The 57,671-nt window shown below is 62.6% G+C and carries 52 protein-coding genes and 1 tRNA gene (2 of these 53 cut by a window edge); 16 read left to right on the top strand and 37 right to left on the bottom strand.

The window, feature by feature from the left end; all coding sequences use genetic code 11:
* From ASE79_RS05220 to ASE79_RS05245, 4 genes are all read left to right on the top strand, one after another.
* Positions 1-1,064: the 3' portion of an RtcB family protein gene (locus ASE79_RS05220; protein ID WP_056412573.1), read on the top strand. 163 nt of this gene lie to the left of the window's left edge; only the last 1,064 of its 1,227 coding nucleotides appear in the window; its start codon lies off the left edge, out of view; its stop codon occupies positions 1,062-1,064.
* Positions 1,065-1,097: 33 nt separating this feature from the next.
* Positions 1,098-2,111 (top strand): RNA 3'-terminal phosphate cyclase, encoded by a 1,014-nt coding sequence (gene rtcA / locus ASE79_RS05225; RefSeq protein WP_056412578.1) that lies wholly within the window; start codon positions 1,098-1,100, stop codon positions 2,109-2,111.
* 964 nt (positions 2,112-3,075) lie between these two features.
* Positions 3,076-4,196, top strand: a protein-coding gene (locus ASE79_RS05235; RefSeq protein WP_156359519.1) for an IS3 family transposase whose coding sequence is annotated in 2 segments (ribosomal slippage) — positions 3,076-3,325 and positions 3,325-4,196 — 1,122 coding nt in all. Because the reading frame shifts where the segments join, the coding sequence is not laid out codon by codon here.
* Between the two features lie 564 nt (positions 4,197-4,760).
* Positions 4,761-4,940, top strand: coding sequence for a hypothetical protein (locus ASE79_RS05245; protein WP_056412590.1), 180 nt, complete (start codon positions 4,761-4,763; stop codon positions 4,938-4,940).
* 158 nt (positions 4,941-5,098) lie between these two features.
* Here ASE79_RS05245 and ASE79_RS20735 read toward each other — a convergent pair whose 3' ends face one another.
* The 8 genes from ASE79_RS20735 to ASE79_RS05275 all read right to left on the bottom strand — a co-directional run bounded on the left by ASE79_RS20735 (position 5,099) and on the right by ASE79_RS05275 (position 12,222).
* Positions 5,099-5,368 (bottom strand): hypothetical protein, encoded by a 270-nt coding sequence (locus ASE79_RS20735; RefSeq protein WP_146168758.1) that lies wholly within the window; start codon positions 5,366-5,368, stop codon positions 5,099-5,101.
* Positions 5,369-5,418: 50 nt separating this feature from the next.
* Entirely contained in the window at positions 5,419-5,679 is a 261-nt protein-coding gene (locus tag ASE79_RS20175; RefSeq protein ID WP_235516750.1) for a hypothetical protein, read from the bottom strand.
* Positions 5,680-6,165: 486 nt separating this feature from the next.
* Entirely contained in the window at positions 6,166-7,005 is an 840-nt protein-coding gene (locus ASE79_RS20180; RefSeq protein ID WP_235516773.1) for a tyrosine-type recombinase/integrase, read from the bottom strand.
* A gap of 327 nt (positions 7,006-7,332) precedes the next feature.
* The gene (locus ASE79_RS20185; RefSeq protein ID WP_321163319.1) at positions 7,333-7,674 is read right to left on the bottom strand and encodes a helix-turn-helix transcriptional regulator; all 342 of its coding nucleotides are present in this window, start codon (positions 7,672-7,674) and stop codon (positions 7,333-7,335) included.
* Entirely contained in the window at positions 7,671-8,363 is a 693-nt protein-coding gene (locus tag ASE79_RS20740; RefSeq protein ID WP_156359520.1) for a MerR family transcriptional regulator, read from the bottom strand. The genes ASE79_RS20185 and ASE79_RS20740 overlap by 4 nt, the downstream gene beginning before the upstream one ends.
* A gap of 371 nt (positions 8,364-8,734) precedes the next feature.
* On the bottom strand, positions 8,735-9,211 hold the full coding sequence (locus tag ASE79_RS05260; protein ID WP_056412601.1) for a hypothetical protein: 477 nt from the start codon (positions 9,209-9,211) through the stop codon (positions 8,735-8,737).
* Positions 9,202-9,900: insulinase family protein (locus ASE79_RS05265; protein ID WP_235516751.1), on the bottom strand; the 699-nt coding region annotated here is incomplete at its 5' end. The genes ASE79_RS05260 and ASE79_RS05265, both read right to left, overlap by 10 nt.
* 609 nt (positions 9,901-10,509) lie before the next feature.
* Positions 10,510-12,222 carry a hypothetical protein gene (locus ASE79_RS05275; RefSeq protein ID WP_082445066.1) on the bottom strand — a complete coding sequence of 571 codons (1,713 nt, stop codon included), beginning with the start codon at positions 12,220-12,222 and terminating at the stop codon, positions 10,510-10,512.
* Between the two features lie 219 nt (positions 12,223-12,441).
* Here ASE79_RS05275 and ASE79_RS20745 point away from each other — a divergent pair, with 219 nt between their 5' ends.
* Both ASE79_RS20745 and ASE79_RS05285 read left to right on the top strand, forming a co-directional pair.
* A complete protein-coding gene (locus ASE79_RS20745; protein WP_156359522.1) occupies positions 12,442-13,386 on the top strand; it encodes a hypothetical protein in 945 nt (314 codons plus the stop codon).
* Positions 13,387-13,547: 161 nt separating this feature from the next.
* Positions 13,548-14,486, top strand: coding sequence for a polysaccharide deacetylase family protein (locus ASE79_RS05285; protein WP_162236995.1), 939 nt, complete (start codon positions 13,548-13,550; stop codon positions 14,484-14,486).
* A 42-nt stretch (positions 14,487-14,528) separates the two neighbouring features.
* Here ASE79_RS05285 and ASE79_RS05290 read toward each other — a convergent pair whose 3' ends face one another.
* The 3 genes from ASE79_RS05290 to ASE79_RS20750 all read right to left on the bottom strand — a co-directional run bounded on the left by ASE79_RS05290 (position 14,529) and on the right by ASE79_RS20750 (position 17,683).
* A complete protein-coding gene (locus ASE79_RS05290) occupies positions 14,529-15,383 on the bottom strand; it encodes an alpha/beta hydrolase (protein WP_235516752.1) in 855 nt (284 codons plus the stop codon).
* A 788-nt stretch (positions 15,384-16,171) separates the two neighbouring features.
* Positions 16,172-16,744 (bottom strand): hypothetical protein, encoded by a 573-nt coding sequence (locus ASE79_RS20190; protein ID WP_082445068.1) that lies wholly within the window; start codon positions 16,742-16,744, stop codon positions 16,172-16,174.
* Between the two features lie 63 nt (positions 16,745-16,807).
* On the bottom strand, positions 16,808-17,683 hold the full coding sequence (locus tag ASE79_RS20750) for a hypothetical protein (protein ID WP_156359523.1): 876 nt from the start codon (positions 17,681-17,683) through the stop codon (positions 16,808-16,810).
* Positions 17,684-17,979: 296 nt separating this feature from the next.
* Between ASE79_RS20750 and ASE79_RS05310 the strand changes: the two genes are divergently transcribed.
* Both ASE79_RS05310 and ASE79_RS05315 read left to right on the top strand, forming a co-directional pair.
* On the top strand, positions 17,980-18,546 hold the full coding sequence (locus ASE79_RS05310) for a GNAT family N-acetyltransferase (RefSeq protein WP_056412627.1): 567 nt from the start codon (positions 17,980-17,982) through the stop codon (positions 18,544-18,546).
* A 114-nt stretch (positions 18,547-18,660) separates the two neighbouring features.
* Positions 18,661-19,269: a hypothetical protein gene (locus ASE79_RS05315; RefSeq protein WP_056412630.1), complete on the top strand. Its 609-nt coding sequence runs from the start codon at positions 18,661-18,663 to the stop codon at positions 19,267-19,269.
* 271 nt (positions 19,270-19,540) lie between these two features.
* Here the strand turns inward: ASE79_RS05315 and ASE79_RS20195 are convergent, their stop codons facing one another.
* The 7 genes from ASE79_RS20195 to ASE79_RS05345 all read right to left on the bottom strand — a co-directional run bounded on the left by ASE79_RS20195 (position 19,541) and on the right by ASE79_RS05345 (position 28,195).
* A complete protein-coding gene (locus ASE79_RS20195; protein WP_082445069.1) occupies positions 19,541-19,972 on the bottom strand; it encodes a DUF4826 family protein in 432 nt (143 codons plus the stop codon).
* Between the two features lie 105 nt (positions 19,973-20,077).
* Positions 20,078-20,707 carry a hypothetical protein gene (locus ASE79_RS05320; RefSeq protein WP_056412633.1) on the bottom strand — a complete coding sequence of 210 codons (630 nt, stop codon included), beginning with the start codon at positions 20,705-20,707 and terminating at the stop codon, positions 20,078-20,080.
* A gap of 288 nt (positions 20,708-20,995) precedes the next feature.
* The gene (locus tag ASE79_RS20755) at positions 20,996-21,415 is read right to left on the bottom strand and encodes a hypothetical protein (RefSeq protein WP_156359524.1); all 420 of its coding nucleotides are present in this window, start codon (positions 21,413-21,415) and stop codon (positions 20,996-20,998) included.
* Between the two features lie 957 nt (positions 21,416-22,372).
* On the bottom strand, positions 22,373-23,815 hold the full coding sequence (locus tag ASE79_RS05330) for an alpha/beta hydrolase-fold protein (RefSeq protein ID WP_162236996.1): 1,443 nt from the start codon (positions 23,813-23,815) through the stop codon (positions 22,373-22,375).
* A 571-nt stretch (positions 23,816-24,386) separates the two neighbouring features.
* A complete protein-coding gene (locus ASE79_RS05335) occupies positions 24,387-24,968 on the bottom strand; it encodes a hypothetical protein (RefSeq protein WP_156359525.1) in 582 nt (193 codons plus the stop codon).
* Between the two features lie 211 nt (positions 24,969-25,179).
* Positions 25,180-27,201, bottom strand: coding sequence for a hypothetical protein (locus ASE79_RS05340; protein WP_056412642.1), 2,022 nt, complete (start codon positions 27,199-27,201; stop codon positions 25,180-25,182).
* A gap of 499 nt (positions 27,202-27,700) precedes the next feature.
* The gene (locus ASE79_RS05345) at positions 27,701-28,195 is read right to left on the bottom strand and encodes a hypothetical protein (RefSeq protein ID WP_156359526.1); all 495 of its coding nucleotides are present in this window, start codon (positions 28,193-28,195) and stop codon (positions 27,701-27,703) included.
* A gap of 392 nt (positions 28,196-28,587) precedes the next feature.
* Between ASE79_RS05345 and qatA the strand changes: the two genes are divergently transcribed.
* The 4 genes from qatA to qatD are packed head-to-tail and all read left to right on the top strand — an operon-like array spanning position 28,588 to position 33,594.
* Positions 28,588-30,573 carry a Qat anti-phage system ATPase QatA gene (gene qatA, locus ASE79_RS05350; protein ID WP_056412649.1) on the top strand — a complete coding sequence of 662 codons (1,986 nt, stop codon included), beginning with the start codon at positions 28,588-28,590 and terminating at the stop codon, positions 30,571-30,573.
* Positions 30,573-31,460 carry a Qat anti-phage system associated protein QatB gene (gene qatB, locus ASE79_RS21375; protein ID WP_056412652.1) on the top strand — a complete coding sequence of 296 codons (888 nt, stop codon included), beginning with the start codon at positions 30,573-30,575 and terminating at the stop codon, positions 31,458-31,460. Before qatA ends, qatB begins: the two co-directional genes overlap by 1 nt.
* The gene (gene qatC / locus ASE79_RS05360) at positions 31,457-32,827 is read left to right on the top strand and encodes a Qat anti-phage system QueC-like protein QatC (protein ID WP_056412656.1); all 1,371 of its coding nucleotides are present in this window, start codon (positions 31,457-31,459) and stop codon (positions 32,825-32,827) included. Before qatB ends, qatC begins: the two co-directional genes overlap by 4 nt.
* Positions 32,824-33,594 (top strand): Qat anti-phage system TatD family nuclease QatD, encoded by a 771-nt coding sequence (gene qatD / locus ASE79_RS05365; protein WP_056412658.1) that lies wholly within the window; start codon positions 32,824-32,826, stop codon positions 33,592-33,594. The genes qatC and qatD overlap by 4 nt, the downstream gene beginning before the upstream one ends.
* A 170-nt stretch (positions 33,595-33,764) precedes the next feature.
* Here qatD and ASE79_RS05370 read toward each other — a convergent pair whose 3' ends face one another.
* Together ASE79_RS05370 and ASE79_RS05375 are read right to left on the bottom strand one after the other, a co-directional pair.
* Entirely contained in the window at positions 33,765-34,895 is a 1,131-nt protein-coding gene (locus ASE79_RS05370) for a hypothetical protein (RefSeq protein WP_056412662.1), read from the bottom strand.
* Between the two features lie 96 nt (positions 34,896-34,991).
* Positions 34,992-35,705 (bottom strand): competence protein CoiA family protein, encoded by a 714-nt coding sequence (locus tag ASE79_RS05375; RefSeq protein ID WP_056412664.1) that lies wholly within the window; start codon positions 35,703-35,705, stop codon positions 34,992-34,994.
* A 648-nt stretch (positions 35,706-36,353) separates the two neighbouring features.
* Here ASE79_RS05375 and ASE79_RS20760 point away from each other — a divergent pair.
* A complete protein-coding gene (locus ASE79_RS20760; protein ID WP_156359528.1) occupies positions 36,354-36,503 on the top strand; it encodes a hypothetical protein in 150 nt (49 codons plus the stop codon).
* A 122-nt stretch (positions 36,504-36,625) separates the two neighbouring features.
* Positions 36,626-37,186, top strand: coding sequence for a hypothetical protein (locus ASE79_RS21565; RefSeq protein WP_235516753.1), 561 nt, complete (start codon positions 36,626-36,628; stop codon positions 37,184-37,186).
* A gap of 784 nt (positions 37,187-37,970) precedes the next feature.
* On the opposite strand, the gene ASE79_RS05385 is transcribed toward ASE79_RS21565, so the two are convergent.
* The 3 genes from ASE79_RS05385 to ASE79_RS05395 all read right to left on the bottom strand — a co-directional run bounded on the left by ASE79_RS05385 (position 37,971) and on the right by ASE79_RS05395 (position 40,182).
* Positions 37,971-38,651 (bottom strand): hypothetical protein, encoded by a 681-nt coding sequence (locus ASE79_RS05385; RefSeq protein ID WP_056412667.1) that lies wholly within the window; start codon positions 38,649-38,651, stop codon positions 37,971-37,973.
* A gap of 25 nt (positions 38,652-38,676) precedes the next feature.
* Positions 38,677-39,933, bottom strand: a complete 1,257-nt coding sequence (locus ASE79_RS05390) for a tyrosine-type recombinase/integrase (protein ID WP_056412671.1) — start codon at positions 39,931-39,933, stop codon at positions 38,677-38,679.
* 158 nt (positions 39,934-40,091) lie between these two features.
* Positions 40,092-40,182 (bottom strand) — tRNA-Ser (locus ASE79_RS05395).
* Between the two features lie 88 nt (positions 40,183-40,270).
* Here ASE79_RS05395 and ASE79_RS05400 point away from each other — a divergent pair.
* On the top strand, positions 40,271-41,137 hold the full coding sequence (locus ASE79_RS05400; protein WP_056412673.1) for a peptidylprolyl isomerase: 867 nt from the start codon (positions 40,271-40,273) through the stop codon (positions 41,135-41,137).
* Here the strand turns inward: ASE79_RS05400 and ASE79_RS05405 are convergent.
* The 11 genes from ASE79_RS05405 to ASE79_RS05455 all read right to left on the bottom strand — a co-directional run bounded on the left by ASE79_RS05405 (position 41,134) and on the right by ASE79_RS05455 (position 51,290).
* Positions 41,134-41,985 carry a pirin family protein gene (locus tag ASE79_RS05405; protein ID WP_056412676.1) on the bottom strand — a complete coding sequence of 284 codons (852 nt, stop codon included), beginning with the start codon at positions 41,983-41,985 and terminating at the stop codon, positions 41,134-41,136. The two genes, ASE79_RS05400 and ASE79_RS05405, sit on opposite strands and share 4 nt — an antisense overlap.
* A 1-nt stretch (position 41,986) precedes the next feature.
* The gene (locus ASE79_RS05410) at positions 41,987-42,559 is read right to left on the bottom strand and encodes an NADPH-dependent FMN reductase (protein WP_056412678.1); all 573 of its coding nucleotides are present in this window, start codon (positions 42,557-42,559) and stop codon (positions 41,987-41,989) included.
* Between the two features lie 9 nt (positions 42,560-42,568).
* Complete coding sequence (locus tag ASE79_RS05415; protein WP_056412681.1) at positions 42,569-43,363, bottom strand: DODA-type extradiol aromatic ring-opening family dioxygenase; 795 nt, start codon at positions 43,361-43,363, stop codon at positions 42,569-42,571.
* 76 nt (positions 43,364-43,439) lie between these two features.
* Complete coding sequence (locus tag ASE79_RS05420; protein WP_056412683.1) at positions 43,440-44,498, bottom strand: spore photoproduct lyase family protein; 1,059 nt, start codon at positions 44,496-44,498, stop codon at positions 43,440-43,442.
* A 36-nt stretch (positions 44,499-44,534) separates the two neighbouring features.
* Positions 44,535-45,068 (bottom strand): response regulator transcription factor, encoded by a 534-nt coding sequence (locus ASE79_RS05425; protein ID WP_056412686.1) that lies wholly within the window; start codon positions 45,066-45,068, stop codon positions 44,535-44,537.
* Complete coding sequence (locus ASE79_RS05430; protein WP_056412689.1) at positions 45,065-46,378, bottom strand: ATP-binding protein; 1,314 nt, start codon at positions 46,376-46,378, stop codon at positions 45,065-45,067. Before ASE79_RS05430 ends, ASE79_RS05425 begins: the two co-directional genes overlap by 4 nt.
* Positions 46,375-47,097: an SURF1 family protein gene (locus ASE79_RS05435; protein WP_056412692.1), complete on the bottom strand. Its 723-nt coding sequence runs from the start codon at positions 47,095-47,097 to the stop codon at positions 46,375-46,377. The genes ASE79_RS05430 and ASE79_RS05435 overlap by 4 nt, the downstream gene beginning before the upstream one ends.
* A complete protein-coding gene (gene cyoD, locus ASE79_RS05440) occupies positions 47,097-47,489 on the bottom strand; it encodes a cytochrome o ubiquinol oxidase subunit IV (protein WP_056412696.1) in 393 nt (130 codons plus the stop codon). The genes ASE79_RS05435 and cyoD overlap by 1 nt, the downstream gene beginning before the upstream one ends.
* Positions 47,486-48,124: a cytochrome o ubiquinol oxidase subunit III gene (gene cyoC / locus ASE79_RS05445; RefSeq protein WP_056412698.1), complete on the bottom strand. Its 639-nt coding sequence runs from the start codon at positions 48,122-48,124 to the stop codon at positions 47,486-47,488. Before cyoC ends, cyoD begins: the two co-directional genes overlap by 4 nt.
* A gap of 4 nt (positions 48,125-48,128) precedes the next feature.
* Entirely contained in the window at positions 48,129-50,129 is a 2,001-nt protein-coding gene (cyoB, locus tag ASE79_RS05450) for a cytochrome o ubiquinol oxidase subunit I (protein WP_056412701.1), read from the bottom strand.
* A 9-nt stretch (positions 50,130-50,138) separates the two neighbouring features.
* On the bottom strand, positions 50,139-51,290 hold the full coding sequence (locus ASE79_RS05455; RefSeq protein ID WP_200910323.1) for a ubiquinol oxidase subunit II: 1,152 nt from the start codon (positions 51,288-51,290) through the stop codon (positions 50,139-50,141).
* Positions 51,291-51,566: 276 nt separating this feature from the next.
* Here ASE79_RS05455 and ASE79_RS05460 point away from each other — a divergent pair, with 276 nt between their 5' ends.
* Positions 51,567-52,898 carry an MFS transporter gene (locus ASE79_RS05460; RefSeq protein ID WP_056412707.1) on the top strand — a complete coding sequence of 444 codons (1,332 nt, stop codon included), beginning with the start codon at positions 51,567-51,569 and terminating at the stop codon, positions 52,896-52,898.
* Positions 52,899-53,161: 263 nt separating this feature from the next.
* Here the strand turns inward: ASE79_RS05460 and ASE79_RS05465 are convergent, their stop codons facing one another.
* The 3 genes from ASE79_RS05465 to ASE79_RS05475 all read right to left on the bottom strand — a co-directional run.
* A complete protein-coding gene (locus ASE79_RS05465; protein ID WP_056412709.1) occupies positions 53,162-54,340 on the bottom strand; it encodes an MFS transporter in 1,179 nt (392 codons plus the stop codon).
* 104 nt (positions 54,341-54,444) lie between these two features.
* Complete coding sequence (locus tag ASE79_RS05470) at positions 54,445-55,560, bottom strand: alpha/beta hydrolase (protein WP_235516754.1); 1,116 nt, start codon at positions 55,558-55,560, stop codon at positions 54,445-54,447.
* Positions 55,561-55,676: 116 nt separating this feature from the next.
* Positions 55,677-57,671 carry the 3' portion of a histidine kinase dimerization/phosphoacceptor domain -containing protein gene (locus tag ASE79_RS05475; RefSeq protein ID WP_235516755.1) on the bottom strand. The gene runs 195 nt beyond the window's last position, so the window shows 1,995 of its 2,190 coding nt (coding positions 196-2,190); its start codon lies beyond the right edge, outside the window — the gene reads right to left on this strand; its stop codon occupies positions 55,677-55,679.

The following is a 57,671-nucleotide window of genomic DNA, read 5'->3' on the forward strand; positions in this document are numbered from 1 at the left end:
TCGGCATCGGCGCGACGATTGGCTCGGTCATTCCGACCAAGGGCGCGGTGATTCCGGCAGCGGTCGGCGTCGATATCGGTTGCGGCATGATGGCGGCGCGCACCTCGCTCACCGCGAGCGATCTTCCCGACAATCTGGAAGGCGTCCGCGCTGCGATCGAGCGCGCGGTGCCGGTCGGGCGTTCGGTAGGTCGCGGCAACCGCGACACCGGCTCCTGGGGTGATCCGCCGGCGGCGATCGTCGACGCATGGGCGACGCTGGCAACGCGCTTCGGACAGATCGTCGCGAAATATCCCAAGCTCGCCAAGTCGAACAACTTGGTTCACCTGGGCACGCTCGGCACGGGCAACCACTTCATAGAAGTGTGCCTCGATACGGAGCAGCGGGTGTGGGTAATGCTGCATTCGGGCTCGCGCGGCGTGGGCAACGCGATCGGTACGTTCTTCATCGAACTGGCTAAGCAGGACATGCGCAAGTGGTTCGTCAATCTGCCCGATGAGGACCTCGCCTATTTTCCGGAAGGGACCGAGCACTTCGACGATTATGTCGAAGCGGTCGGCTGGGCGCAGGATTATGCGGCGCTCAACCGGCGGATGATGATGACCAACGTCATCGCCGCGATGCGCCGCGTGATCACCAAACCGTTCGACGCGGAGCTGGAGGCGATCAACTGCCATCACAACTACGTCACGCGCGAGAACCATTTCGGCCAAAACGTGCTCGTCACCCGCAAGGGCGCCGTGCGCGCGGCGAAGGGTGTGATGGGGATCATCCCCGGCTCGATGGGGGCGAAGTCGTACCTCGTGCGAGGCCTCGGCAACGCGGAGTCGTTCGACAGCTGCAGCCATGGTGCCGGGCGTGTGATGTCGCGCACCGAGGCGAAGCGCGAGGTCACGGTGGCGGAACATGTCGCCGCTACCGAGGGCGTCGCCTGCCGCAAGGACGAAGGCGTGATCGACGAAAGTCCGCGCGCGTACAAGCCGATCGAAGCCGTGATGGCGGCACAGGCCGATCTCGTCGAGATCGTTTATACGTTGAAGCAGGTGGTGTGCGTGAAGGGGTAGCCCTTCACGCCGCCATTCCCAAGAAAGAAGACCATGATCATCATCGACGGATCGGAAGGCGAAGGCGGCGGACAGGTCGTGCGCAACGCGTGCGCACTGTCGCTCGTGACTGGCCGGCCGTTCCGCATCATCAATGCGCGCGGCAAGCGCGAGAAGCCGGGGCTGATGCGGCAGCACGTCACCGCTGTCGAAGCCGCGTGCGCGATTGGGGGCGCGACCTGCGAAGGCCTAAGCGTCGGATCGTCCGATCTGACCTTCCGCCCTGGCCAGGTGACTCCGGGCGAGTATCGCTTCGCGGTCGGCACCGCCGGATCGACCGGTCTGGTGTTGCAGACCGTGCTGATGCCGCTGATCCTAACCGGCGCGCCCTCGCGGCTCGTGCTCGAAGGCGGCACGCACAACATGCTCGCGCCGCCGTTCGACTTTATCGCGAAAAGCTTCCTGCCGGTGATCAACCGGATGGGGCCGAAGGTCACTGCGCGTCTGGTGCGGCACGGCTTCTATCCGCGCGGCGGCGGCCGGATCGAGATCGATATCGAGCCCGCTCCGCTGGCCGCGATCAGCTGTGTCGATCGCGGCGCATTGATCGGCCGCTCGGCCACCGCGCTTTTTGCCGGCCTGCCGCCCGACGTGGCCAAACGCGAGATGAAGACGGCGCGCGGATTGTTGGACTGGCCGGAAGATGCCTTCTCGATCCGTGAGCTCCCCGAAGAGCAGGGCCCCGGCAACATCGTGCTGCTCGAGGCAGTTTTCGAGAATGTCACCGAAGTGGTGAGCGGCTTTGGCAAGCTCGGCGTTTCCGCCGAACATGTCGCAAAGACCGCTGCGGCGCGCATGGCTGGATATCTCGCGTCGGATGCCTTTGCGGGACCGTATCTCGCCGACCAGTTGCTGTTGCCGTTCGCGCTCGCGGGCGGTGGCAGCTTCACCACGGTCAAGCCGAGCCAGCATAGCCTGACCGCCAGGGTGATCATCGAAGCGTTTCTCGGTCGGCGCTGCACCTTCCTGCAGCTGCCGACCGGCTCACATTCCGTAGAGATCCGCTAAACTCAGATAAGTCTATAATATCTCCATGTGGGACGGGCCTGGCGAGCGGCCGAAGGCTGAACTGGACGATCAACGCCGACGCGGCGCCAGACTATTGGGCGCCCGCCGGCACACTGATCGAAAATTATCGCGGCAACCCCGAGTGGCGGGCGTGGCTTGCGGAGCTTCGCGAACGCGTCACGGCGGCGATACCCGAGCTCATTCGGCTCGTGGAGGGTCGCGACCCTTGGGAGGTGTTCAAGGATCGCCGCTACCTCGACAATACCCGCCAAACGGAGCGTGAATGTCCACCCGACGGATACAGGTTTGATGGACAACGAAGGGCCAATGCATCTGCGCAGGAAGGAGCATGTGGGATAAAAGGCAGCCGATTCGTATCCTCGCCATCGGTACTCAGGGTCATTGCCGGATCATCGACATCTTTGATCTCGAAAACGCCCACGGCTGAAAACAGTGCACCAATATAGGCCGAAGACGCGCGACTGTGTGCTTCCAACGTTTCGCATGTTAAGTAAGTCCGCGGACATAGCTATAAGAGTGTGCGGATGACGCCGACGCCGACGCCAAGGCACACGAAGCGGCAAAGTCCATCGATAGTATCGAGGCCCCTCCGTGAGCGACCGGAAGCGCTGGCGCACCTAGATCAGATTAAGTTTGCTCGAGCCAGCCGCAGATGCCAGACGTCTCACACCACCAAACGGGCAAAAATGAGAGACCTCTTCAAGCTCATGGAAAGCTAGGCGTATACCGTCTTTCCATCATTGGCTGACTTGGGCGAATCTCGCAATCATGGTTGCGGCTGGACTGGGCGGCCTATCCACCATGGTCGGGCTTCCCGACAAATGGCCGAATTGGGGATGCTGGAGCGTCCTTGGGCTGATAGTCGTGTCGGCAGCGATTGCTATTGACGTGCTCCCCAGAAATCATGCCATTGGTAAGTTAGCTCGTCAGATGGAGACGAGTGATGCGGCGAGGCCGATTTACCGAGGATCAGATCATTGGGGTGTTGCGCGAGCATGAGGCTGGCGTGAAGACGGCCGACCTGTGCCGCAAGCACGGGATCAGCGATGCGACATTCTACAACTGGAAGTCGAAGTACGGCGGGATGACGGTGTCGGAGGCGGCACGGTTGCGCACGCTGGAGGACGAGAACCGACGGCTGAAGAAGCTGCTGGCGGAGTCGATGCTCGACGTGTCGGCGCTGAAGGATCTGTTGGGAAAAAACTGACCCGGTCTGCGGAGCGCTACGCTGCGGTGGAGAAGCTGATAGCCGACCACGGCTTTTCCGAGCGTCGTGCCTGCAGGCTGATCGGGGTCAATCGGTCGGCATGGCAATATGAGCCGCTGCGCGGGCACGACGACGCCGCGCGCGAGCGGATGCGAGAGATCGCCAACGAACGTCGCCGGTTCGGCTACCGGCGGCTAGCGATCATGCTGAAGCGAGAGGGCAAGGGCATGAACCTGAAGAAGGTCTACCGGCTGTACCGCGAGGAGCGGCTGACGGTTCGCAAACGTGATGGCCGCAAGCGCGCGCTTGGGACGCGGGCGCCGATGGCGATCCCACAGGAACTCAATCAGCGCTGGTCTCTCGACTTTGTGTCGGACTCACTGGCCTGCGGCCGGCGGTTCCGTATGCTCAACGTCATCGACGACTACAGCCGGGAATGCCTAGTGTGCATCGTCGATACCTCGCTTTCAGGCCGGCGTGTCGTCCGCGAGTTGGGCGCTGTTGCCGAGCGCCGCGGGCTACCGTGCATGGTGGTCAGCGACAATGGCACCGAGTTGACCAGTCACGCCGTCCTTGCCTGGTGCCAGGACACCGGGGTCGAGTGGCATTACATCGCGCCCGGTAAGCCGCAGCAGAACGGCTTCGTCGAAAGCTTTAATGGTCGCTTGCGGGACGAGTGCCTGAACGAGCACCTGTTCCCGACGCTGGCTGCGGCGAGACGGATCATCGAGGCATGGCGGACGGACTACAACACCGTGCGTCCGCACAGCAGCCTTGGCGGGTTGGCACCCGCCGAGTTTACGAACCGCCCCCGCCAAGGGCATATGGATACCGAAGCTAAGTTATCAACGGCCTGAAAACGGGGAGCAGGTCACTATGTATGCGGGCGCGCGAAGCGCTGCGGATTCCGAGAGAGATCGCCGGGAAGACCGAACCGACCTTAGCCGCATCGAACAAAAGATCGATAGACTGAGTGCTGCTGATCGCGTTGGCGAAGGCGAGCCCGAAGCGCACGCTTACGTGGTCACAGGAGCACGAGGAAATGATACGCGCCCTGACAGCTCGGTGATAGAAAAGCGTGTCGATCAAGCCTTGGACTCTGCGAAAGAGCGTGCACAAGTCGCCCTTGCAGCCCAAGCCAAATCAACGATGCCGACTGAGGTTGAAAGGTCGAAGCTCTTAAACAGATTACACGACTTTATATCCTGAACAACGACGGCATTTCATCACGAATGATGGCCGGCCTCGAGCTTCCGCCTGCCGACTTTATAAACACTGAGCTTAGGCGGCAGAATGCGAAGTGGCGCGTGCGGAACGTCAAGGATGATAGCGCTGAAATCTACGTCACCGAATAACAAATTATCATCAACGAGTAGAGCGGCAATCGGTCACAAGCGACGACGCCACAACAAGGGCATCTTATGAACACGACTTTTAGCCGCGCCAGCAACGGCGGCACGGTTGGCATCAACCCCGCTCACGTTAAGTCGGTAAGCCAAGATGGGAATACCGTTCTCATCCGCTTTTCGAAAGCGCATTCCATTGGGGTCGAGGGCGAGCTGCTGGCAGTGACCGATCAGTTGAACGCAGCGCAGCGCTGACGGTTTACGCCCCGAACTCCGGCGCTTCCTCATCAGGATAGAACGCTTGGGGATCGTAGACTAATCGCTGAGCCAGTCGCATTTGACGGGGAAACTGGGGCTCCGGAACATCGGTCACTGGGTCGAGCAGGGTTGGTAACTCACTGCCGATCAGGAGCCTACCGCTTGGTGTTCAGCGTTCCAGCGCTCGTCATCCGGTACGCATCGCGGGTCTGTTGAGCACCGTCTGCCGTGATCCCGTCGAACTTGCGCCAAGCTGCAGCGGTATTGCATACCCGCGTGGCCATGAAGGAGCCTGTCGCGTTCATCGACCGGCAAATCTTTTTCTCTTTCTCAGGCTCCTCAGAGCTTTTAGCGGGTTGGTTCGGGTTTTGAGCTCCCACCGCGACTGGGCTGGTAATTAATGCAACAGCGATCAAGAACTTCATCGTGCGTCTCCATGCTGGTCCAACTAGGGGCGACGCTCGTCCGGATATCTTCAGTGAGGCACGCCGGTTGTCGTCATCCGATACACATCTCGGGTTTGTTGTGCCCCTTCGGCGGTGATGCCATCGAATTTTTGCCAGGCCGCTGCGGTATTGCATACCCGCGTGGCCATGATGGAACCTGTCGGCGTCAGTGACCGGCAGATTTTCCTCTCTTTCACCGGCTTTTCTGCAGGCTTTGCACTGGGGTCAGGGGTTTGCGCGCCCACGGCAACGGGACTCAGCATCAGAGCAATTGCGACCAAGAACTTCAAAGTACGCCTCCCAATCTTTGCCGGAGGGTATGCGAAATTATCTAGTGCGCAAGAGTGTCATGATGGCTGACGCTATTTTCCGCCCAAATGCGACTAGCGGGGACCGCCAAACTCCTGGCCTCCATCGTCATGATAGAACGCTTCAGACCTGACGACGCCGCCCCTTAGACGAGGTATCAGCCCAGCGGATAGACTGGCCCGGATGGGCCTCGGCCGTGGTGAGGCTCGCCGCGATGATCTCCGCCCACTCGCATGCGAGCCCTCGCCGCCGGGCATGTACGCCGCACGGTTATAGGCACCCTCGACCTTATCCTTCGGGACGTGCGCGAGCATGAGATCGATAATCGCCCGATCAGGCGACGCCCCCTTGTGCCCGGCCTCGCGCTATTGGCGATCGGCGCGCTCATTCATGACGGTCGAGAACGCGGCGCGGAAGCCGTGCGGGACGTGGCGCGGGTGATAACCCCGCCCGCTTGAGAAAAGCGTTCAGGGCGCTCTCTGACATCGTCGATGCGCGTGACGTTCGCCAAGGAACACGATCGGCAGGTCGCCGGATAGCCGCCGAACCACGCGGAGCAGGTCGACTGCCTCGGGGGCGAGCGGGACAAGGTGATCACCAGCCTTGCCCGCCTTGCGATCCTCGTCGCCCTTCATGCGCGCCGCGCCGATCCGCCATAGCGCCGCCGGCGAGGGCGCGTCGGGTTTGCCCCTGTCGATCCCCTCGATCCCGTCAATGATCGACGGCTGCTTCGTAGCGCGGGGTTTCTTCTTCAAAGCTTTGCCAAGGCTCGCTGCCCGATCCGTGTCGCAGAGGCCCGCGGCGATCCCATAGACGAAGATCGATGATACGCGCTGGCGCAGCCGGTCAGCGGTCTCGATCGCGCCGCGTTCCTCGACCTTGTTGAGCACGTCGAGCAGCTTCGGCGCGACGACGAGCCGGATTGGCAGGTCACCGATCAGGGGAAAGATGTCGTTCTCAAGGCTTTCGATCACGTCCGCCGCGTGGACGGTTGACCAGTTCGGCTTCCGCAGCGTGTGCCAGCGCCGGGCGACAATCTCGAATGTGTTGCCGTCGGCGATCGCGCGAGCCTTCGCGGTCATCTTGCGCTCGACCGGCGGGTCGAAACCTTCGGCGAGCGTAATCTTGGCCTCGTCCCGCTTACGGCGCGCATCGCGCAGCGTCAGCGCCGGGTACGATCCGAGCGACAATGTCTTCTGAGGCATCCGGCCGCCGGGCTTCGTCGGCTCGCCATACGCATAATTCATCCGCCAATGGCGGCCGCCGGCAGGCGTGACATAAAGATAGAGCTGTCCAGAATCGCCCAGCTTGTAGGCTTTCTCCTTGGCCTTCGCGGCCTAGACCTTGGCATCGTTCAGTATGGTCTCGCCCCATACCATACGTTTTGAAGTTCATACCATGCGATGTGCCATGACAGTGCATGAACGCTAGCGCACAGGCGCGCACAGCCCGTGCCGCTCGAACGCGCTAAAACCGCACGAAATCAGGCCCGGCGGCCGGGAAAGACCGGGAAAGACAAGGGTGGTGGCGGAGCGGGAGTCCGCCGATTGTATAAATCCATCCCACTGATTTATAACAGGATTTTTCAGACGTATAAGTATCGATACCCCCTCCGATACCCCCAATGCACCGCTTCATGGCCGTACTCCGGCGGGAGCGCGATCAGTAAGCCAAGCCTCCACTTCGGCAGCAACCCACCCAACGCAATTTGCGCTCAGCCGCTTCGCAGCGGGAAACTCGAGTGATTGCATTTTGCGGTAAATGGTAGCGCGACTCAGCCCCGTGCGCTGTTTGACGGCGGGCAGCCGAAGGATGACCGTCGCAGGCAGCGGAGCGGCCAAGCCGGCGAATGATGTTGAAGGCTGCAGTTCGGTATAAAAACTGCTAGATGCACTTTTAGCCATTGGGTTTCCTCTCGGGTTTTCCGTGGTGAGGGCTGACAGGCGTGTTTCGACCACCCTGTCAGCCCGGTTCATTGATCAGTTAAGCTGAACCAAGCTCGGTTCACAATTTCCTTGATATCAAGGCATATATAGCTAGCTCGCCCTTCAACATCTTCGCCCGACGGATCGTCCTCTAATATGAACTCGATCGATCCGTTCGCGTTTGCACTTACAAACCACTTTGGTACATCGTGCAAAAAGATGTCTCGACTCATAAGATCTGCGTAAGCAGTTAGCAGCCGAGCGACATCAATACTGAACCATTCCATCATCTTTACGTGTCGTGGCCCTGGAGTACCTTCTTTTTCTTCATGATCATCATCACGCGTTAGCGCCGAACCGATGCTCATTATGTCCGGAACCTCTTCACCTCTTGCGGCAAGCTCCTTTCCCACGAGTAGATTCTTGCAACACATAAAATCAAGCGGGGTGAAATCGGGGTAAAGGCGACCTAACTCCACGGCATGCCACAGTCTTGATGAAAGATTACGTAGTCCCGTCGTATTCATGCCGTAACGACTTAGTTCGGCGAGAATTGCAGCGATGTGGACAGCCTCATATCCGAAGCGACGATGGTTGCCGCGTCCGTGCTTCTGGTCACCTAATGCGAAAATAAGCCCCTCTTTAAGCCAGTAGGCGATCGTATCGCCAGGTAGGCCAATCGCAACGCTGAGTTGCTGACGCGTCATCTGAAGAGCGTAGTGATTGTCTGGCAGCACCATACCATCCTATTGGAGGACAATTTCCAACAAAGAAAGGTTTTTTCTTTTTATTTTGCTGCCATTTCGGCTCGGCCGACAATGATCCCACACAAGTAGGGCGTTCGCTGCCTTGCCCTGGATAATGGCAGAGGCAGCGCCGTCGCGAATGGCCGAGACTGGGCGTTTTTCCCGATCCCGCTTTCTAGCGAGTGATCGAATTTCGGGAGTGTCCGAAATGGGAAGGAAAACGGACCGACTGCTTTCGGGAAGGCGGGTGGCGATAGCCGACATTGGGCAGCGGCCGCCTTTCCCGAAAAGGATCGGGAAACGAGAATGGATGAGCCTTCTCTTAACCCCCAATTCGGCGGGTTTGGGAAAGCAGGAGCCTCTGGTCAGCGCACCTTGCAGGCAGGTGAGCCGCTCGCTTCATTGGCTTCCGCCCGGATCGCGACCACCGGGTCAGACACCTTTGCAAAATCAGGTGCTTCCACCCGAAGGTGTTCGACACCGCTTCCCCATTGTTGACGCCACCACGTGCTGCCGGACCGCACATCTACTCCGGGGAGCTTGTTTGCGGCGTAGCGAAGCAGTTCGTCAGGCGGGATCAGGTCCCGATCATCAGCAAGTGCGTGAGACAAGTCCTTCGCCAGATCGACGTTCGAGACTTTCGCGCTGTCTGCCGCGCGGCGGTTCAGATCGTCCACAAGATTCTGCTTGGCTGCTTGCCACTCCTCTGCCGTGAAGCCCGCTGTGGTGAGGTTGCATGTGATCCGGCGCAAACTCGCGACAGCGGGTTTCCAGCGGTCATCCGCAAAGTTGTCCCAAAGCATGATCTGCCGCTGACCTTGCTCGCCATTCTCTATGAACATTCCGACCTTCCCGGGCGGGCTGTCCGGCTGAAGCGCTGTGAGACGGATGGTGGCAGGGCAGGCGTCGGCAGAACGACCGTCATCAACGCCGTCCGACGCCCCTGCGGAAGCGCGGAAAAGCTGATCGGCTGAATGCGACCGCGATCGAACATCGGGAAGGGTGCGCGGCGGGCATCTGGTCGCTCAGGTTTCCAGTCCCCGAAACGCTTCTCGATGAGAGTCCTCATCTCATTCGGCTTCACATTGCCGACGATGACGATCATCATGTTCACGGGGCGGTACAGCCGCTGATACAAGCCGCGGATGGTGTCGATGCTCGCGACCGGCACATCATCCGAGTTCTGCGCGTTGATAATATCGTTCGGCGAGCCGGGCGCGATGGCGGCGATGTAGCTGGCGTAAATGTCGTTGCCGAGCCTCTTTTCGGCCATTTCCCGCATAACTTCGCCGCGTGAAGTATCGATCGCATCCGCGCGAAGGGTCATCCCTGTGGCGGCATCCCGGAACAGGCTCAGCAACACGTCGATATCGCTCGGAGCTGTTGTCCTGGTTAAGAGATAGTAGTTGGTCTCTCGCCATGACGTGGACCCCGCATTCGGTGCCGGCAACGTCAGCGGAAGGCCGATACGCTTCAGATGATCGTAATCGTCCGGCGCGGCGACGGTCGGGCTGTGAAACGCAACATGCTCNGCATTCGGTGCCGGCAACGTCAGCGGAAGGCCGATACGCTTCAGATGATCGTAATCGTCCGGCGCGGCGACGGTCGGGCTGTGAAACGCAACATGCTCGATCAGATGTGCCAGCCCCCGTTCACCGGGCCGACGTTCGGCGATAAAGCCGCCCTCGTTACGCATGAGCAGCGCAACGCCAGGTTCCTGGCCTTGCCTAGGCAGGATCGCAAACCGCACGCCGTTCGCAAGACGTCCGATAAGCGGAGTGCGCCAATCGGAAGACCGGCCAACCGCGGGTTTCGCACTGTTACTATCGGTAGCTCGCACCCTATCCTGGGCCAAGCCGGAAGACGAGAAGGCGAATAAGGGAGCAAGGATCGAGATTATTGCCGCTTTGCCGCTATTTCGCATGAACGCTCCTCGACCCCACCGATCGCCGCCTGATGCGATCACTAATAGGCAGGTCGTAGATGGACATCATTTTGAGGCAGAATGGTGGCTGCCGCTTTGTGTCGGGAGTCTGATCGGCATTGCCATCAAGGAACGGCCAGCGAGACGCCCGGAGCATTCTCGTGATATCGTAAGCGGGGAAACGGTCGAAGCCGGTCTTGAAGTGCCAACCGTGCTCTACAAGCCGCTCAGAGTCCGTGAGCATTCTGGACTTATCGCGTTCGTGATGTGGACCTGCTGCACCGTGTACACCCCCCGTCCATGCGGCAGATACCGGATCGTGCGCTGTTTACCCTTATCCTCGACCAGTAGTGCATAAGGCACCAACGCGTTGTCCGGCTGGCCTTCCGTTCGGGCGAGTATCTGCATGCCATCGCGCAACCCTGCCGCATATGCCGGCAACAGCGGATCCACGCCGGTCGCGACGTTGCGGGCGTTGGCAGTAGCGTCCGCGTCGAAGCCTCGCGAGAAGGACGGGCGTTGTTCAGTAACGATTGTGGCACATGGTCCGAACGTATCGGCCGGCAGCAGGATCGGCTCGCCTTTCGCGAGGTATCGGGTCGCATCGGCAGCGATGGTCATTCCCTTCTGACGGACTAGCGACTTGAACAGGGAGGTCGCCTGCTCCCCCGAAGACCGTGCCGCAGCGATCTGCGCATGCAACACCGCATCCAGGTTCACCGAACCTTGGCTCGCTGACCGCAACCGCGCGTTCCATATTGCCGCCAGCATCGCACCGCGCTGATAGGGTAGCTTCTGCGCCGCCTCGTTGCCCCAGAAGGCTGCCGTTGCCTGCACGCCTGGCATGGAGCGGACGGGAGAAACGGCATAGGCAGCCAGCATCTCATTCCAGATTGTCGCAAACTCCTCAGGCGATATCAGGCCGGCGCGCACCATCAGGGCGCGAGCATAGTAATCGGTAAAGCCCTCGCTGAGCCAATAATCCGCCGGCCGTGCTTCCCGACGCTCAGCCATGGCCCCGAGTTGGCCCGGATTCCAGGTATGGAAATATTCGTGGGCAAGAAGCCATTTCATGCTCGCCAAGGGCGTTCGCTGATCGACCCACAGCGCAAATGCATCCCCACGTCCGGTGCCGCGGAAACCCATCGCCGTCGGGCTGCCGACAATCGGAGCTGCGGTTACGAGAAAAGGAGCACCGCGATCCGAGTTCCAGAAGGCACGCTCGATGGCGATCACGCGGCGCGCAAGGCTGTTCAATTCCTCCCGGGTAAACGCGTAGGTGCCGACGGCTGCCACCCTTACTCCTGATCCGTCTCGCGCCGGAAAGGTGCGAAGATTACGCCCGCCGATCACGACGCTTTCCAGTGCATCGGCCACGGTGCCGGCGCGGCCGGCCTTACGACCACGCCCGGCAAGGTGTTCGAGGTCTGATGCGAAGCCGATTCCCGGTGTGCTAGACCAATCGAACGTAGCTGGCGCGTTCTCGCGATCGTCGGGATAGCCGAACAGCGCATTGCCGACCGCATAGAACCACGTCGGCCGGATGACCGGTCTTGGCTGGTCACTGTCGTCGACGGTTGGATCGTGATCGTAGGCGGATGCGATGTGGTAGAAGACGGTTAGCGGCTCACCCGGCGCAGACTTGATGCGCCAATGACCATCCCCGTTCTTCTCGACCGCCGTTGCTCCCGCCACCTTGAGGTCGCGCGCCCACTGCCAGAGCTTTCGCTCTCCCGCCCAGCCCTTACCCCATCCAAAGTTCGTCGTGCCTGAAGGATCGGCATGGAAGCGGATCTGAATCTTCAGGCCGGTCAGCGCACCGCCGGACAGATCAGGCGCAAGCGTAAACTGCACAGATTGGGTGACGGGATCGGGCGGGGCGGCAGCACCCAGAAAGACCAGAGCGAGGCTCAGCAAACGCAAGCGCATTCGGCTATCCTAGCGACTGATGTGCGCTCGGCAACATGTTGCTCCTTCGCAAAAACAAACGGCCAGCGAGACGAACGGGGCTTTCCCGTTGGGATCAATTTCGGGAATGCTGTCCGGCCACTTTTGCTCACCCCCAGCGGTTGGTGCATGTAGTAGATAGTACGGATAGCGGCGATGCGTCGATATTGACGCCCTCGATCTTTCGGCCAAGATCGCTCAGTGAAAACGCTTATCCAGTTTTGTGTTACCGTTTTGGCGGTGGTCGGCGGTGCTGCACCAACGTGCGCAGCGGATGTTGCCGGTATATGGGCGCTCCGTGCACAGGGCTCGACGCTAATGCTTCTTGAAGTGTCGCTCAGCCGCAAGGGCTGGACCGGATCGTGGACTCAGCCAAGCAGCTACGACACCAACGGTGAATATTTCAACGACATCAAAGCTAACACTACTACTCGGCGCTCTCGCGAGGCGCATAAATTTGAAAATGGCGTCGAGCTTGTTTTCGATAATCCTTGGCCTGGGGGAGCACCGGATCATATCACGATTCATGCGGACGGCGCGAGTCACGCCAGCATGCAGTGGGCAGCCTTCAATTCAACTCGATATGAACTGACGCGGGTAGCGTCACCGATTAAGTTAGGTCCGTGGCAGACTGATCGAGGGTATATCCCTGACACCATTCGATCGACCAGCGACGCTATGACCGCCATCTTTAATGCCGACCAAGCTGATCGCCTCGATCCGGCGCACATCGACTGGAAAGTCGTTCTCCCTGCGGATCGCGCTCGGCGGGAGCAGACGCAAAAACTGCTTGATAGTGATCGATTGTCGAGCGGCGACGACTTTTATCATGCTGCGTTTGTTTTTCAGCATGGCGAGAAGCCCGACGATTTTATGAGGGCACACGCACTGGCGATGGTCGCTATTGCACGCGGACGCTCAGACGCGACGTGGATCGGAGCGGCAACCCTCGACCGTTACCTTCAGTACAGTGGCCGACCGCAGATATACGGCACGCAGTTCACTCGGCCGACTACCACATTCACACAGGAGCCGTACCAACGCGGCTTGTTGTCTGATGCCGTCCGTAAGGCCAGCAACGTTCCACCCTTAGCCGCCCAAGAAAATCAGCGCGCGGCATGGGATCGACGTATACCGCGCGAATAGACGCCATATTCATTGCCGGTCGTCTCGAAGCCCCAGACATATCATTCTTGAAACCATACCGAATTGGGAAAGGTTCTCATGGCCGGCCACCATCGGATACATGTCTTGGTATGAAGGCATATCCTGCAAACCGCCTAACCCTTCGCCTCCTAACGTCGATCTTGTCGATTGTCGGATTCTTCGCCTGTTCGGTCGCGTTATCTGCTGAAAACATCCCGCCCCCCGCCACAGGTCGCGTGGTGGCAATCACCTTCGATGACCTTCCCTACGCAAGCGAAGGGTCGGACATATCGACCAAGGCCGCGATCGATGCGCAGCACCGCATCGTTCACACGTTACGACAAGCCCATGTGCCAGCAACCGGCTTCGCCAACGAGGATAAGGTGGTGGCGCTGGGACCTGTCGGACGACGGCTGCTTACCGAATGGAACAAGGGGCTGCTTGCGCTCGGTAATCACGGTTACAGCCACTTCGACAGCAACGATCTCAACATTGAAACTATCGAGCAGGAGGTCGTGAGGGGAGAAACTACCATCCGCCCAATGGCCGCGTCGGTCGGTCGCGCGATCCCGTTCTTCCGCTTCCCTTACAATCATATCGGCGACACCGAATCCAAACGTGCCGCGATTGAGAAATTCCTTGCCGATCACGGATACACATTGGCCGCGTCAACCATCGACACGTCCGATTATCTCTTCAACAACGGCTATGAACGTGCTTTCGCCAAGCGCGACAAAGCCATGATGCGGCGGATCAAGCACGCCTATCTCGATCATAGCCGTATTCAGATCGCCTATTATGGCGAACTGGTCCGGAAAGTTATTGGACGTGAAGTTCCGGCGATCATGCTCCTGCACGCCAACAGGCTCAACTCCGCGACGATAGGGCAGCTTCTCGCCTTGTTCCGTTCAGCCGGCTACGGTTTCGTATCGCTGACTGAGGCGCAACGCGATCCGGCCTATTCCACGCCCGTCGCTGCGACGAAGTTCGGCCCTATGTGGGCGTATCGATGGGCGCGGACACGGCATGTGAAGGTCGATGGGCGACTAGAGCAGGAGCCGTCCAACTGGATCGGAGCATATGCCAGCGGGACCCCGTAACTCCGTCACCGCAACCCTGTTCGCCGCCAGCCAAAGCGGGTGTCAAAGCACGCCGAGGTTTTGTAGCCATTGTCTAACCTGTCCCGGCCATTCCTTGGTGATCGGATCGGCGGTTGGACGCATTCCGAAGGCGTGACCGCCTTTGGCGTAGAGGCGCATATCAACTGGAACACCAGCGTCGGTTAACGCAAGCGCATAGGCCATTCCTTGACGGACGTTATCCGTCGGATCGTTCATGGCGTGGATAATAAGCGTCGGTGGGGCCTTTGGGCTGATCTTCACCCAAGGTTGCAGCTCAAGGCTGTTCTTCCCTTTGCTGTTGTCGAGCATCCGTGCCGTATAGGCCACGATCGCAAAGTCCGGCTGTGGCGATTGTTGATCGGCCGCATCGGCTAACGGGTAAGTGCGCTCGTCCGTATTGCTCATATTTGCCACGAGATATGCGCCCGCAGAGAAGCCGATCACGCCGATCTTGTGCGGGTCAATTTTGTAGGTTGTGGCCCGCTGCCGCAACAACCCCATAGCGCGCTGGGCGTCTTCCAGCCCCAACACCACCTTCGGTCGCTGCTGCTTTCCGTTCTCTTCCGGCCACACCTGCGGTGTCCGATATTTCAGCATGACGCAGGTTATGCCCTGTTGCAGAACCCAGTCGCAAATTTCGGTGCCTTCGAGGTCGGTCGCAACTGCGTAGAACCCCCCGCCCGGGAGCACCATCATCGTGGAGCCGGTGTCTCGCCCTTTGGGCTTGTAGATGGTCATGGTCGGTCGGGTGACATAGCTTGCCCAATGCCACATTTTCCCGCCGACAAGCGGTGAACCGTTGCCGGTAGCTTCGGGATGATCGCCCGTGTCGGGCTTCGCCAAAGTGACGTTCGTAGGCCAGAGCGGCACTTGCATACCGCCTGGGGCTGGTTGCCACACCCCCTCGCGTTCTACCTTCGGAACCTCAATCTTGGCTGGGGAACTGCCGGCCTTGTTGGCTTGGGCATAAGCTGCCCCGGCAATGCTGATCGCAAGGACAGAAGGCACAACGAATCGGAACCGCGACAAACCGTATCTCGTGTTGTGAGGGCACCGGCCATGTTCAAGGATCGGCGTGAGTCCGGAAACGATTAGCAGACGGCACGAGAGACGCAATCTACACCTTCTCGCAAAGAAAGGACGACCGAGACTGCGTGGGTGTTCTCACAATCGATCGAGAAATGGGAATAGGCTTCCGCCGCTTTTTGGCGCGGGGCCGTTGGGGTAGCTGATCGTTTACTAACCGCATGTAGAATCGACGCATGAACGATCGGCCTACCGCCCAAGATGGGTTTTTCTCGCGTCATCCACGCTTGACGATGAACATTGTTGCCTTGTCCATCTTGATTGGCAGCATCGCTTGGATCACGGGGGCGCTGAGTTCAGGAGAAGGAGCGCATGGGGTGACGGTAGGCGACTCTCCGACCATTTTCTGGCTCCAGATCCTAGCGGTGAGTGCCATTGCCCTTTTCGCTATCGTCCTATCTATCCGGGTAGCAGCCAAGACGTTCCGCCGGGGCAGGAAGAAGCCGCAGTTTTGAAGTCCGCAACCCGGCTACCCGCCCGCGCGGGCGGCAAGGCGATAGATACTTTCGATCTGCCTTTCTTGTAACGATCGAAAAATGGGAAAGCGGCGGGTGTCTCCGCAAGTGCCCCTTCTTGCATCAGGGGGTCGGCACGGGACAGCGATATGCTGCCTTGTAGCTCTGCCCCCAGCAATGGAGGAAGCCATCGAGAACGCGAATGTTCATCGGCCAGCGAACCGCTCTTGGTTTGCCGTCCGGGCCGACCGCGTCCTTTAGTTCGGCCGGGCGGGGCAGAGCTGCGAGTTTCGCACGAGCAGCTTCCAGCTTCCGGCGATCTCCTCGAAGGAAAGCGATGCTTCCGTCCACGTAGAGGTTCCATCCCCACTTCGCATCGTCTGCTGCGGGATGCCTTCCCGCTTGGAAAAGCCTGATAGCGTCAGCATACTGGCCAACGTCGGCCCGTAGCTGACCCTCATGCCATGAGAGGAGGGTATCGGCAGGTCCCATGCTTCCATGCGCCTCCCGCCAGACCCGGATCAGATTGGCAGCTTCCTTGGCACAGTCTTTTGCTTCCAGCGTCCGCCATCCCCCATTCATATCCTGATCGAACTCGGGAAGATCGAGCGCCATCATGGCAGATCGATCATATTGGCACTGGGTCGTGCCATCGGCGGGAGCCAGTACGGCAAGAGCGAGCGCTGCTACGATCATCGCATATCCTTGTTTATTGCAGGTCCGCCTAGGGACGCCCAACATGTTGCTGGACGGTCAACCTCATTTACAAGTCAAATGAATGAGATGCCGGGGCTTGTCGTACGTGATTGACGTGCAACCGCGAAGTACGTCGGCACCCACATAGACGATGTATGCTGCCCGAGATGGCTTGCGCTTCCCGTTGACGACAATGTCGTCGGTCATCTCAGACGGATCGGGTTTCTCGTCTCGTATGGAGTTGGCGCTGCCGAAATCAGCGGTGCGCACCAACAGCCGATCAATGCTGACCGGCCCTAAATCCAGCGTTCGGCTCAATCGCATCACGCGAGCCGGACGTTCGACGCCGTGCGAGATCATAACTTGCTGCGGCGTACCACTAAGGGCTCCGTCGAGTTCCGCACTGATGGCGGCTCCGGCAGCAGCGCTGGCAACGGTGGTGGCAAACTGAGGCGCGAACGCGAACTTGATCGACTTACCCCCGATCATCTTGAACGTTGCAGCGACCCACCAAGTGTCGGGCAGCAGAGGAATTGAGCTTGTACGTTCCGCCCCGCTCGCCTCCCGCAAACGATATCGCACGACAGGTGCTGGCAGCGCATAGGGTCCCGCCAGCCCGTCCGCAAAATCATACGCATCTGCCTGCGACCATTTTGTGGCCACTTTGCTTGTATTGGAGCCGACGGTCAGATCAGCGTTCTGCGTGTAGCCTTTGACCAAAATTGGACCGACCTTGTTATCCGGATTCCGAGATACAGATATCAACTGGAAGCGCCGCGCTGCCTTTGCTCGTTCTTGCTCTGCATTGGGACCAAACAGGCCCAAGGCGACGGAGCGTCTCAGCGACAGCACTGACGGCATTCCAGAGCCAGAAAAGGTGTCTACGGTTTGGCCGTTTACCGAAACCTCCAACTTCCCATTTGGCGGTACGTCGATCACATGACCCGCCTCGCTTGCCATGACGATAGGCGCAAGCGTGCCTACCGCGATCGGGGCAAGAACCGCCCATTTTCTTCTCATAGTAAGCGATGCGCCTCTACTTTTTAGCGATGGGTCCTGTGGCCACGTGCTCGGAACTCTTCATCGGCGGATTCTATGGCCGCTTTTAGGCGGTCATCCGCTAGCTCACGAATAGGAACGGCGATCGAGACAGCCGGAGCATTCCCAGAGAAATCGAGATTTGAGAATCCGGCCTGTAGTTGCGATGACTACGCACGCCAGTTTATCCAGACGCAATGAAGACCGACCTGTCATTGGGCAATCGGCCCGATCTCGCCACTGAACGCCTATCCCTTCGGCCTCCTAACGATCGCGACGTAGACGCCATTGTTGGCGTGGTCGGGAATTGGGAAGTCGCACGCCGCTTGGCGCGTGTCCCGCATCCTTATGGTCCGGCCGATGCCCGCTTTTTCCTAGATCATGTCATTCCTGCCGAGTGGGTATGGGCTGTCACTCTGCTAGGGTCCGACACACTTCTGGGCGTGATCGGCCTGACGCCGGAAGAGGGCGCTGATGCCGCTGAGTTGGGTTATTGGCTGTCCCCTGCCCATTGGGGGAGTGGCATAACGACCGAAGCCGCAAGGGCCGTCGTTGCCTTTGGCTTCGAACGTCTCGGCCTTCCCGTCATCACATCTGGTTACTTTGAGGACAATCCTCCATCGGGCCGGGTGCTTCGCAAGCTCGGCTTCGTGGAAACCGGGCACGTCATGCGACCTTGCCTCGCGGTAGGTGACGAGGTGCCTTCAATAAGAATGGAACTGGCGCACCCCGACGCGAGGATAATTACGGGGGAAGGCTGCTGATGCAGCCTTCCTGATTGGGAACGGCCAGCGAGACGGCCGGGGCTTTCTCATTGGATGGGTAACCGGGAATCACTGCTTGGCAGCGGTCGCCGCATCCGGTGATAGGATGCTGTCATGATCGTTGTCGTCGAAGGTATCAGCGCGAGCGGTAAAAGCACCTGGTGCGCCCGGCATGGCGGCTCGCATGTCGTTCAAGAGAACGGAAGGATTGCCGGAGCGCCCGATCGTGACGCTGATCCAACAGGCGCAGCTGCATTTTGGGCGGAGCGCAACATCGACCGATGGCAGGCGGCCTTGGCCGTGGAGCGTGCGACCGGCCATGCCCTGTGCGACACCGACCCTCTCAAGCTGCATTATGTCTGGTGCCTATGGCGGGTCGGTGAGGCGTCCGAACGTGACTGGTCGCTCGAACTCGCCGCAACCCGCCAAACGATCGCCGATGGCTCGATCGGCTTCGCTGACCGCTATCTCGTCGCAGATACCGATGTGGAGACGGCACGGCGACAGGCGATGACCGACGCAACCCGGCGCAGGCGCAATTTCGATCTCCATGCGCGGCTGCGTCCCGCTCTACTTGAATGGTACACGGTGCTCGACGCGGTGCTGCCCGGCCGCGTCCAGTTCGGTCTGCCGGCGAATCTACCTGTCGGGAAGGCGGCCGGGCAACGCCATGACCTTGCAGCCTTCGATGCGATGATCGCGCGCCTGCCACAGTCAAAATGATCCCGCTGCCGTATGTTGAGGCGGCTTGCCCGATTGGGAACGGCTGGCGGGAACCTCGCCGCCTTGATCGCGCTGACGGACGCCTGCAGGTTTAGCTTTCCCAAAATCTGTTCTCAATTGCTCTTTCTCGAAATGGCCAATCGGAGACGGAGAAACGGGAAAGATCGCGCTTAATGAATGGCCGCTATCGGGCACCCGGATCGCCAGCCTGAACGTCCGACCCTGGGCGTAAGCGGAATGTCCAGGATGGAGAGGAAGCCGAAGGGCGCTATCACTCCCAATTGCTATCGTCAGCGGCGATAGTGAGGAACTGTCGCGAGCGCGATAGGAGCAAAGGCGCGAGTTCGCCTTCTTGTGCGGCGTTGCGTAATCCGAACCCATCCGCAGGTAGGCCGTCTGCCCAACGCACGGCCGCTTTCTGCCATCGGTTTCCGATGTCGCGAAGGGCTTGGCGCGGATGGCGCTCACCTGAGCACACGGTGTAGTCGGTCGGGCAATCCCCCGAAACAGCCCACCAGCCAATCGATCCGGGGAGTTCGACACTTTCTACAGCCCATACGGAAATTACTGGCGCGACGTGCCATGCGGGCCAGTCCCCGACATTAGGCGACTCGAAGCCTTCGCTGGATAGGTAGGCCAAAACCTGCTGGCGCTGCGTGCCGCACCAGTGCTCACCTGCCTCGTCCTTAAAATTGTCGTTCATGCGTGCATGCTATCTTGCATGTTGTGTGTCAGCAACGTCGGGAACGTCCGGTGTCGGCGGAAGCGGAATGTCCGGAATGGAGAGGTCAGCAACCTGCGACCGTCCTCAATCCAAGAACGCTCGTACCTTAAAGAAGGCATCTGGCGCGTCCTTCCAAAAGCCGGACGGCTTGCTTGGAAACCTTTCTCTCATATCGGCTAGAACCGGTGCCGCGTCCGGCTCAATCAAGCGCGCGAGCAATCGTTCCATGGGAACCCCTCCTCGTCCAGCGCCACAAAGCACACTTTCAGCATCCCGACCGATCCAGCACTCATCCGCCTCGGACAGGTCAACCGAAAGCGCTTGTTCGAACCACGCTCCAATGAACGCTTCGATCGCAAGCTGCTCATCTGCTGCCCATGAGCGCCAAGCCGCAAGCGAAAGCTTGCCTAGCACAATCTCAGCATCGTTGGCGTTCGAGGGTTCAGAGACAGACACTTCCAAAATTCGCGGTAGAAGATACCGAAAATCATTCTTGCCGCCGACCGTCAGGAAAGCTCCAGATACATAACGCCAAAGATCCTGCCCGGTGATCTGCCGCAGCGGCACTGTGAGCAACACGTCTGTCCGGCGGGTATCGATGCAGCACGGGCAGCCTTCGATCAACGAAGGTGGCCGCATCTCGAACGTGCGATATATCGCCTCCAGCGCCTCGGTAAGGCTATCCGCTAGTTTCTCAGGGCGCTCGGCATGCATGGCAGCATTACTGGCGGGCAACTACTATCATTGCAACGCAGCTTAAATGCGCGATGTCAGCAATTGGGCGGAAGCGGAATGTCCGGAATGGGAAGGAAAGCGGACGGGCGGCTATCGGGGCCGCACCCCGGTAAGCATGTCATCGAATGCGCCCACCAAATGCATCAGATTTTTGCATCGGCGGATACCAAGCTTTCCTGCTGCTCTCTGGCCAATGCAAAATCCGTGAGTTTCGCATCAAGACGTGACAGCTCACGGTGCCGACAACCCCAGCTTCGACCATAGACCTCACAGTTTCGCGTCAACCGGAGCCATAGTTGGCGCTACTGGTGGGCGCTTTGCAGGCAACGAGATACCCAACGAGGTAGCACACCACCGAATTGCCTTCTGATGAATATTGGAAAATCCACCTCGTTCGCGACTGATTTTGCACACAGTCTGAGCGTCGGGGGAAAAGTAGACGACGACTTCATGGCCATTAGCCGCGTGTCGAGCCTTGAAGGGCAATATCGCACCGGGCCGTGAACCGACTGGATCTTGTAGGTTCCACGATGTTAAACCTTCTGCTTCAACCAACTGAGCTGCAAAATTCTCTGATGAAATATCGGCTGGTTTTTCGATCTGCTCGGCTACCATTTTATCGGGATTAGGCAGGGCCGTATTAAAGGTGGCTATAACGTGCAGCTTCTCGGCAGCGACGGTCAGCATCAGAAAAGCTATTAGCATTTTGCATCTCCCGAACTAGGCGCGCGGAATCTGTCGTAATTGGGTGTTCGCGGCAATCGCGTGTTTGCCAGACTTGCATGGGAAGTGCCGAATTGCGCGACTACGCACCTACGCGGGAGAGGCGTCCGTATGCGAAGTTGATCCGGATGCGCTTTCGATCTCCCGACAGCCTCGTGTAGGCTTCTTGGAAAATCACGTCGGCGCCGGACGGGTTGCACCACGTTATGATGACGGCTGGGCTGCGTAACTCGCGCAGCCAAGTGTTCAAGCGCGCGATCTCCTCCGCCGAGAGCGACTTACGCCAGAACCTAAACGACACCACCTCGTTACTGCGATCCCGCCAACGATATAGCACCTCAAGGTTCTCAACCCCACACCTGACAACGAGGTGCTGCTCTCCCACAGTCGGTTCGAGCGCCTCGAAAGAGCTGGGAGGCGGCGGGGGGGGAGGGAACGCAGTAGCTTGAGCGACAAGTGCCGCAGAAACTCCTACGATTAGCTCTTGGAGAAACATCATTGGCACATTCTACCCTCCCGCTGGGCGACTGTGATGACAGAGGACCAGTATGTCAGCAAATGCGCGGCTCCCGATCAATCGATAGCCCCACCGGATTGATGCAAAGTCTTTTGATTTTTGCATCAGCGAGAAGGCGATGAACGGATGTCCGCTTTCGAGACTGCGACCCGCCGATCGGAACGGCCAGGTGTGGGCGAAGGCACCCTGCCCCCTTCCTCCGGCCAGACCCAGTTCCAGACGTTCACACCCCTTCCTTCGCCTCCGAACTTCGGACGCTGGTTCATCTTTGCGAATAACCGATCTTCAAGCCCGGCTATCCGCCCGCGAATGTCGTGATGGGGAAAAAGAGCGGAACGGCGGCTTCGGGGAGCCTAAGTAGCAGACATGGTACTGGGCGAGCGCCCCCTCAAGAGGAGCGTTGGTTACCGCATCCTCGTGGTCCGCTCCGATCCTGGGCGGGCAATAGCATACATCTCCCAAGCGATGTCGGCAGTCAGCGCATCACTATCGCTGCCTTTTGCATAAAGGTCGAAGTGCCCGCGGCCGGGTACGAAGGTGAAACTGGACCGGGCACCTAATCGGTCGAGCACGGCCTTCAGGCGGCGCGCGGGTGCATCTAGGTAGAAGGTGTCAGAACCGCCAACTACAACGTGGATCTTACCGTCCAGATCGTTTCGCAGCGTTGTCCAGTCGCGTGCTAGCCGATCGGAGATGTCGTAGTTCGAGCGCCAGTACTCTGTCACTGTTGAGTCAATCACTCCGGTTGCGCGATCAAAAAGCGGCATCGGACGCCCATCTTGCCCGCGTGGCGAGAACACCCACTCAAATGACGCAAATTGCCCGCCATAACTACCGAGAACGGTCTCCAATTGAGCGAATTGCGCGTTCGTGGCGATGACCTTACCTCCCTCCCGGAAGGCCGCCACTTCAGCGCCGTCCCGTCGGTAGAAATTGGCGCTTGGAGCGTAGAGATCCACGTTGGCGAAGTCGTGGAAGTCGCTTGGATCAGGCGAAGTGGCCCATACACCACCAAAGGTGGCCGGATAGCGCGTCTGCAGCCATAATCCGGCCCAACCTCCAGACGAGTGGCCCGTCAGGAATCGCGATCCTGATCGGGCATCCATCCGGAACTGCCCTTCAAGCCACGGCAGGAACTCGGCCGTCAGCGCCGTTCCCCAAGGACCGTTGTTTACGGAATCGGCAAACTCGTGCGTTCCGGTCGCGCTGCTTTCGTCAAGCACTACCCAGATCATCGGGGGCAGCTTACCCGATGCCATGCCAATCTGCGCGAAAGCGGCGTCGGCGCTGGCACTCACCATGGAGCTGCCAAAGCCGCCGATCTTGAATACCGTTGGGTAGGTGACAGCATCGCGGCCATAGCGCGGCGGCAAGGCGACATAACCGCGGACGCTGACTGGCTGACCCCAGAATTTGGTCAAGGCAGGGCTGATGAACTCTACCTTCCGAACTGCCGCAAGGCCGGCACCTAAGCGTTTTCGCAAGTCCGGCGGCAGCTGGGCGAGAAGCTGCTCGGGCGTCTTCTGCGGCAGCTCATCGCTGAGCGTAAGTTGGGGACAAGCGCCGGGCATTTCGGCTTCGATGACTGGCGAGATTAAGTCACCCGCTCCGCGACCGCGATAATTGTAGTTGTGATTACGATCGAGCACCGCCTGAAACCTATAGCGACCGGGAGGCATGGACGTGAACGCCTTTGGGTAAGTGTCAGTCTCCAAGTCCACGCTTGTTTGCTCGCCGGCCTCCAAGCCAGCGACTTCGCGACCGGCGACGTATGCGCGAGTGGGAGCAAAGGCCGAAGTATCAACCTTGGACGTGCTGGTACCGGGGGCGGCGGGTTCGGCGAACACCAGCAATCGTCCGGCATGCGACCCGACCAATGATGGGACTATGTCTATGGGAACCGCGTTGCAGGTCGGGGTCAAGGCTTTCGCCTGCGCGGCCGAAAGCCCGAAGATGGCAGTCGCAACCGTCGCTAATGTCCGTATATTCCTCACGGCACTCTCCATTTACCTGCCCAGTGACTACAGATGCAGTCGACAGGTGAGAAGCTCCCGGTCCGATGTTCGCTTCACGGGATGATGAAGTATAAGGTGAACAGGTATCCGCTTTCAACGGACGAGTATCTTACAAAGGATGTCTGGTTTTGAGCGAGCACGTCCTGCCCTACGGCTTCCGGCCAGACCCAATCGCGAACGTCCTGCCGGTACGTCGGCCTCCCCGAAACTGGACGTCCGTTAAGCAAAGATGAAGACGGCAGAGACACGCCCAAAACCACGACGCTGTAAGCTCGCGTGGCCCGCTTCAAAGCTGCAGTCCCGCGCCTGCTGCCGCCCCCTGCCAAGCCGCAAGCCACGCGGTGGACATCGAAGTCTCGCTCACGACAAAGCGACACGGGCGCAGCGTCGAGTTATCCAGCAACTACGGATAAGCAGACTCTGGACCAATAGAATCGAACACGGGAGCGTCGACGCCATGCTGTTCAGAACGCTGCTCCCGCAGCTTCAATTTGGCTTCGCGAGCCTTTATCTTTTCCGACTGCTTCTCATAGCGCTCCCGTACCAAAAAGAGCCCAGCAACCGACGCCGTGAGAAGGGGCACAATTATTGCGTCCTTCCAGTTCTCTGAGCCGTCGGAGACGATGAGGAGGATGGTCGAGGATAGCCCTAAAATTACGGGCGCTATCGCCTCGTCTGGTCCCGGAGTGAACAGCATGTAGGCAAGCTCAACGCCGGCTGCGTACATCAAGCCGAGCGAAACTAGTTCAAGCGGACGGTGTTGGTGAACCGCGATAAGAACGGGATGACCAATGAAATATGCCAACCCAGAAACCGCTCGGAGCGCGAGAGCGATCACAAGTAGGAAAGCAATTACCATCTGAACGCGGGCCTTGATGTTTTCAGCTCGCTTTTCCCAAACTTTGTAGGGATCGCGACGCAGCCAGCCTGATGGACGTGTTAGCAACTCTACTGCCCGAACGCGCTTTTTTGAAGGCAAATTCACCCCCCACTCCTACCATCTCGCTGCTAATGCATAATATGTTCCTGGTCGACGGTCATCAGCATAACAACGCGCGATCAATGAGACCCATTTGCAGTCATCCGCGAGCCATGTTCGCCTTCCCAGCTTCGGTCGTTCATTCATGCTGACTGCACAAGCCTTTACACGAGGGATCGCGGCTTAGAACCACGTGGCATCCTACTGAGAATTCCGGTCAGACGAGTTCTGCGCGCATCGCTTCGGCCTGCATTCGCTCAAACCCCTTGAGGTCGCCTAACAGTACGACGTCGATCTCGGTCGCATTATGAGCGATGCTCGGAAACATCGTCTTGCCCCACTCTACGCGGTCAAGGAATCGCGTTAGTACGAAGGGCTCAGACATGATCTCCTCAAAATTGCGCGCTGCCGCCGCCTCGGTTCCGTAGATCACCGTGCTCACATCGGTCCACTGACCGGTGGCGGGGATCAAGGCGCGCCCCGTGACGAGATCGCCGCCCATTAGAAAGAGGCGTAGAAACTCGGCCTCGATGATCAGCACGTTAGCGACCTTAGTGGAAAAGCCGTAGCCCTGAGCAGTAACAACGATCGGCAGCAGCCGAAGAGAGTTCGCCTTGGCAAGACTGATCCCGAGATGGTCGGAGATGACGTCGCGCCGGATGTCAAGTGCAGCCGCCTTACGCTTCGCTTGGGCAGCCGCCTTGGTCAGCTTGACGTCGTACCGGTCGCGCTCGTGCGGGTCGGACGGCATCAGGAAAAATTTCACCTCACCGACAAGACAGAGCCCACCGAACGCCACGAGCAGGTCCACCTGCTCGCCAAATACCTTCGATTTCTTGATCTCCGTCGCGGCGCATGTCGCAGCGGTGAATTTCGTGTTTCCAGCAACGGCCTTACACGCCTTGGCTCGGAAAAATTCTTCGTAGCGATCGCCGCGACTGCCTTTGGGATTGCTGTCGTTGATCCCGCCCTTTTCCAGCCATGCCTCGGCGCGACGAGCCGGATTGCTCGTAACCAGCACCGACAGCGGCAGGACAAAGTTGTCGGTTCCAGGTACCGGGACCAGAGGCGCGGCCCAGAGCCCCTTGTTGCCGGCATCCTTGGCAGTGCCGCCGGTCTGGAAGGCGAAAGTCAGGAAGGTGACGATCGCGTCGGCGTCAGCTTCCGAAACCCGCACCGACCGGCGGATCGCATCACAGACTGCGCCGCGCCCGACAACCATGGCAAGCGCACGCGCTTCGCTGGGAGAGAGGGTCGTGGGAAGCGGTGCCCGTTTCACGAGCAGTTTGGCAATGTCATAGATAGCATGCCAAGCCAGCAGAAGATTGGACACCGTTAGCGCCGGCTTACCGTTCATCGTCGATCCGAGAAATTCGATGAGATAGCTACCCTCCAACCCCGCTCGCTCGTAATTGTAAGCCGGCATGTATCGCGATGGATATTGCAGTGCGCTCACCTTGAACACGGTGCCATTGCTACCCGGTATCATGTTCGTGACGCCCCAGCCGCGGGACTGCTTTCGACGCGCAGCCGGCTTAAGCTTCGGCCAGACGGTCCGGTCGATGTTGGGGAAGTTCATTAGATTGGCTTCCTGCCGCGCCTGCCATGCAGCTATCAGGCGAGCCCGCGCCGGATCGCCGGATCGCCAACGCCATTTGCCGTCCGCTGCCTGTTCGCAGAAATCGCCATCGATCCAGGCACCGTTCCAGAGCGTGTTCAACGATTTGCGGAAGCTGTAGCTCTGCGTCGCCCGGATCGCGGTAGGCGCAAGATTGCCGGTTGGAACGATCGTGCCCGTTGAGTGGGCCGCATCAAACAACCAGTTCTCGGTCATATCGATGCCGAGTTCTGCCAAGTCGGCCACGGCGAAGAGCTGACTTCCCGCACCTTGGATACGTTCTGCAGCGATGGCATCGGCCGCAAGCACGTCACGATTGGTCAGTTGCGTGTTCTGCGCGTCCTTCAGCGCGACAGCAGTTCGATACTCCCGGTTAAGCGCAGCGATAGCGAGGATCGTGCCCCATTCAGGGGTGAGGCTCGCGAGCACTGGACCGACCGACGCACCGGCCACAAGTCGACCGGCATGAGCCTCGGTGCCGATCCACTGCGCCGCCGTAAAGAGCCGCTCGTCACATCGGCTGGTGCTGTGCGCATGATAGGCCGCGTCCCAGGCCGCCGCCGAAAAATCGGCGGCGGCTGGAGATTTCAGCTTGGCAACGGCGGTGCCGAAAGCGGTCAATCGGTGTGGCATCATATCCTACGTGATTTGGTGAGTGCTCCTTCACGTAAAATCGAGCGCATCTCAAGGGAGCCGGGCATCCGGCGCCGCGCCAGAACAAGAACTACGTCGACCATGGTGCACCGGCGGGATCCTGAGGGGGGTGCCGAGACGATCCGGCGTTCGGCAATTGACTCCACTCGGCGATCTCAAGCGGCGATCTCTTGGTCCGCGTGACGTGCTCCCCAAAGCTCTACCAATCATAACTGGACTAAAAAAAACAGCGGGGACGTCACCCGTTGGCGCCCCCGCGCCCGTTCGAGCACGGCGGTCATGCCCGAAGGGGGACATGGGAGGGGCGGCCGACGGGTGGATCTCGGCGCTTAACGGCTACGCTTTGGTCGATGCCCGTGTATTATTGCCTCGCCGACATCCGAACATCTCGATCAATTAGGGCACCAAGCGCGGGTCGGCCTCGTCGTGCCAACAACCGCTCGACCCGCCCCGTGCCCTGTTTGACTCAGGCAAGCTCCATCTGCCCGGATACGCGCCGGCGTTCCAATATCGTGGCCAGCGTGTCGTCCTCGAAATGCTGGTGGGACTTCAGATCCTCCAACATCTTGCGGAACGCCTGATGCTTAGCGGTATCGCGCTGTTTCGTATGCGCTTCGAGCCAAAGGCTCGCCTCCGCGATGGTGAGTTCCGCGGTGCTCTTTTTGATCCGTCGGGAGATCGTCACCTGCGTCGGGATGTTACCATAATCGCCGAACAGATCGGGAAATGCGCGGCCCGATGCGATCCGGCCCTTCCGGTTGCTGACCTCGTTCAGAAGCTTGACCAGCGCGATGTTCTCGAGCTGGCTGGAAAGCTTGGCGATCTCGTCCGAAAAATCGCGGCGCACGCGCTCCAGCACGACCTCATTAGACGCCTCGCCATTGCCAGCTTCGCGCATGATGTCGCGGCAAACCTCTTCGATGCCGTTTCGAAGATCGCTCAATGTCGGTTTCACAGCCATGCCGGACGCCTTTCCACAAGGCGGGCTACGTTAGAACAAATCGAGACCCCTTTCCAGTTGATTCGGTCATGGTATGATCAGAACGGCTTCGCCCTCCGTCCGCCCGACGCCACCAGCGAGCCGATGCTCGCCCCCTCGTCCGAAACGACCGGCGGTTCCGCATCAGGTGTCGGGGATGTCGGTGCGGGCTCGAGAGCCGAAGAGCGGTCGGTCGAGGTGGCGCTGGCAGGGCAAGGTTTCGCCAAGTGTTCGTCATGGTGACGGGCGACCGCCGGTCTCGGTGGCGCGAATCTCGTGGCGTACCCGCAACCCATTGAACATGACGCGATTGAGCGTACGATCCACGACCATGGCAGGCGTGTCGGGAGATCGGGCCTGTCCGGGGGACGTCGATGCTGCTTGCCGATAATGAAACCAAGATCGACCTTCTCAACAACGAGGCGATCGCGACGACGATCGTGAAGTTGCTACAAGATCGCCCCGACAAGCCGGTAACGGTCGGCGTGCATGGCGACTGGGGTGCCGGCAAGTCGAGCGTCCTAGAAATGATCGAGTCTTGCTTCGAGGGCGACGAGACAACGCTTTGCCTCAAATTCAACGGCTGGCGTTTCCAGGGTTTCGAGGACGCCAAGATCGCCCTGATCGAGGGGATCGTCACGGGTCTGATAGAAAAACGACCCGCCCTCACCAAAGCGGCGCTTGCCGTCAAAGACGTCTTCCGCCGTATCGATTGGCTCAAGGTCGCAAAGAAGGCGGGCGGTCTCGCATTTACCGCATTCACGGGCGTTCCGACGCCAGATCAGATCCAGTCCGTCATGGGCATGGTGCAAGGGGCGCTTGCGGACCCGATGAAGCTCGCGACCAAGGAAAATGCCACCAAGGCCCTCGAAGAGGTAAAGGATGTCCTGAACGAGAAGGGGGGCACCACCAATGTCCCCGAGGAGATCAACGCCTTCCGGAAGGCGTTCGACGATCTGCTGAAGGAAGCCGGCATCAAGCAGCTCGTCGTGCTGATCGACGATCTCGACCGCTGCCTCCCCGATACCGCCATCGAAACGCTCGAGGCGATCCGCCTCTTCGTCTTCACCGAGCGGACCGCCTTCGTGGTGGCGGCCGACGAAGCGATGATCGAATATTCGGTGCGAAAGCATTTCCCCGATCTGCCCGACACCACGGGACCACTCAGCTATGCGCGAAACTATCTCGAAAAGCTCATCCAGATCCCGTTTCGCATCCCGCCGCTCGGCGATACCGAGACGCGCATCTATGTGACCCTCCTCCTCGTCGCCGCAGAACTCGGCGAGGACGATCCGGCGTTCAACGCTCTCATCGCGGTTGCGCGTGAACGGCTGAAACGGCCCTGGCTCGAAGGCCCGCTCGATGCCAAGTCCGTGCGCGACGCGCTCGGCACCAAAGCGGCGAGCGCGAATAATGCCCTCACCCTGTCCGATCAGATCGGGCCGATCCTCGCCAGCGGCACGCAGGGCAATCCGCGACAGATCAAGCGATTCCTGAATGCCTTGCTGCTGCGCGAGCGGACGGCGGACGCGCGCGGTTTCGGCGAGGACGTGAAGCTCCCGGTCCTCGCCAAGCTCATGCTCGCGGAACGGTTCATCCCGCGCCTCTTCGACCAGATCGGCGCCGCTGCGGCCGTGTCCGACAATGGCAAGTGCGGCGATCTCGCGCGGCTCGAACGCATCGCGAACGACAAGACGGGAGACGAGAAGCCTTCCGCCCCGGACGTCCCGGCGGGCGAGAAGGCCAGGCCGGGCAAGCCCGTCGGCAAGGCTGCGCCCAAGCTTCAATCCGTCGCGAGCGAGGCCAGCGCGCAACTCGCCGAATGGCTGTCGTCTCCGGTGATCCGGGCATGGGCAGAGGTCCAGCCGCTCGTGGGAGAGGAAGACCTGCGCCCCTATCTGTTCATTGCCAAGGACCGGAAGGACTATTTCGGTGCCGCCTCCGTCCTCGGGCATCTGACGGGGGTCGTCGAACAGCTCTTCGGCGGAAAATTCGTCGTGCAGGCGATGGAGGGCGATCTCGCGCGCCTCGCGCCGCCCGAAGCCGCCCGCGTGTTCGAAGCAGTCAGGGGGCGGATCGTGGGCGGGGACGCGTTCGATACGCAGCCGGCGGGCGCCGACGGGCTCGGTATCCTCGTGAAGGCACAGCCCGCCCTCCAGACCAGCCTCCTCGACTTCCTCGAGGCACTTCCGCGTGATCGCCTCGGGCCCTGGGCGTCTGGCGGATGGGATGTGGCGCTTAAGGACGCCGAGATCAAAGCGCGCTTCGATCGGCTGCTGGCCGCGTGGAGCAAGGACGGTTCCGCGATGCTCAAGATGACCGCGGCAAACGTCCTGCGCACCCGCCAGGGTGGTCGCTGATGGGGACGTCGAGCGTGTTCGGGGGACAGGGCGGCAACAGCCCACTCGTCCCCAGCTTCGTCGGCGACGCCGGCGCACCCTCCTCGAACGATGCAGCGGACGGCGCCGACGGCGCCGACGGCGCCGGCGACGGCGGGACGTCGCCGGCCGATCCGCCGCAGCCGCCGCAGCGGCCACCGGTACCGCCCAATGGCGACGCCGCGCGCTTTACCGCCGCCCGCAACAATTTCTCCAGGTACGCGAGTTCCGGTGGTGCCGATCGCGCCAGTCTCGGCCGCGCGATCTCGCATTATGTCGGCTCCTCGACGGGCGGCGCGCGCGGCGCGGCCGCCCGCATGGGATCGGCGCGCGGAGCGGGCAGCAGATTGCTCGGCTTCCTCAGCGATGCGACCACGCGCGGGGTCGCCGAAGCACTGCGCGCCCTCAATCTCGCGAGCCTCGCCGGGCGTCCCGTCGAGGAAATCTTCCTCGGGCTCGCCGATTATGTCTGTCCCGATGGCGGATCGGTCGACGAGGGCATCGCGCGTGAAGCCTTTATTGAAACCATCGTCGATCTGGCCGGCGCCGGCATCACCGATCTCGACACGCTGACCGAGGACCAGATGCAAACCGTCTTCGAGCTTTACGCGAGCAACGCGATCGAGGCACGATTGTGTAACGACATCGGCACGAAGGCGGTGATGCTGCCCGCCAGTGCCCGTGAGGCAGCAACGGTGCAGGCGCAGCTCAACGACTTCATACGCCGCGGTGTCGCGGACGCGCTGACCGCCGCACGGTCCGCCGCGGCCGCGCTGACGCCGGACCGTGTGCTCGGCTTCGTCACGCAAATCTACGAGCAGGCCTTCGATATCCTGCGCATCATGGGTGATGGAGAAGCCGCGGCATGAACCGACACGTCATCATCGGCAGGCTCGGCGCTGGCGACCGCCTCCGTGTGCCGCGCACGACCGACGAAACCGCCACCCGCCTCGAACTCCTCAACGACAATTTCGAGCTGGAGCACGGCATCGGGCGGGCGCTCGCCGACCTCGGGCGCGAAGGGGTCTATCCAAGCGAGATCGGCATCGACCTCATGGTGCTCGCAACGCATGTCCATGCCGCCGACACGCGTATCGCCCGTGCGATCGATAGCCAGGATGGCTGGACCCGGGAAATCAGGCTGGTCGTGCCGGTTCGCGATCCGCGGCTGTGGGCTACGGCAGGCCCGATCTTCGAGCGGTTGCTCGGCTTCCTGACCGGCGATCGCTGGACGCTCGGCTTCCGCTCTCGACCGCGCCGCTTCGCCGATCTCGCGGGCACGCCGCAGACAAGTCTGCTGCCGCCCCGGTTTGACCATCTCGCGCTCTTCTCAGGCGGCCTCGACAGCCTCATCGGCGCCATCGACACGCTCGCTTCGGGCAAGACCCCGCTCTTCATCAGCCATGCCGGCGAGGGCGCGACGAGCGAAGCCCAGACCATGTTGCAAACCGCCCTTGCCAATGCCTATCCCGGACGAGGCTTCGCGCGGCTGCGGCTGTGGATGGCGTTCGCGCAAGGGCTGGTCGCAAGTTCCGGCGGTGAGGACACGACCAGGGGCCGATCGTTCCTCTTCTTCGCGCTCGGCGTCATGGCCGGCACCGGCCTGGGTCGAGAATTCACGCTGCAGTGCCCGGAAAATGGTCTGATCGCGATCAACGTACCCTTGGATCCGATCCGCTTGGGCGCGCTCAGCACGCGCACCACCCATCCCTTCTACATCGCTCGCTGGAACCAGGCGATGGCAGCGCTCGGCATCACCGGTCGGATTGAGAACCCTTATTGGGACAAGACCAAGGGCGAGATGGTCGCGGATTGCCAGAACCCCGCGTTGCTGCGCGAGGTCGCCCCCACGTCGTTGTCGTGCTCATCGCCGACGAAGGGGCGTTGGCAAGGCCTCGGCGTCCAGCATTGCGGTTATTGTCTGCCTTGCCTCATACGCCGCGGCTCGCTCGCCGCAGGCTTCGCTCCTGCCCCCGACCCCACCGTCTATACGCTCGACGATCTAACGGCGCGTCCACTCAACACCCGGGAGTCGGAAGGCGTCCAGATTCGCTCGTTCCAGCTCGCGATCGATCGGCTGCGCCGCCGCCCCTCCCTCGCGCAACTCCTGATCCACAAGCCCGGACCGCTCGCCGACGAGTCCCCCGCGCGACAAACCGCGCTGGCGGACGTATATCGCCGCGGCATGGAAGAAGTCGGCCAGATCCTGAACGGCGTGCGGACACGGCCCTTGTGAGCAAAGCCAATACGAAGGCGTCGCCGCGCGGCGTCGACTTCCACTGTCATCTCGACCTGTTCCCCGACCATGAAGCCGCGATCGAGCGGGCCGAGAAAGCCAGCATCTACACGCTCACGGTCACCACCACGCCGCGTGCCTGGCTGCGCAACCATAGCCTCACTCGTGACCGGCGTTTCGTCCGCGCGGCACTCGGCCTCCACCCCCAGCTCGTCGGCGAGCGCGAGAACGAGCTCGCGCTATGGGAGCATCATCTGCCCGAGACCCGCTATGTGGGCGAGGTCGGGCTCGATGCGGGACCGCGCTTCTACAAGACCCTGGACGCGCAGAAACGCGTCTTCCGGCGGGTGCTCGAATGTTGTGCCGATGCGGGCGACAAAGTCCTTACCGTCCACAGCGTTCGCGCCGCGACGCCGGTCCTAGACATGATCGAAACCTTTCTCCCGTCCGGGCGCGGCAAGGTCGTGCTCCATTGGTTCACGGGGAGCCGCAGCGAGGCCCGCCGGGCGCTGGAGCTTGGTTGCTATTTCTCGGTGAACGCCGCGATGGCGGCGAAGGATCGCGGCCGGGAACTGATCGGGACACTGCCGAGCGACCGCGTGCTGACCGAGACGGACGGCCCATTCACGCAAGGGGAAGACGGCCCCGCCCAGCCAAACGATGTTCGCTCGGTCGTCGCGGCGATTGCGCGGATACGCGATGTGCCCGAGCATATCGCTCATCAGGACATGATCGCAGCATTGCGCACGCTCGTCGCGAGACCCTAAAGCCACGGCGCGGCTTCCGGCTCGACCTTGCTTGTGCGGCGTCGCGCCTATTGCGAGCCTTCGCTTGCCATCGTGCTCTTGTTCTGGGACCGGGGTCAGCTTCGGTTTTCGGTGTGCGCGACGCAGGCTTTTCGCCGCCGTCCGTGGTCCCGGTCGATGGCCTTCGATGCTCAGACGCGCCCACGTCGGCCCCGCCCATTCGCCTGCGCGCTCAGAAACCGGACCGCCGCTTCGAGACCATGCGCGCTTCCGCAGGCATCCCATGGCGAGCAGCCGAGTGCGGGTAACTGGTTCCTGAGCGCCATTTCGCGCAGGGCGGGCGGGTAGAGTTTCGCCACCGCCGCTCGCAACGTCTGGCGCCGCGCGGCGATCGCGGCGGCTTCAATTGCATCGGCCTCGCGGCGCCGACCGAGTGCGGCGATCGTCTCCATGCAGCGATCAAGTCCGACTGCCGAGGCGCCGGCCAGCGCAAGCGGCGTATCGTTCCCGCCCTCGAGCGGCATGAGCAACCACGAGGCCGCCTCCCCCGCCAGCACGCGCGTGGCGGCGCCGCGCACGTCGGCCACGCGCGCCGCGGCCTCGCGGGCTCGCCGCGTCATGCGCCGTTCGATCGCCCGGTAGCGGGCTCCCTCGAGCGGAAGGCCGAGGAGACCATCGGTCGGCTCGTCCCCGCCAGCGACCATATTGGCGAGCGTGCGCAGCGTCGCAATGAAGTCGCCATAGGGAACCTCGCCTGCGACCAGCAGATCGTTGGGCGACGTGTCGCTGCCTGGTAGCGCGGTCGCCAGCCAGAGCTGGGGCTCGAAGTCGACCGTCTCCGCGAACGGGAGATCGGCGAGCATGTCATCCACGAGCCGATGCGTGGTGTCGGCGCGCTGATCGATCGCCAGCAAGCGTTGCTGCTCATGCTCCAACCGCCGCGTCACGTCGTCGGGTAGACCGTAAACGCCGCTCTCCTCGGACTGCAGAGCACCTGCCATGCACAGCGCCTCGAGATACTCCTCCACTGCCTCGCGCGGTAGCCGGAGAGCGGGATCGTGCCTGCGAACCCATGCCCGTACCGCCGCCTTTGGCGGCCGGGCAAACGATGGCGCGATCAAGGCTTCGAGATAGTTGAGCGCGCCATCGAGCGAGAATGATCGGTCTTCGAACGTACGAGGATCGTGGACCGATACGAACTGGTCTAGGAGCGTTGCCTGCCATTCCGCGTCACCGACCGACCATCCCGCGCCACCACCGACGATCCCGATCAGTTCGCCGTCATCGTCAGCTATCAATCGCGCCAGCGCGTCGTCCGTCACGGGCCGGACATCCCGCCGGGCTTCCGCCACGGCGCGCAGTAGCGCTTGGCCTTCCGCCTCGGTCGCTGCGTCCGCACGGCGCTTGCGCTCGGCGTCCTAGGCCGCCCGACGCTGCGCAGCCGCCTGCCGCTTCGCCGCTTCGGCAGCCAGCTCCGCACGGAGCGCCTCCTCAGCGCGGTCGCGCCTCGGATTGCAGAGCCAGGCGCGTGGCGCCTCCCGCAGTAGCCCGCGCTCGATCGCCTCGATATCCTGGCTGGTGCGCAGCCGGCGCAAATTGATCTCGATCGCGGGCCAGCCCCTCGACTGGATCAGCGCGATCTTCTCCTCGCCACATGGGTGGGTCACACAGACCTCGACGATCAACTCGCGCCCGTCGCCGAGGATCAGCACGATGTCGGGGACGATTCCTTCGAGCCGACGCTCGGAACGCACGTCGCGGAAGGTCATCCACCGCGCCTTGCTCTCCTCGCGAGACGTGCCATCGACGACGGCCGTCACCACCGGTGTCCAGATACGCTTTCGTTCGACCAGCAGCTGTTTGGCCCAAAAGTGCGCGTTCGTCTCCCGCCCGCTACCGCATCCCGAATTTGCGCCCTGGTGGGCAAAATGAGCGGCCTTCTTCGTACCCTTGCGCGCGATCAGCCTTACCCTGCAAGCGGGGCAGATCAAACCGCACGCCCCGCCGCGCCGGGCGGCGCTTATGTGGACGGGATTGTCCTCGTGATCGAGGCCCCAGACGAGATCGACGCCGAAACCGGCAAAGGCTGCGTGCTCGACGAAACCAAATGGATTGGGACTGAAATCCTCCACGCCAACGACCCCACCTTCGATCGACCGTCATCCTAGAACCGGCTGCGGGATCTGAAAACGTCTTCGGCCGGCTTCGCCCCTGATCTTGCCTTGCTGCCGGCTCCGGATGACGATCAATATCGAAGCGGGCGGGTGCTTCGCCGAGGGTGATCGGTGCGACGTCTCCCAGCCTGACGGCTAGGACCATCGCTCTACTCCGCTGCCGCTCCGCCGAGCCCGCGCGCGGTCTCGGCCCATGCGGGTAACGATCGACTGACGGAGCGGGCGGACATCACCGTTTCGAAAAGCGCCAGTCCCTCACCCGTTGGCTGTCTACACCGGACCTATCGTGTGACGCAGAACGAAAGCCGGCGGGCAGCAGGCGCAGCGTGGACGCGAGGGCGAAGGTGGTGGCTTGTAACGGCTGCGGTCGGCGTCACCGGGCTCCAATGCTGACCACGCGGGACCCCTGCCGCCGTGCTTCACCCCGCTCTTGGAGGCGCAATCCTTGGGCCAGCTCGGGGCCTTGTACAATCAACCTGCGATGGGTCCGGGCGCCTCGCTACGGCTTCTTGCCTTCGGCAACAAAGTGATCGTGGCCCCTCCCCGTCCTGTCGGGTGCCTGTCGAGCGGGGATGAACCCCGCCGGCTTCACAGGGGCCTTAAGACATGTTCGACGATATCTGGATCGCCCGCAAGAACGCTCAAGGCCGGTCATTCCATGCACGATGCGCGAACATCAAAACTGGCCGTACATACAGGATCGTTCGGCGCCAGCCGACCGAGGCCATCAAGATCAAGCCACGCGATTTCCGCTAATGGGAAAGCTTCCGGTCGCGAACCCGACGCATTCGGCCGCGACGCGCTTCGTCCAAGGCATTAAAGCCGTCGCCGACGACCTCTGGTAGAGATATTCAGAGACGAAGCGAGCAGAACACAAAATGACGAAATGTGAAGATAACAATTTTCCCTGCCAAGACCTGGACTACGACCCATTCGACAAAAACGCGCGTGCAGAGCTTGCCCAACCGATTGATGCAGATCAGCTGGTAAATATGTCCGAATATTGCATGCCAGTACCTGTCGATCCGGGGTTCCTAATTGGTGACATGGATCACAAATTATATCTCAAGCCACTCAAGGGTCAGTCTGGTCTCTATCATCTCTGGTCCGCGCATGACGACTGCGATGATCATGGCACCTATACGATGCTGTGCGCCTATGTCGGGAAAGGGCCTCCCGATACTCGCATCGCAAATCATATTGCGAAAAAATGGCCGAACGGCGTCACATTGCACGCAACATTCAGCGTGATGAGCAATCGACTAGCCAAATATTACGAGCAACTGTTCTTAGACACATACCGGTTTGCTTTGAATTACGCTGAAAACCCAGGGACCTTGGATCTGTTTGCCGTATGGGACGAGGACCGCTTCATAATGGGGACACATGCAAACGAGGTGTCCGAGCTGAGCACGATGCAAAGCCCCGACGATTGGTAAGCGATCAGCCGAGACGAAAGCGAAGTCGGTCGGAACGGCGTATGATGGTCGTCAGCCGACGTTGGCACGGGATGAACGAAGGGCCGGTTACCGCACTGCCTTTTTCCAAACCGGCCGTGCCGCTCTCCACCATCCGCGGGCGTTCGAGCTCCCTGCCCTGCCGCCTGAACGAACGTCCGCTTTCTCAAAATCCCCGCCCCAAAGCGGACAGGCCGCTTTCCACCAAATTTGACCGGCTGCAAGTCGCACACCCAAATACGGCGCAAGAACCCCCGCCTCGCCCGCTAGCTTCTTATGTGCCTTTTTATGCAGTCAGGATATCTGATGCGCAGCGGCGTGAAAGCGTGGCCCCAACACCGCAATGATCTTTCCTCCGCTGATGCGGATTGATGCGCCTGCTACCCCATTTAACACGCTTATCCCCCCGCCTCGCCCGCGAGCTTCTTGTGTCGGTTTCGGTGCGTTAACGGGCAACGGCCAATCCCAAGGTATTCCGCCGCTTTTACCCACATATCACGGCAGCATCGACGGTGCGTTTGGGTGCACCAATGGCCGCTTGGGCGAAACCGCATGCATCAAGTCCAAGCGGGGAGCTCAAACACGCCAAATCGGTCGTTTCCTGTCACCGCGAGTCGGGCGCAGGAGCGCTGTCACAGAGTACGGCCGATCAGCGCCGCATACGTCCCGTCGACCATGCCCAAACAGCGGGGCGTTTGTGGAACCTCTGACGGTCGTCGATCGGCGATCTTCCCTCTTTATAATGAATGGTGCTGGTTTCAGACCGCTAGGCGGACTCGCGCTCATTCCCTTCCAGCGCGTCCGCCAGTCGGGCAAGGGCGACCGCCAACGCTTCGTTGCTGACGCTAAAGCCTACCGCTTCGCGCAATGGCAACTGGGCGACCATCATCGCCTGCTCAGCACGGCGTTGCTCAAAATGCTGGACCGCGTCGGCCGGTACCGGCGCGGGACCTATGATGCGCTCGACGATCACGCGGGCAAACGCAGGAATGCAGAGTCGGTAAGCGTTGCTAACTTGACGGATTCTCGGTCCGGCACCCTCTGCCTCGAAAATCGGTTCGGTTCTGCGGATCCAATCCAAAAAGCCGTGATCTTTTAGTGCTTTCAAAGCGCGCACGATAGCGTCACGCGACCGCCGCAGCTTTCCCACGAGATAGTCGATCGACGGCTCGAGCCTGCCCGACCGGTGACACACTATACGATACAGCGCACGCAGGACCTCGAGCCCGACATGACCGAGCGGTCCGTTGCGCTTTCCAGGCTGCTTGTGCTGCCGGTCGTAGCCTTCTGCCGCAACCATGGCCGGCCCCATCTGCCGTTTGCTGACGGGTCGCCAGAACCGGGCTTCACACGAGCCCTTAAGAAAGCTGTCGCGGCGCACACGGTTCCGCGAGACACCGTAGAGGCTGGTCTTGCCTATGATCTCGTGGAGCGAGCGCGCGGTCATGCCGCCGCTCCCTGGGCTTCAAAGCCTAGCGGCGCGGACCTTCGAGCAGCTCTGCCGCTGGCGCAAAACCATCGAGCAGCAGGTCGGCCCACTCCTGAGCGATTTGGATACGGCGCGGCAGATACGCGGCGCGGTTGTAGGTCGCCTCGACGCCGTCTGGAATGTGCGCGAGCATGAGGTCGATGATTGCACGATCGCCCGGTCTGTCGAGCGCCTGCGCGCGTTCGTTCATCACCGTCGAGAAGGTCGATCGCCAGCCGTGCGGCACATGCCGCGCCCGGACCGCCAGACGATTGTAGAAATACCCGATCGCATTCTCGCTGATCGGCTTGTGAGCGTGGCGCTGGCTCGGAAACACCAGCGGGCCGCGCGGTGCGAAGGCACGCGCCGCGCGAAGCACGTCCATCGCCTGTCGGGACAGTGGCACCAGAAAGTCGAAGCGGTCGTCCTGCTTGCGCGCGACCCGCAATTTCATGCGGTCGGCCGGGATGCGCCATACCGGTGCATCCTCGTTCAAGGCCTCCAGCTCGGCCCAGCTGGTCGTTCGAAGCGTCCCTGGCCGAAGTGCTGTCAGCGCGAGGAGTCGCGACGCGAGCTTGGTCATAGGATGTGCAGCCGATGCCTCGGCGGCCATCAAAAGCGCCCGGGCTTCCTCCAGCGATCCCAGCGCCGGCTGCCGTTTCTTGATAAGCGGCTTCATTGCTCCCCGAATAGATACAGCTGGATCGCTCGTCGCGTATCCCGACGCGATCGCAAAGCCGTAAACCGCCGAGATACGCTGCCGAACACGGCGTGCCGTCTCGACCGATGGCCGTTCCTCGATCCGCCGCACGAGTTGGAGCACCATGGGCGACGTCACCGCTGCGACCGGTGTCGAACCGATGTACGGAAAGACATCCCTCTCGAGGCTGTTCAGGACATCCGCGGCGTGCACCGCCACCCAGCTCGACACCTGCTGGGCGTGCCATTCCCGCGCTACCGCCTCGAACGTCGTTGCATGCTCCATATGACGCGCCGCAGCAGTTTGCTTGCGGTCGACGCTCGGATCGGTCCCAGCCTTCAAAAGCCGTGACGCTACGTCCCGGTGCTCGCGCGCGAGCGCCAAACTGACTTCGGGATAGCTGCCCAGCACGAGCAGCTTTTCCTTGCCCGCGATTCGATACTTCCAGCGCCAGGAACGAAAGCCCGTCGTTGTCACGAACATGTGAAGCCCTCGGGCATCGGACAGCTTGTAGCTCTTGTCCGCCGCCTTGGCCTGTCGGCAGCGTAATTCGGTCAGCACTGAATACCCCCAAAACGTCTTTGGCGTACCCCCAGAATACCCCCAAAAAGCGTGCGCTTGGCTGGGACACGATGGGAAGCGCCGAGACTACCTCACAACATAAAACGAGGCAAATCCTCGACTTATGATACGGTTTGAGACGCCGTGGGAAGGCAGGGTGGCGGAGCGGGAGGGATTCGAACCCTCGATACGCTTTTGACGTATACTCACTTTCCAGGCGAGCGCCTTCGACCACTCGGCCACCGCTCCGCATTGCTCTGGAAGTGGGTCTGCTAGTGCGGGTTTCACGCGCGCGCAAGCGATTGCGTGTGCAGACGCACTCGGGCAGTCTCCGGGCATGTTGAATTTCCTCTTCGCCGCCGTGCTCGCGCAAGCTGTCGCTACCCCACCCGCTGCCGCGGCGCTCCCCTCGGATTCGGTGCCGGCCGACTGGGTCGCGGTGCCGGACGACGAGTTGCTCGTGTTCACGCTGGCCAACGGACACAGCTTCACCGTCCGACTCGCCAGCCGGTATGCGCCGGTCCATGTGGCCAATATTCGCAAGCTCGCCGCCGCGCGGTGGTGGGATGCGGGGACCAGCGTGTACCGGGTGCAGGACAATTACGTCGCGCAATGGGGCGATGCGACCGAGAAGAAGCCGCTGGCCGCGGGCGTCGTCGAGACCCCGCCGGCGGAATATTCGCACGCCGGACCGACGACGGTGGCGCGGCTGGCGCAACGCGACCCTTATGCCGAATGGGCAGGGTATAGTCGCGACGGCTGGCCGCTTGCCGGCAACGGCGCGACCGAGTGGCTGCCGCATTGCTATGGGATGGTCGGGGTCGCGCGCGACCTCGCGCCCAGCACGGGCAGCGGCGCGGAGCTCTATACAGTGATCGGTCATTCGCCGCGTGCGCTGGACCGCAACATCGCGGTCGTCGGGCGCGTGATCGACGGGATCGAGTGGCTGTCGTCGCTGCCGCGCGGGACCGGCGATCTGGGCTTCTACACGACCGCCGGCGAGCGCAGCCCGATCGTGTTTGCGCGGCTGGCCAGCGCCCTCCCCGCCGCCGCGCGGCCACATTTCGAATATCGCCGCGCGGACAATCCGCGGTTCATCGCCTGGATCGCCTCGCGCGAGAACCGGTCGGGGCCGTTCTTCACGGTGCCGGCGGGCGGCGCGGACATTTGTGCCGCGCTGCCCCCGGTGCGCAAGGCACCCTAGCGGATGACGGGCGGCGTGCCGAACAGGCCCGCATTATAATCCTCGATCGCCCGCACGATCTCCTCGCGCGTGGTCATGACGAAGGGCCCGTGCGACACGACGGGTTCGCCGATCGGGTCGGCATGGCCGTAGAGGATCGTGGCGGGCGCTTGCGTCGTGACCGCGATGTCGCCGTCCATCGCGAACGTGGCGAGGTGGTGCGGCTTGACCGGGGTCCCGTTGGCGGAGGGGGACCCGGCGACGACGTAGAAGAAGACCGCGCGACCGGCTGGTGCGGGCAAGTCGACATGGCCCCCCGCCTCCAGCGTGACGGTCATCATCGCGACACCGGTCAGCGACTCGATCGGACCCTGCGTCTCGCCGAACGCGCCCGAGATCAGATTCACGACGCCCCCTTCGACGGGAATCGCGGGAATGTCCTCGCGCTGGAGGCCGGTATAAGCAGGCTTGGTCATCTTGAGACGGCCGGGAAGGTTCACCCAGAGCTGCAGGATTTCCAGCGGGCCGCCGTCGCGCTTGAACGACGCGGGCGATATCTCGGCGTGGATCAGGCCCGAGCCCGCGGTCATCCACTGGACGCCGCCCGCGCGGATCACGCTCTCGTGGCCGCCGCTGTCGAGATGCGCCATCTCGCCCTCGAGGATGAAGCTGACCGTCTCAAACCCGCGGTGCGGGTGCGGACCGAAGGGGAGGCCGGTGTTGCCGGGGCGATAGGTCTGGGGCCCGTGATGGTTGAGGAACAGGAACGGATCGACCTGCGGCAGGCCCGGCCCCGGCAGCGGACGCCGGGTGACGAGATCGGCGATGTCGTCGCGCTGGGCGGGGTATTGGCGGAGGAGCTGGCGCATCTCAGGAGGCCTCGCGGTCGGCGGCGGTGGGGCGCACGATGTCGGCGAGCAGGTCGTCTATACCGGCGACGAGGAAGTCGAGCGTGCGCTGGTCGGTCAGGCGACCGTCAGCGATCTTCTCGTGCACCGCGCCGACGACGGCCTGGGGACGCAGGACGACCCGCGCGCCGATCGAGGCCAGCGTCTCGTTCAGCTGGGCGTGTGCGCGGGCACCGCCGACTGCGCCCGGCGACGAGGTGAGCGTGAAGACCGGCTTGCCCGTCAGCGTTGCCTTGCCGTGCGGGCGCGAGGCCCAGTCGAGCGCGTTCTTCAGGACGCCGGACATGCCGTGGTTATATTCGGGGGACGCGATGACGATCCCGTCAGCCGCACCGATCGCCGCGCGTAAGGCCGCAACCGCTTCGGGCGGCGTGTCGGTATCGGCGTCCTGGTCGTAGAGCGGGACGTCGTTGAGCGGGAAGATCGCGAGCGAGGCCTTGTCGGCGACCGCCTCCCCAAGCGTGGCAAGGATCGCGCCGTTGTACGAGCTGCGACGCAGGCTTCCGGACAAAGCGAGTAGCACGGGAGAGGACATCGAATTTCCTTAGTTGAAGCGATAGCCGGAGATGGCGGTTTGCAGGACGCCTTCGCTATAGACCTGCGTGCCGGGCTGGTCGGACGCGGCGGCGGCGACCATCAGCGGCAGCAGATGCTCCTCGCGGGGGTGCGAGAGGCGGCCGGCGGGGGCTTCGGCCCAACGGCCAAGCGCTGCGGCGCGGGCGGTCGGGTCGGCCTCGACCGCAGCGGTGAGCCATTGGTCGAAGGCTTCGGACGGCGCGGTGAAGCCCGGGTCGCCATAACCGCGCATGTTGTGGAAGCTCATGCCCGAGCCGACGATCAGGACGCCCTCGTCGCGCAAGGAGGCGAGCGCGCGGCCGGCGGCGGCGTGAAGCGCGGGGTCGAGATCGCGATCGACCGACATCTCAACGACCGGGATGTCGGCGTCGGGGAACGCGACCTTCATCGGGATGAAGACGCCGTGATCCAGCCCGCGAGTCGGGTCAATGGTGGCGGTCAGGCCGGCACCGCGGAGCAGGTCGACGGCGCGCGCGGCCAGAGCGGGGTCGCCGGGCGAGTCGTAGCGGATCTCATAGGTATGCGCAGGGAAGCCTCCGTAATCGTAGACCAGCGGCGGGGTGGCGGCGCCGGTAAAGGCGAAACCGCGCGTTTCCCAGTGGCCGGAGACGACCAGGATCGCCTTGGGCTTTTCCGGCAGCGAGGCGGCGATCGACCGGAGATACGCCGCCATGCCGGTCCAGTTGCCCGCCGGGTCGTCCATGAAGAAGCAGGGCCCGCCACCGTGCGGGATGAACAGGGTCGGCTGGCGGGTGTTTGTCATTGTCTTGAGGTAGGCGGCGGCGGCGGTGATCGGAAGGGCGTGAATGGCAACGCTGCGTTGCCGGTTGGCGTGCGTATCAGGTCCAGTAGAGGATGCGCGCCTGCGGAAGCTTCGCGGCGATCTCGTCTTGGAAAAAGCTGCGGAGCGCGCGCATCGTGTCCGCATCGTAGACATATTTGACCGAGCCGAACTTGGTGCGCTTCTCGGTGCGGTTCGCCATGCTGAGATCGAGCGACGAGCCGGGATACCAGGTTTCGAGCACCGCCTTCGATCCCGGGGTATAGCGGTGCGTGATCAGCTCGATCGTCACGTCGGGGACGTCGGCGAGCACCCCGCCCGCCTCCGCCAGCAACTCGCCATACGCCTCGCGCCACCCCTCCGCGGCGATGATCGGCGCGACCGTCAGGCCGATCCTGTAGCCGGCATCCGCCATTCGGCGCAGCGCCACCAACCGCGCGGCGACGGGGCTCGTGCCGCCTTCGAAGCGGGCATAGGCGGCGGGGTTGATCGACGCGCGCATCCGGGTACGGCCGCGGTGGTCGAGATCCAGCAACGGTTCGACCGCATCGAACTTGGTGGTGAAGCGGAGTTGCACGTCGGCCTCCCACGCGCCGAAATGCGCGATCAGCGCGGACAGCGATCCGGTGACGTGCTCGATGCCGAGCGGATCGGTGTAGCAGGAGGCCTCGAACGTCGTCCCCTCATGTGCGCGCGCGGTCGAGCGCGAGGTCACGGTGCCCTGCCCCAGATGCGCCGGGAGTTCGGCAAGGATCTCGGGCAGGTTCGCGTAGACTCGCGTGATCGGCGGCCCCTTCAACGAGCCCGCGAGGTAGCAATAGCCGCAATGCGCCGGGCAACCCTCGGCGAGGTCGATCCGCCAGTCCGCGCTGGGGGCGATCGGCTGCAGCTTGCGCTTGGACGGCGGCGCGACGACCAGCGCGAGCGTCGCCTTGGCTTCGGCATAGGCACGGCGCGAGTCGTCGGGGAGGTCGAGCTTGAGGCGGTCGCTCGGCAACGTCGTGACGGGTACGCCCAGTGCGGTGGCGCGGGACATGATCTCGGCGCCGTGATCCCAGGTCAGCGCGGACGGGGTCGCCAGCAGGCGGCGGGGTTGCCAGAGTTTGGAGGAGCGCATCGGGGGACAACGCCGGCCACCGCCGATGCGTTGCCGCTATTTGACGGGGCGCTTCTCGAGCTTCCGCGCGAGCGTGCGGCGGTGCATGCCGAGGCGCCGCGCGGTCTCCGAGATATTGAAGTCGGTTTCGGCGAGCGTGGTGTGGATCCGCTCCCATTCGAGCGTCTTGATCGAGGTCGGGCGCTCGGACAGTTCGGTATCGACGCTGCCCTCGGTGCGATCGAACGCGGCCTCGATATCGTCGGTGTTCGAGGGTTTGACGAGATAGTGCGACGCGCCGAGCTTGATCGCCTCGACCGCGGTGGCGATGCTTGCAAAGCCGGTGAGGACGACGACGAGGATCTCGGGGTCGTGCGCGTGGAGCGTCTGCACGCAGACGAGGCCCGACGCGCCGCCGAGCTTCAGGTCGACCACCGCGTAGCGCGGCGTGCGCTCGGCGAGCTGCTCGACGAGTTCCTCGTGGCTGGCGGCCTGCATCACCTCATAGCCGCGGCGTTCGAACGAGCGGCGGAGCGTGCGGGCGAACGTCTCGTCATCCTCGACGATCGCGAGTAACTTGGCGTCCGTCACGAGAGCGCGATCGCGGAGAGCGGCATGCGGATCGTGACTTCCGCACCGCCGCCCTCGCAGTTCACGACGGACACGCCGCCGCCCAGCTTGCGCATGACGTTGACCGCCAGGAACAGGCCGAGACCGTGGCCGGGTTCGCGCTTGCTCGACTGATAAGGCTTGCCGAAGCTCGCGAGCCGCTCCCGGCTGAAACCGGGCCCGCGGTCGCGGACGATCAGCGCGAGATTGCCGTCGCTGCGTTCGCCGCGGAACGCGACCCAGTGCGGCGAGGCTTCGGCGGCATTGTCGAGCACGTTGGCGATCACCTGTTTGAGTGCGGGGTCGGAGACGACCTGCGGATCGTCGCCGACCCGCGTGGTATAGTCGAAATCGACCGAAGGGTGCACCGCGCGCCACTCGTCGACGATCGCGTCGAGAAACTGGTGGAGCGGCATGATCTCGGGCGCCTCGCCGCGCGCCTCGCCCGCGGACAGCAGGATGCCGGTGACGATCGCCTTGCAGCGCTGGACCTCGGATTGCATCTCGACGATCTCGGCCTGGAGATCGGCGTCCTGCGCGAGCGTCGGCATGCGGCGCCAGTCCGCGAGGATGACCGCAATCGAGGCGAGCGGCGTGCCAAGCTCATGCGCGGCGCCCGACGCGAGCAGGCCCATGCGGACGATATGATCCTCCTCCGCGGCCTGCTGGCGCAGATCGGCGAGCCGCGTATCGCGCGCGCGCAGATTGCCCGTGATGCGGGTCATGAACAGCATTAGCAGCGTCGCGATCAGCATGAAGCAGAGCAGCGAGCCGATCGTGTAGAGGATGAAATACTCGCCGCTATAGTTGGGCGGCAGGATCAGCGGGTGGTAGTAGAGCGTCAGCACCCCGAAACAGCCCGCGGTGACCGCGACGATCGCCCAGCTCGACCAGCGATCGAGCAGGACTGCGCCGAGCACGACGTGGAGCAGATAGAGCGAGATAAACGGGTTGGTCGCGCCACCGGCGAGATAGAGCTGCGTCGACAACAGCCCGACGTCGAACAGCAATGCGAGCAGCAGCTGGATATTGGCACCCTTGCGCCAGCCGTACAGCGGCATGCTGGCGAGGTTCAGGCCGACGGCAGCGGCGAGCGCGGCCATCATCGGCACGAGCGGGAGATCGAAGCCGAGCCCGAAGCGCGCGAAGAGGATCGTGACGAACTGGCCCGCCACCGCGATCCAGCGCAGCGTCACGAGCTGGCGCATGTTCGCATTGCCGGTCGCGTCGGTGCGCGCGGTGGCGATCGCCAGCCAGCGTTGCCAGCCTTGGCGCGCGCCCGCCGAGGTCATGCGTCGATCGCCCCGCGCCGCTTGCGCGCATCCTGACGGACGAACACGACGAACGCGACGATCGTCATCGCGGCGAGCGCGAACCAGGTCAGCATGTAGACGAGGTGGTTGTTCGGGAAGGCGATGATCGTCTGGCCACCGACCGGGGCGGCGGTGCCCGACTTGTCCGCGTCGACGAAATAGGGCGCGACGTTGGTCAGGCCGCGGGCTGCAGCGATCGCGGCGACGTCTCGCGAATACCATTTGCCGGTGGCGGGGTCGTTGCTGCGGAGAAAACCACCGCCCGGCTCGGTGATGCGGAGATACCCGGTGATCGTGACCGGGCCGCTGGGCTTGGCGTGCGCTGCGCGCTGCTCGGGCGAGACATAGCCGCGGTTGACGAGGACGGTGAAGCCTTGCGCCGTGCGTAGAGGCGTGACGACCCAGTAGCCGCTGCCTAGCGCCGTGGCGGCGCGGACCAGAGTCTCGCGCGTGTTGTCGAGCGTCCCGTCGAGCCGGATGCGGCGATAGGCATCGCTGGGGGCGGTGATGGTGCCCCAGGAGGCGGGGCCCGGTGGGGGCGTAGGCGCGGCATGCGCGCGCGCCGCGACCTGTTCGATCAGGTTGAGCTTCCAGGCGCGGCGCTCGATCTGCCAGATGCCGAGCGCCATGAACCCGGCGAACAGCAGCAGCGCGACCAGGCCTGCGACATAGACGGCAGGGCCCGGTCGCGTGCTCATCACATGTCTGCCGCGGCCTGCATCGGCATCATGTTCGTGTTCATGTGGTACATCACCCAGATCGATCCGCTAAGCGTGATGACGACGAGGATGATCGTGAAGATCAGCGCCATCATCGTCCAGCCACCCTCCGACTTGCCGCTCATGTGCAGGAAGTAGATCATGTGGACGATGATCTGCGCGACCGCGAACACCATCACGACGAGCGCGGCGGTCGACGGGTCCTTGAACGCGCCGGTCATCACCGCCCAGAACGGGATCGCGGTCAGGATGACCGAGAGGAAGAACCCCTTGAGATAGCTGCCGCGCGTCCCGTGCGAGGCATGATCGCCGTGATCGCCATGGCCGTGATCCGCATGCGCGTCGTGCGTGTTTGCGTGGGGGTCGCTCATCGTAGGGTGCCCATCAGATAGACGAAGGTGAAGACGCCGATCCAGATGACGTCGAGGAAATGCCAGAACATGCTGAGGCACATCAGGCGACGCTTGTTCGCGGCGATCAAGCCGTGCTTCTGCACCTGCACCATCAGCGTGACGAGCCAGATCAGGCCCATCGTGACGTGCAGGCCGTGCGTGCCGACCAGCGTGAAGAACGACGACAGGAAGGCGCTACGCGTCGGCCCTGCGCCCTCATGGATGAGATTGGCGAACTCGTACATTTCGATCGACAGGAACGCGAGACCGAACAGCCCCGTGAACACCAGCCACATCTGCATGACGCGCTGGCGACCTTCCTCCATCGACAGCATCGCGAAGCCGTAGGTGATCGACGAGAACAGCAGCATCGCGGTATTCACCGCCACCAGCGGCAGCTCGAAGATCTCCTTCGGGCTGGGACCGCCGGCATAGCTGTTGCCGAGCACGGCATAGGCCGCAAACAGCACCGCGAAGATGAGACAATCGCTCATCAGGTACATCCAGAAGCCCAGCATCGTGCTGCCGCCCTCGGGATGCTCGTGCTCGTCCAGGTCGTAGAACGAGACTGGCTTGGTCTGGTTCAGACCGTCTTTCATCGGTATTGCGGACATCGCGTCAGGCTCCCTGGGTCGCGAGCTGGCGAGTGCGCGCGTCCTCGCTGGCGATCACGTCCTCGACCGGGATGTGGAAGTCGCGCTTGTAGTTGAAGGTGTGGAAAATGGTGGTGCCGAAGATGCCGGCGAGCGCCAACCCCGCGAGCCACCAGATGTACCAGATCATCGCGAACCCGAACGCCACGCTGAGCCCGGCGAGCACGACGCCCGTGCCGGTGCCGCTTGGCATGTGGATCGCCTTGAACCCGGTCAGCGGACGCACGTGCTTGCGATCCTTCATGTCGTACCAGGCATCCAGGTCGTGGACGACCGGCGTGAACGCGAAGTTATACTCCGGCGGCGGCGAGGAGGTCGCCCACTCCAGCGTACGGCCGTTCCACGGATCGCCCGTCAGGTCTGCGAGCTTCTCGCGGTTCCGGATGCTGACGAAGATCTGCATCAGGAAGGCACCGATACCGGCGGCGATCAGCGCTGCACCAAAGGCGGCGATGATGAACCAGATCTGCAGGTTCGGATCGTCGAAGTAGCGCATGCGGCGGGTCACGCCCATCAGGCCGAGCACGTAGAGCGGCATGAACGCGAAGTAGAAGCCGACCACCCAGCACCAGAACGAGATCTTGCCCCAGGTCTGGTCGAGCTTGAAGCCGAACGCCTTCGGGAACCAGTAGTTGATCCCGGCGAACATGCCGAACAGCGTACCGCCGATGATCACGTTATGGAAATGCGCGACCAGGAACAGCGAGTTGTGCAGCACGAAGTCGGCAGGCGGCACCGCGAGCAGGACGCCGGTCATGCCGCCGATCGTGAAGGTCACCATGAAGGCGATCGTCCACATCATCGGCAGTTCGAACCGGATCCGGCCCTTGTACATCGTGAACAGCCAGTTGAAGATCTTGGCCCCTGTCGGGATCGAGATGATCATCGTGGTGATGCCGAAGAACGAGTTCACGCTCGCGCCTGACCCCATCGTGAAGAAGTGGTGCAGCCAGACGAGATAGGCGAGGATCGTGATGACGAGCGTCGCATAGACCATCGAGCTGTAGCCGAAGAGGCGCTTGCCCGAGAAGGTCGAGGTGACTTCCGAAAAGATGCCGAACGCCGGCAGGACGAGGATGTAGACCTCCGGGTGACCCCAGATCCAGATCAGGTTGACGTACATCATCGGGTTGCCGCCCGAGTCGTTCGTGAAGAACGCGGTGCCGATGTAACGGTCGAGCGACAGCATCGCGAGAACCGCGGTCAGAACCGGGAAGGCGGCGACGATCAGGATGTTGGTGCACAGCGACGTCCAGGTGAAGATCGGCATCTTCATCATAGTCATGCCGGGCGCGCGCATCTTGACGATGGTCGCGACCAGATTGACGCCGGACAACAACGTCCCGATGCCCGCGATCTGCAGCGCCCAGATATAGTAATCGACACCGACGTCCGGCGAGTACGCCAGTCCAGAGAGAGGCGGCATCGCGAGCCAGCCGGTCCGCGCGAACTCACCGATGAACAGCGACATCATGACGATCACGGCACCCGCCGCGGTCATCCAGAAGCTGAAATTGTTGAGGAACGGGAACGACACGTCGCGCGCACCGATCTGGAGCGGGACGACATAGTTCATCAGGCCCGTGACCAACGGCATCGCCACGAAGAAGATCATGATCACGCCGTGCGCGGTGAAGACCTGGTCATAGTGATGCGCGGTCAGATAGCCTTCGGAGCCGTTGAACGCCATCGCCTGTTGCGCGCGCATCATGATCGCGTCGGAGAACCCGCGCAGCAGCATGACGATCGCCAGGATGATGTACATGATGCCGATCTTCTTGTGATCGACGCTGGTGAACCACTGGTTCCATAGATAGCCCCAGACCTTGAAATAGGTCAGCGCGGCGACGAGCCCGAGCCCGCCGATCGCCACCATCGCAAAGGTGGCGACGACGATCGGTTCGTGCAGCGGCAGCGACTCTAGGGTCAGGCGGCCGAAGATTGTCTTCAACAGAGTGTCGTTCATGATGGTTCTCTAGCCGTTCGCGACGGGGCGCGTGCCCGGCATGGTGGAGGGGGACAACATCGTATGATTGCGGTTGGACTGCGATCCGGGCGCGCTGTTCGCGCCGTCCCGTTTTATGTCGGCGGGTGCGGTCCAGTGATTGCCGCTACCCTTCTCGTCGGCGTCCTTCATCAAGGCGCCTTCGACCCGCTCGGACGAATCCTGCGGGCCCTTGCCGCCATTGACGCCCGGCATTGCCATGCCGGCGTGCGAGTCCCCCCCGCTTTTTCCGCCGTGCATCATCTGCGACATGCAGACCTTGCCTGGCTGGACGCACTGTTCGACGACCAGCTTGAACATGTCCGGCGCGACCGCATTGTAATAGCGCACCGGCACCTTCTCGCTCGGCTTCTCCAGTTGGAGATAGCTTGCGCGGTTCAGCCCGCCGCTGGCCTTGGCGCCGCCCTGCTTGACGCGGTTGACCCAGGCCTGGAAGCCCGCGTCGCTCACGCCGTGGAAGCGGAAACGCATGCCCGAGAAGCCCGCGCCGCTATAATTGGACGAGAAGCCCTCGTAATTGCCGGGCTTGTTGATGACCGCGTTCAGCGTCGTCTGCATGCCGGGCATCGTGTAGATCATGCCCGCGAGCGCCGGGATGTAGAACGCGTTCATCACCGACGACGACGTCATCTGGAAACGGATCGGACGATCGACCGGCGCAGCCAGTTCGTTGACCGTGGCGATGCCGTATTCGGGATAGATGAACAGCCACTTCCAATCGAGCGCGACGACCTGCACCTCGAGCGGCCTGCCCGCGCCATTGGGCCCGTTGCCCGCCTGCTGCTTGTCGATCAGGTTGCCGACCGGCACGTTGTTCGCCAGCGTCGGCGTATCCGGCTTGATCCGGCCGAGCGGACGATAGGGATCGAGCAGATGCGTGCTGGTCCAGGTCAGCGCGCCGAGCGCGATGATGATCAGCAGCGGGATGCCCCAGATCAGCAGCTCGAGGCCGACCGAGTGATCCCAGTTGGGCTCGTACTTGGCGGCCTTGTTCGACTGGCGATAGCGGAACGCGAAGAACAGCGTCATCGCGATCACCGGAATGATGATCAGCAGCATCAGCCCGGTCGAGATCAGGACGAGGTCGCGCTGTTGCACTGCGATATCGCCGGACGGCGACATCACCACCCAGTCGCAACCGCTGGTAAGCAGCGCCAACGGCAGGGCCGCCAACCATTTTCGGGCCGAAATTTTGGAGCGGGAAAGCTGTGTCACGACGGTCATCCGGTTCCCCTACGCCTGGGTTGCGCTGCACTACAGTGGACAATTTGTCCAATGGGCGCTGCACTGCAACATCGGCATGGATCTATCATCACGAGGGATAGCATAGATTACCCCTGCCCGCATCCGCCGGAACGGCGTATGATCGGGTTCGCGCCCTGAAGAGCGAGTTGAAGAATGAGTGCAAACACAGTCCCCGAGACGAGCTTCGAAGCCGATGCTCGCAGTATCCACAGCGACGGCGAACACGTCACACCAGGCGTGATCGCGATCGGCGTGGTGATCGGCCGCACCTCGGAATTCTTCGATTTCTTCGTGTTCGCGATCGCCTCGGTGCTCGTGTTCCCGACCTTGGTGTTCCCGTATGTCGACCGGTTGCAGGGCACGCTCTATTCGTTCGCAGTGTTCGCGCTGGCGTTCTTCGCCCGCCCGATCGGCACGATCATCTTCATCGCGGTCGATCGCGCTTATGGCCGCAGCGTCAAGCTGACGATCTCGATCTTCCTGCTCGGCACCTCGACCGTCGCGATGGGGTTCATCCCCAGCTACGAGTCGGCGGGCAACTGGTCGGTCGCGATCCTCGCCCTGCTGCGCATCGGCCAGGGCATCGCGCTGGGCGGCGCATGGGATGGCCTCGCGTCGCTCCTGTCGCTCAACTCGCCCGAGAAGCATCGCGGCTGGTATGCGATGCTGCCGCAGCTGGGTGCGCCGATCGGCCTGCTGGTCGCTAGCGGCCTGTTCGCGTTCTTCGTCGCGGCGCTGCCCAACGAGGACTTCTTCGCCTGGGGCTGGCGCTATCCGTTCTTCGTGGCGTTCGCGATCAACGTCGTCGCGCTGTTCGCCCGCCTCCGCCTGGTGGTGACCCCCGAATTCGAAGAGATGTACGCCAAGCGCGAGCTCGAGCCCGCGCCCGTCGTCGAGACCGTGCAGTCGCAGTGGAAGGCGATCTGGCTCGGCTCGTTCGTCCCGCTCGCCAGCTTCGCGCTGTTCCACATGGTGACGGTGTTCCCGCTGTCATGGGTCGTGCTGTTCACGCGCGAGGCGCCGGCGCGCTTCCTCGTGGTCGAGGTGATCGGCGCGGTCATCGGGATCGGTGCGATGCTCGTATCGGGGCTGCTCGCAGACCGGTTCGGCCGTCGCACGATGCTGGGCACGATCGCGGTCCTGATCGCACTGTTCGCGATCGCGGCCCCGTCGTTGCTGGGTGGCGGCGATGTCGGCGAGCGTCTGTTCATGGGGATCGGCTTCGTGCTGTTCGGCCTGTCGTTCGGCCAGTCCTCGGGCGCGATCGCCTCGACGCTCAGCCCGCAGCATCGCTATACGGGGTCGGCGCTGACGACCGATCTGGCATGGCTGTTCGGCGCGGGCTTCGCCCCGCTGGCGGCACTGCTGCTGACGAGCAAGCTGGGTCTCGCAGCGAGCGGCGCCTATCTGTTCTCGGGCGCGGTGTTCACGCTGGTCGCGCTGGGTCTGAACAAGCAGCTCGCCAAGCGCGACATCGCGCGCTGAGCTGACGAACTGACCGACTCACCAAGGGGCACCACCCCGGCGAAGGCCGGGGCCCAATTGGGGGACAGTGTTAACTGAGAGCAGCCCCGCGTTACGACGGCCTTGCCAATTGGGCCCCGGCCTTCGCCGGGGTGGTCGGTTCTGGAATGCCTTGGGTTACCGGCCCATCGTCACCCCCAGCGAACGCTGGGGTATCCCCGGCGCGGATGCCGAGCCCCGGAACGGGAAAATCTCAGCTTTTGCTGGGATGACGGCAGGAACGATCAGACCCGCCGGCGATCCAGCGCCCACGACAGCGCCCAGATCGCAAACCCAACCAGCGCCAGCGCAGTCCCGACCCAGCCGGTCGAGGGCAACCCAAACCCACCCGCAATCGCCAACCCGCCAAGCCAGGGCCCGATCGCATTCGCGGTATTGAACGCCGAGTGGTTCAGCGCCGCCGCCAGCGTCTGCGCCTCCTCGGCGACATCCATCAGCCGGGTCTGGAGGATCGTCGACAACCCTCCCCCGCACCCGATCAGCACCACGACCGGCAGGATCGCCCAGAGATGCGGCGCCGCGGGTGCATAGAGCGCGAGCGCGCCCGCCCCGAACAGCAAGGTGATCCCCGCCGCGGGCATCAGCGCGACGTCCGCCGCCTTCGCGCAGACGAGCGTGCCGATCGTCATCCCGACGCCGAACAGCGCGAACGCGACAGGGGTAAAGGCGGACGATACGCCCGTCACCTCGGTCAACGTCGAGGCGAGATAGGTATAGACGCAGAAGATGCCGCCAAAGCCGACCGCGCCGATCGCCAGCGTCAGCCACACCTGCCCGTTGCGCAGCGCCGCCAGCTCGCCGAGCGGGCTCGCATCCTTGGCAGGTCGCAGGATCGGCGCGAACCGGACCAGCATCGCCACTGTCCCCGCGGCGATGATCGCGACGATCCCGAACCCCCAGCGCCAGCCGAACCACTGCCCGATCCCATTGGCGAGCGGCACCCCCGCGATCGTCGCGATCGTCAGCCCGAGCATCATCCGCGACACCGCGCGCGACCGCTTCTCGCGCGGCACCAGCGACGCCGCGACCAGCGAGCCGACGCCGAAATAGGCGCCATGCGGCAACCCGCTCAGGAACCTCGCCAACAACATCAGGTGATAGGTCGGCGCGAGCGCGGAAAGCCCATTGGCAATCCCGAGAAACGTCATCAAGCCGATCAGCAGCACGCGCCGCTCGATCTTCGCGGCGAGCACCGCGATGGTTGGGGCGCCGACCACCACGCCCAGCGCATAGGCGCTGATCACGTGCCCCGCAGTCGGCTCGTCGATGCCGAGCCCGCGGGCGAATTGCGGCAACAGGCTCATCGCCGCGAATTCCGTGGTGCCGATCGCGAAACCACCGACCGCCAGCGCGAGCAGCGCAAGGCGAGGATTGACCGATATCGGTTCGTAACTGTCTGTCATACCGCACACTTCGCAAGTGCAGCATAATGCTTCAAGGCCAGGCGCGTGTTTAATAGAAGGGGAAGGGGCCGCCTGAACGCCCCCGCTCCCCATTTATCGATCGTTTAACGCCGCGGTGCAGCAGCGAACGCTGCCTTCAACCGCGCGATCGCCAGCGTGTTGGCATCCTGTGCACCGCGCACGACCATCCCCATGCCGAAGAACTCGTGAGTTACGCCGGGGAAGGTACGCTGTTCGACACGATCACCAGCCTTGCGCATCGCCGCGGCGAGCGTTTCACCGTCGGAGCGCAGCGGATCGATCTGCGCGTTGATGATCGTCGTCGGCGGCAGGCCGCGCAGATTCGCCTTGACCAGGTTCAGCCGCGGGTCCTGCGCGTCGGCGGGCGTCGTCTGGTAATAATGGCCGAACCATTTGAGCATCGCGCCGTTCAGCGGCTTCGCATTCGCCGAATCCATCCGCGACGGCAGCGTCATGCTGCTGTTGGCGATCGGATAGACCGACACGATGTGCAGCGGCGTGGTCAGGCGATTGTCGCGCGCGTAAATCGCGGTCGCGACCGCGAGGTTGCCGCCTGCGCTCTCACCGGCGACGGCGATCTTGCGCGGATCGCCACCCCAGGATGCGGCATTCTGCAGCGTCCAGCGATAGGCGGCGGCCGCATCGTCATGCTGCGCGGGGAACTTGAACTCGGGCGCATGGCGATATTCCACCGAGACGACGATCGCGCCGAGCTGCTTGGCGAGCAGGCGCGGTGCCGCGTCATAGGTATCGACCATCGCGATCACCCAGCCGCCGCCGTGATAATAGACGATCACCGGCAGGTTCTTGGCGTTGGCCAGCGCCGCCGGCTTGTAGACGCGCGCAAACTGCTGCGCATCGCTGCCATAGGGGATGTCGCGAGTCGTCACGGTCGCGTCGGGGGTCGCCGCCAGGCCATGCTTGATCATCACCTGCTTGGCGGCATCGGCGGCCGAAGGCTGCGTCCGCGCAACCGCTGGAGTCAGCGTCTCGATCGGCTTGCCGCCGAGTGCGGCGAGCTGGTCGAGCACGGTCTGCATGTCGGGCGCAGCCTTAGCGGGCTGCATCGCCATCGCCGGCGGCGGCGGTGGCGGCGCGGCATCGGCCGACCGGGCGGACTGAGCGAGTGCGCTGCTCGATACGGCAACGCTCATGGCTGCGATCGCGATTAGCGATGCGCGCGGTGAAAAACGGATCATGCGGTAGATTTCCTGTTGCGAGTGCCCCACTCGCCGCATCAACCCCATGCCGCGTCATCCGTTCCAAACCGCGGCCGTAACCGACCGACATGCAACGGTTTTTTACCAGAGCCAGGTCAGACTCGCTCGTCGATCGGCACGGTCAGGATGACGCGGAGGCCGGGCATGTTGTCATCATGCTCGATCGTCCCCGACAGCCCCGCGACGATCGCGGTCATCATCCGGCTGCCGAACCCGACCCGGCTCCCCGATTTGCCGCGACCCGAATCGGCCACGACGAGGCGCAGGCGATTGCGATGCTGCTCGAGCATGATGTCGATCGGGCCGGGGCGGCCGGCATAGGCATATTTGCTCGCGTTGATGACGAGCTCGGTCAGCACTAGCCCGATATTGACCGCCAGATCGGTGGCGACGAGCACCGGGGCGAGATCGAGCGTCATCTGCGCCGCCCATTCCTCGCCGAGCGACGTCTTCATGTCGCCCGCCAGCTCCTCGACATAGCGCGACAGATCGACCGACTCGACCTGGTCGTCGCGGTACAGACGACGATGTACCAGCGCGACCGCCGACAGCCTGGCCTGTGCCTCGGCGAGATGCTCCTTAACCTTGGCATCGTCGGATGACTTGGCCTGGAGCGACAGGAAGGCGGCGACCAGCTGGAGGCTGTTCTGTACGCGGTGATTGACCTCCTTCATCAGGACGTCCTTCTGCGCGATCAACGCGTCCTTGTCGGCGAGCGTGCGTTGCAGGTCGGCGTTGAGCAGCCGCAACCGCTGGTTGATATGCGCATCGTGGAATCCGCGGCGCAGCCGGTGCGCGGCCTCGATCTCCTCGCGAGTCCAGCGGCGCGATCGCCCGCTGACCGCCTGAGTCCAGGATTCGAACGAGGTCCGGGGCGTCAGCGCCGCATTCGGGTCGACCGACACCGCCTTGTGCGGGTTGCCGGCCCATTCGACCTCCTCGATCTGTTCTGCGCGGAACCACAACAGCATCGCGCCCTCGTCGACCAGCGCCAGCGCGAGCACGCCACTCGCGCACGCGCGATAGGCACGGGCACGCGGATAGAGCGATTCGAGTTCATGCGTCGCAAACGGCTCGATCCCGCCGCGCGTCCGTGCCCATTCGGCAAGATCGCGAATATCGTCGTCGGGGGGGCAGGCGCCGTCGGTATCGACGAAATGGCCCTGGACGAAGGCGAAGCCGTCGCCGTCCATCAGCATGCGCAGCTCGTCGCGCAGAGTCGTGACGATCGTCCGCGGTGCCGGATCGGTCGCCAGCTTGGGCAGGATCGCATCCTCTGCCGCACGCAGCCGCAACCGCTCGCGATACGTCTCGGCCTCTTCCTTCGCACGGATCTGCCGCGCGAGACCGCCGGCCAGTGTCGCGGATGCCGCGCGGATATCGGGGGTCAGCGCGCGCGGCGTGCCGTGGTGGCACGCGATCATGCCCCAGAGCAGCCCGTCCTTGACGATCGAGATCGACGCCGACGCCGCGACCCCCATGTTGCCGAGATAGCGCAGATGGATCGGCGAGACGCTGCGCAGCGCCACGTCGCTCAGATCGAGCGTCTCGAACCCGGTCGGCCGCAGCACCGCAGGCGCATAGGCGATCGTCGGGATCGTCCGGGTCCGGTTGCGCACGTACAGCGCCCGCGCCTGCCGGGGGATGTCCGACGCGGGGAAATGATGGTTGAGGAACGTGCCGAGGCCCGCGACCTTGTCCTCCGCCATCACGCGGCCCGCCTCGTCGTCGAGGAAGCGATAGACCATCACCCGGTCGAAGCCGGTCAGTTGCCGGAACGCGGTCGCCGCACGCTCGCACAGCGTTTGCAGATTGCTCGCGCGCTCGAACGTCATCGCCATCGCGTTGAGCCGGCCGAGCATGCCGGCCGCGGTCATCGGCTCGGCCTCGACGGGTTCGAGCTCGACGATCACATGCACCGCGCCGCGGTGGATCGTGACGTCGAACCGCTCGGTCCGCCCCACCACCGGCACCCCGGCGATCGCGACACCGGCGATCGGTTCATCGGCCGACAAAGTCGCGGCGACGTCCTGCGCCAGCAGCGCCGACAGATCGCGGCCCAGCCAGTCGGGGGCCAGCCGCGTTTCGAG

The organism is Sphingomonas sp. Leaf28 (assembly GCF_001421685.1).
GTDB classification, from domain to species: Bacteria; Pseudomonadota; Alphaproteobacteria; order Sphingomonadales; family Sphingomonadaceae; genus Sphingomonas; species Sphingomonas aurantiaca.

Bases quoted from the DNA above. Each gene is read 5' to 3' on its own strand.
- ASE79_RS20760 (WP_156359528.1), top strand. From the start codon at position 36,354: ATGTTCGACGATATCTGGATCGCCCGCAAGAACGCTCAAGGCCGGTCA.
- rtcA (WP_056412578.1), top strand. From the start codon at position 1,098: ATGATCATCATCGACGGATCGGAAGGCGAAGGCGGCGGACAGGTCGTG.
- ASE79_RS05320 (WP_056412633.1), bottom strand. From the start codon at position 20,707: ATGCATGCCGAGCGCCCTGAGAAACTAGCGGATAGCCTTACCGAGGCG.
- ASE79_RS05290 (WP_235516752.1), bottom strand. From the start codon at position 15,383: ATGCAAGTGCCGCTCTGGCCTACGAACGTCACTTTGGCGAAGCCCGAC.
- qatB (WP_056412652.1), top strand. From the start codon at position 30,573: ATGGGGACGTCGAGCGTGTTCGGGGGACAGGGCGGCAACAGCCCACTC.
- ASE79_RS05385 (WP_056412667.1), bottom strand. From the start codon at position 38,651: ATGACCGCGCGCTCGCTCCACGAGATCATAGGCAAGACCAGCCTCTAC.
- cyoC (WP_056412698.1), bottom strand. From the start codon at position 48,124: ATGTCCGCAATACCGATGAAAGACGGTCTGAACCAGACCAAGCCAGTC.
- ASE79_RS05310 (WP_056412627.1), top strand. From the start codon at position 17,980: ATGAAGACCGACCTGTCATTGGGCAATCGGCCCGATCTCGCCACTGAA.
- ASE79_RS05260 (WP_056412601.1), bottom strand. From the start codon at position 9,211: ATGTTCATAGAGAATGGCGAGCAAGGTCAGCGGCAGATCATGCTTTGG.
- ASE79_RS05275 (WP_082445066.1), bottom strand. From the start codon at position 12,222: ATGCGCTTGCGTTTGCTGAGCCTCGCTCTGGTCTTTCTGGGTGCTGCC.
- ASE79_RS05405 (WP_056412676.1), bottom strand. From the start codon at position 41,985: ATGCGCCAGCTCCTCCGCCAATACCCCGCCCAGCGCGACGACATCGCC.
- ASE79_RS20735 (WP_146168758.1), bottom strand. From the start codon at position 5,368: ATGAAGTTCTTGATCGCTGTTGCATTAATTACCAGCCCAGTCGCGGTG.
- ASE79_RS05410 (WP_056412678.1), bottom strand. From the start codon at position 42,559: ATGTCCTCTCCCGTGCTACTCGCTTTGTCCGGAAGCCTGCGTCGCAGC.
- ASE79_RS05435 (WP_056412692.1), bottom strand. From the start codon at position 47,097: ATGAGCACGCGACCGGGCCCTGCCGTCTATGTCGCAGGCCTGGTCGCG.
- ASE79_RS05400 (WP_056412673.1), top strand. From the start codon at position 40,271: ATGTTGAATTTCCTCTTCGCCGCCGTGCTCGCGCAAGCTGTCGCTACC.
- ASE79_RS05345 (WP_156359526.1), bottom strand. From the start codon at position 28,195: ATGGCTGTGAAACCGACATTGAGCGATCTTCGAAACGGCATCGAAGAG.
- ASE79_RS05315 (WP_056412630.1), top strand. From the start codon at position 18,661: ATGATCGTTGTCGTCGAAGGTATCAGCGCGAGCGGTAAAAGCACCTGG.
- ASE79_RS05415 (WP_056412681.1), bottom strand. From the start codon at position 43,363: ATGACAAACACCCGCCAGCCGACCCTGTTCATCCCGCACGGTGGCGGG.
- ASE79_RS05465 (WP_056412709.1), bottom strand. From the start codon at position 54,340: ATGACAGACAGTTACGAACCGATATCGGTCAATCCTCGCCTTGCGCTG.
- ASE79_RS05430 (WP_056412689.1), bottom strand. From the start codon at position 46,378: ATGACCTCGGCGGGCGCGCGCCAAGGCTGGCAACGCTGGCTGGCGATC.
- ASE79_RS05470 (WP_235516754.1), bottom strand. From the start codon at position 55,560: ATGATCCGTTTTTCACCGCGCGCATCGCTAATCGCGATCGCAGCCATG.
- ASE79_RS20755 (WP_156359524.1), bottom strand. From the start codon at position 21,415: ATGCTGACCGTCGCTGCCGAGAAGCTGCACGTTATAGCCACCTTTAAT.
- qatC (WP_056412656.1), top strand. From the start codon at position 31,457: ATGAACCGACACGTCATCATCGGCAGGCTCGGCGCTGGCGACCGCCTC.
- ASE79_RS05460 (WP_056412707.1), top strand. From the start codon at position 51,567: ATGAGTGCAAACACAGTCCCCGAGACGAGCTTCGAAGCCGATGCTCGC.
- cyoB (WP_056412701.1), bottom strand. From the start codon at position 50,129: ATGAACGACACTCTGTTGAAGACAATCTTCGGCCGCCTGACCCTAGAG.
- ASE79_RS05245 (WP_056412590.1), top strand. From the start codon at position 4,761: ATGAACACGACTTTTAGCCGCGCCAGCAACGGCGGCACGGTTGGCATC.
- ASE79_RS21565 (WP_235516753.1), top strand. From the start codon at position 36,626: ATGACGAAATGTGAAGATAACAATTTTCCCTGCCAAGACCTGGACTAC.
- ASE79_RS05420 (WP_056412683.1), bottom strand. From the start codon at position 44,498: ATGCGCTCCTCCAAACTCTGGCAACCCCGCCGCCTGCTGGCGACCCCG.
- cyoD (WP_056412696.1), bottom strand. From the start codon at position 47,489: ATGAGCGACCCCCACGCAAACACGCACGACGCGCATGCGGATCACGGC.
- qatA (WP_056412649.1), top strand. From the start codon at position 28,588: ATGCTGCTTGCCGATAATGAAACCAAGATCGACCTTCTCAACAACGAG.
- ASE79_RS05455 (WP_200910323.1), bottom strand. From the start codon at position 51,290: ATGTCGCCGTCCGGCGATATCGCAGTGCAACAGCGCGACCTCGTCCTG.
- ASE79_RS20185 (WP_321163319.1), bottom strand. From the start codon at position 7,674: ATGAACCGGGCTGACAGGGTGGTCGAAACACGCCTGTCAGCCCTCACC.
- ASE79_RS20740 (WP_156359520.1), bottom strand. From the start codon at position 8,363: ATGGTGCTGCCAGACAATCACTACGCTCTTCAGATGACGCGTCAGCAA.
- ASE79_RS20195 (WP_082445069.1), bottom strand. From the start codon at position 19,972: ATGAACGACAATTTTAAGGACGAGGCAGGTGAGCACTGGTGCGGCACG.
- ASE79_RS20190 (WP_082445068.1), bottom strand. From the start codon at position 16,744: ATGATCGTAGCAGCGCTCGCTCTTGCCGTACTGGCTCCCGCCGATGGC.